Annotated in this window: 57 protein-coding genes and 2 riboswitches (2 of these 59 only partly in view); of the genes, 12 read left to right on the plus strand and 45 right to left on the minus strand. The window is 61.7% G+C overall.

Going from position 1 to position 57,671, the window contains the following annotated elements:
- The 8 genes from HPY55_03510 to spoIIID form a co-directional block, all read right to left on the minus strand.
- On the minus strand, nt 1-664 hold the 5' portion of the coding sequence (locus HPY55_03510; GenBank protein NPV69701.1) for a sensor domain-containing diguanylate cyclase. Its footprint begins 974 nt before the window's first position; only the first 664 of its 1,638 coding nucleotides appear in the window; its start codon is at nt 662-664; its stop codon lies off the left edge, out of view.
- A 157-nt stretch (nt 665-821) separates the two neighbouring features.
- Nucleotides 822-1,316: a glycosyltransferase family 2 protein gene (locus tag HPY55_03515; GenBank protein NPV69702.1), complete on the minus strand. Its 495-nt coding sequence runs from the start codon at nt 1,314-1,316 to the stop codon at nt 822-824.
- Nucleotides 1,317-1,382: 66 nt separating this feature from the next.
- Nucleotides 1,383-2,567, minus strand: coding sequence for a methionine adenosyltransferase (locus HPY55_03520; protein NPV69703.1), 1,185 nt, complete (start codon nt 2,565-2,567; stop codon nt 1,383-1,385).
- Between the two features lie 77 nt (nt 2,568-2,644).
- Nucleotides 2,645-2,767: riboswitch (SAM riboswitch) on the minus strand.
- A gap of 136 nt (nt 2,768-2,903) precedes the next feature.
- Nucleotides 2,904-3,308 (minus strand): hypothetical protein, encoded by a 405-nt coding sequence (locus HPY55_03525; protein ID NPV69704.1) that lies wholly within the window; start codon nt 3,306-3,308, stop codon nt 2,904-2,906.
- Nucleotides 3,309-3,349: 41 nt separating this feature from the next.
- Nucleotides 3,350-4,126 (minus strand): flagellar basal-body rod protein FlgG, encoded by a 777-nt coding sequence (gene flgG / locus HPY55_03530; GenBank protein ID NPV69705.1) that lies wholly within the window; start codon nt 4,124-4,126, stop codon nt 3,350-3,352.
- Nucleotides 4,127-4,221: 95 nt separating this feature from the next.
- Nucleotides 4,222-4,989 carry a flagellar hook-basal body protein gene (locus HPY55_03535; GenBank protein ID NPV69706.1) on the minus strand — a complete coding sequence of 256 codons (768 nt, stop codon included), beginning with the start codon at nt 4,987-4,989 and terminating at the stop codon, nt 4,222-4,224.
- A 104-nt stretch (nt 4,990-5,093) separates the two neighbouring features.
- A riboswitch (cyclic di-GMP riboswitch) is annotated at nt 5,094-5,187 on the minus strand.
- A gap of 91 nt (nt 5,188-5,278) precedes the next feature.
- The gene (gene mreB / locus HPY55_03540) at nt 5,279-6,304 is read right to left on the minus strand and encodes a rod shape-determining protein MreB (protein ID NPV69707.1); all 1,026 of its coding nucleotides are present in this window, start codon (nt 6,302-6,304) and stop codon (nt 5,279-5,281) included.
- 158 nt (nt 6,305-6,462) lie between these two features.
- A complete protein-coding gene (gene spoIIID / locus HPY55_03545; protein NPV69708.1) occupies nt 6,463-6,711 on the minus strand; it encodes a sporulation transcriptional regulator SpoIIID in 249 nt (82 codons plus the stop codon).
- A 302-nt stretch (nt 6,712-7,013) separates the two neighbouring features.
- On the opposite strand from spoIIID, the gene HPY55_03550 reads away from it, so the two are divergent.
- From HPY55_03550 to HPY55_03590, 9 genes are all read left to right on the plus strand, one after another.
- Entirely contained in the window at nt 7,014-8,966 is a 1,953-nt protein-coding gene (locus tag HPY55_03550) for a sigma 54-interacting transcriptional regulator (protein ID NPV69709.1), read from the plus strand.
- 185 nt (nt 8,967-9,151) lie between these two features.
- Entirely contained in the window at nt 9,152-9,844 is a 693-nt protein-coding gene (locus HPY55_03555) for a hypothetical protein (protein ID NPV69710.1), read from the plus strand.
- The gene (locus tag HPY55_03560; GenBank protein ID NPV69711.1) at nt 9,837-10,280 is read left to right on the plus strand and encodes a hypothetical protein; all 444 of its coding nucleotides are present in this window, start codon (nt 9,837-9,839) and stop codon (nt 10,278-10,280) included. Before HPY55_03555 ends, HPY55_03560 begins: the two co-directional genes overlap by 8 nt.
- A 30-nt stretch (nt 10,281-10,310) precedes the next feature.
- Nucleotides 10,311-11,231 carry a CoA transferase subunit A gene (locus HPY55_03565; protein NPV69712.1) on the plus strand — a complete coding sequence of 307 codons (921 nt, stop codon included), beginning with the start codon at nt 10,311-10,313 and terminating at the stop codon, nt 11,229-11,231.
- A 7-nt stretch (nt 11,232-11,238) separates the two neighbouring features.
- On the plus strand, nt 11,239-12,006 hold the full coding sequence (locus HPY55_03570; GenBank protein ID NPV69713.1) for a CoA-transferase subunit beta: 768 nt from the start codon (nt 11,239-11,241) through the stop codon (nt 12,004-12,006).
- A 24-nt stretch (nt 12,007-12,030) separates the two neighbouring features.
- Nucleotides 12,031-13,071, plus strand: a complete 1,041-nt coding sequence (locus tag HPY55_03575) for a tripartite tricarboxylate transporter substrate binding protein (protein NPV69714.1) — start codon at nt 12,031-12,033, stop codon at nt 13,069-13,071.
- Nucleotides 13,072-13,125: 54 nt separating this feature from the next.
- Nucleotides 13,126-13,296, plus strand: a complete 171-nt coding sequence (locus HPY55_03580) for a 4Fe-4S binding protein (GenBank protein NPV69715.1) — start codon at nt 13,126-13,128, stop codon at nt 13,294-13,296.
- Between the two features lie 56 nt (nt 13,297-13,352).
- Complete coding sequence (locus tag HPY55_03585; GenBank protein NPV69716.1) at nt 13,353-13,775, plus strand: hypothetical protein; 423 nt, start codon at nt 13,353-13,355, stop codon at nt 13,773-13,775.
- A 42-nt stretch (nt 13,776-13,817) separates the two neighbouring features.
- On the plus strand, nt 13,818-15,329 hold the full coding sequence (locus HPY55_03590) for a tripartite tricarboxylate transporter permease (protein ID NPV69717.1): 1,512 nt from the start codon (nt 13,818-13,820) through the stop codon (nt 15,327-15,329).
- Nucleotide 15,330: 1 nt separating this feature from the next.
- Here the strand turns inward: HPY55_03590 and HPY55_03595 are convergent, their stop codons facing one another.
- From HPY55_03595 to HPY55_03760, 34 genes are all read right to left on the minus strand, one after another.
- Complete coding sequence (locus HPY55_03595) at nt 15,331-16,305, minus strand: alcohol dehydrogenase catalytic domain-containing protein (GenBank protein ID NPV69718.1); 975 nt, start codon at nt 16,303-16,305, stop codon at nt 15,331-15,333.
- Between the two features lie 186 nt (nt 16,306-16,491).
- Nucleotides 16,492-17,271, minus strand: a complete 780-nt coding sequence (locus HPY55_03600; protein ID NPV69719.1) for a peptidoglycan DD-metalloendopeptidase family protein — start codon at nt 17,269-17,271, stop codon at nt 16,492-16,494.
- A 76-nt stretch (nt 17,272-17,347) separates the two neighbouring features.
- Complete coding sequence (gene spoIID / locus HPY55_03605) at nt 17,348-18,337, minus strand: stage II sporulation protein D (GenBank protein NPV69720.1); 990 nt, start codon at nt 18,335-18,337, stop codon at nt 17,348-17,350.
- A 114-nt stretch (nt 18,338-18,451) separates the two neighbouring features.
- Nucleotides 18,452-19,771, minus strand: coding sequence for a UDP-N-acetylglucosamine 1-carboxyvinyltransferase (murA, locus tag HPY55_03610; GenBank protein ID NPV69721.1), 1,320 nt, complete (start codon nt 19,769-19,771; stop codon nt 18,452-18,454).
- Nucleotides 19,772-19,930: 159 nt separating this feature from the next.
- Nucleotides 19,931-20,554, minus strand: coding sequence for a V-type ATP synthase subunit D (locus tag HPY55_03615; GenBank protein NPV69722.1), 624 nt, complete (start codon nt 20,552-20,554; stop codon nt 19,931-19,933).
- Between the two features lie 33 nt (nt 20,555-20,587).
- Nucleotides 20,588-21,985: a V-type ATP synthase subunit B gene (locus HPY55_03620; GenBank protein ID NPV69723.1), complete on the minus strand. Its 1,398-nt coding sequence runs from the start codon at nt 21,983-21,985 to the stop codon at nt 20,588-20,590.
- A gap of 12 nt (nt 21,986-21,997) precedes the next feature.
- Nucleotides 21,998-23,743, minus strand: coding sequence for a V-type ATP synthase subunit A (locus HPY55_03625; GenBank protein NPV69724.1), 1,746 nt, complete (start codon nt 23,741-23,743; stop codon nt 21,998-22,000).
- Complete coding sequence (locus HPY55_03630) at nt 23,740-24,072, minus strand: V-type ATP synthase subunit F (GenBank protein NPV69725.1); 333 nt, start codon at nt 24,070-24,072, stop codon at nt 23,740-23,742. The genes HPY55_03625 and HPY55_03630 overlap by 4 nt, the downstream gene beginning before the upstream one ends.
- Nucleotides 24,065-25,075: a V-type ATP synthase subunit C gene (locus HPY55_03635; protein ID NPV69726.1), complete on the minus strand. Its 1,011-nt coding sequence runs from the start codon at nt 25,073-25,075 to the stop codon at nt 24,065-24,067. The genes HPY55_03630 and HPY55_03635 overlap by 8 nt, the downstream gene beginning before the upstream one ends.
- Nucleotides 25,076-25,080: 5 nt before the next feature.
- The gene (locus HPY55_03640; protein ID NPV69727.1) at nt 25,081-25,698 is read right to left on the minus strand and encodes a V-type ATP synthase subunit E; all 618 of its coding nucleotides are present in this window, start codon (nt 25,696-25,698) and stop codon (nt 25,081-25,083) included.
- A gap of 15 nt (nt 25,699-25,713) precedes the next feature.
- Complete coding sequence (locus HPY55_03645; GenBank protein ID NPV69728.1) at nt 25,714-26,193, minus strand: V-type ATP synthase subunit K; 480 nt, start codon at nt 26,191-26,193, stop codon at nt 25,714-25,716.
- A 123-nt stretch (nt 26,194-26,316) separates the two neighbouring features.
- Nucleotides 26,317-28,308: a V-type ATP synthase subunit I gene (locus tag HPY55_03650; protein NPV69729.1), complete on the minus strand. Its 1,992-nt coding sequence runs from the start codon at nt 28,306-28,308 to the stop codon at nt 26,317-26,319.
- Nucleotides 28,295-28,621, minus strand: a complete 327-nt coding sequence (locus tag HPY55_03655) for a V-type ATP synthase subunit H (protein ID NPV69730.1) — start codon at nt 28,619-28,621, stop codon at nt 28,295-28,297. Before HPY55_03655 ends, HPY55_03650 begins: the two co-directional genes overlap by 14 nt.
- Before the next feature lie 5 nt (nt 28,622-28,626).
- Nucleotides 28,627-29,799, minus strand: coding sequence for a UDP-N-acetylglucosamine 2-epimerase (non-hydrolyzing) (gene wecB / locus HPY55_03660; protein ID NPV69731.1), 1,173 nt, complete (start codon nt 29,797-29,799; stop codon nt 28,627-28,629).
- Between the two features lie 21 nt (nt 29,800-29,820).
- On the minus strand, nt 29,821-30,849 hold the full coding sequence (locus HPY55_03665; GenBank protein NPV69732.1) for an undecaprenyl/decaprenyl-phosphate alpha-N-acetylglucosaminyl 1-phosphate transferase: 1,029 nt from the start codon (nt 30,847-30,849) through the stop codon (nt 29,821-29,823).
- 116 nt (nt 30,850-30,965) lie between these two features.
- The gene (locus tag HPY55_03670) at nt 30,966-31,289 is read right to left on the minus strand and encodes a nucleotide pyrophosphohydrolase (protein NPV69733.1); all 324 of its coding nucleotides are present in this window, start codon (nt 31,287-31,289) and stop codon (nt 30,966-30,968) included.
- On the minus strand, nt 31,289-31,753 hold the full coding sequence (locus tag HPY55_03675) for a cytidine deaminase (protein ID NPV69734.1): 465 nt from the start codon (nt 31,751-31,753) through the stop codon (nt 31,289-31,291). The genes HPY55_03670 and HPY55_03675 overlap by 1 nt, the downstream gene beginning before the upstream one ends.
- Before the next feature lie 33 nt (nt 31,754-31,786).
- Complete coding sequence (gene upp, locus HPY55_03680) at nt 31,787-32,431, minus strand: uracil phosphoribosyltransferase (GenBank protein NPV69735.1); 645 nt, start codon at nt 32,429-32,431, stop codon at nt 31,787-31,789.
- Nucleotides 32,432-33,016 (minus strand): TIGR01440 family protein, encoded by a 585-nt coding sequence (locus HPY55_03685; protein ID NPV69736.1) that lies wholly within the window; start codon nt 33,014-33,016, stop codon nt 32,432-32,434.
- A gap of 49 nt (nt 33,017-33,065) precedes the next feature.
- Nucleotides 33,066-33,521, minus strand: a complete 456-nt coding sequence (rpiB, locus tag HPY55_03690; protein ID NPV69737.1) for a ribose 5-phosphate isomerase B — start codon at nt 33,519-33,521, stop codon at nt 33,066-33,068.
- Nucleotides 33,522-33,716: 195 nt separating this feature from the next.
- Entirely contained in the window at nt 33,717-34,376 is a 660-nt protein-coding gene (locus HPY55_03695; GenBank protein NPV69738.1) for a low molecular weight protein arginine phosphatase, read from the minus strand.
- Complete coding sequence (locus HPY55_03700; GenBank protein ID NPV69739.1) at nt 34,366-35,457, minus strand: threonylcarbamoyl-AMP synthase; 1,092 nt, start codon at nt 35,455-35,457, stop codon at nt 34,366-34,368. Before HPY55_03700 ends, HPY55_03695 begins: the two co-directional genes overlap by 11 nt.
- Before the next feature lie 52 nt (nt 35,458-35,509).
- Nucleotides 35,510-36,457: a peptide chain release factor N(5)-glutamine methyltransferase gene (gene prmC / locus HPY55_03705; protein ID NPV69740.1), complete on the minus strand. Its 948-nt coding sequence runs from the start codon at nt 36,455-36,457 to the stop codon at nt 35,510-35,512.
- A gap of 3 nt (nt 36,458-36,460) precedes the next feature.
- The gene (prfA, locus tag HPY55_03710; protein ID NPV69741.1) at nt 36,461-37,528 is read right to left on the minus strand and encodes a peptide chain release factor 1; all 1,068 of its coding nucleotides are present in this window, start codon (nt 37,526-37,528) and stop codon (nt 36,461-36,463) included.
- A gap of 89 nt (nt 37,529-37,617) precedes the next feature.
- The gene (locus HPY55_03715; GenBank protein ID NPV69742.1) at nt 37,618-38,424 is read right to left on the minus strand and encodes a DUF1385 domain-containing protein; all 807 of its coding nucleotides are present in this window, start codon (nt 38,422-38,424) and stop codon (nt 37,618-37,620) included.
- 231 nt (nt 38,425-38,655) lie between these two features.
- Nucleotides 38,656-38,856, minus strand: a complete 201-nt coding sequence (gene rpmE, locus HPY55_03720) for a 50S ribosomal protein L31 (GenBank protein NPV69743.1) — start codon at nt 38,854-38,856, stop codon at nt 38,656-38,658.
- Nucleotides 38,857-38,969: 113 nt separating this feature from the next.
- Complete coding sequence (rho, locus tag HPY55_03725; GenBank protein NPV69744.1) at nt 38,970-40,220, minus strand: transcription termination factor Rho; 1,251 nt, start codon at nt 40,218-40,220, stop codon at nt 38,970-38,972.
- A gap of 463 nt (nt 40,221-40,683) precedes the next feature.
- A complete protein-coding gene (gene fsa, locus HPY55_03730; GenBank protein NPV69745.1) occupies nt 40,684-41,337 on the minus strand; it encodes a fructose-6-phosphate aldolase in 654 nt (217 codons plus the stop codon).
- Between the two features lie 49 nt (nt 41,338-41,386).
- Nucleotides 41,387-42,088 (minus strand): hypothetical protein, encoded by a 702-nt coding sequence (locus HPY55_03735; protein ID NPV69746.1) that lies wholly within the window; start codon nt 42,086-42,088, stop codon nt 41,387-41,389.
- Between the two features lie 150 nt (nt 42,089-42,238).
- Entirely contained in the window at nt 42,239-42,634 is a 396-nt protein-coding gene (locus tag HPY55_03740; GenBank protein NPV69747.1) for a 3-aminobutyryl-CoA ammonia lyase, read from the minus strand.
- A 55-nt stretch (nt 42,635-42,689) separates the two neighbouring features.
- On the minus strand, nt 42,690-45,311 hold the full coding sequence (locus HPY55_03745) for a hypothetical protein (GenBank protein ID NPV69748.1): 2,622 nt from the start codon (nt 45,309-45,311) through the stop codon (nt 42,690-42,692).
- Between the two features lie 45 nt (nt 45,312-45,356).
- Nucleotides 45,357-48,452, minus strand: coding sequence for a S8 family serine peptidase (locus HPY55_03750; GenBank protein NPV69749.1), 3,096 nt, complete (start codon nt 48,450-48,452; stop codon nt 45,357-45,359).
- 100 nt (nt 48,453-48,552) lie between these two features.
- On the minus strand, nt 48,553-49,659 hold the full coding sequence (locus tag HPY55_03755) for an S-layer homology domain-containing protein (protein ID NPV69750.1): 1,107 nt from the start codon (nt 49,657-49,659) through the stop codon (nt 48,553-48,555).
- A 551-nt stretch (nt 49,660-50,210) separates the two neighbouring features.
- A complete protein-coding gene (locus HPY55_03760) occupies nt 50,211-50,657 on the minus strand; it encodes a hypothetical protein (protein NPV69751.1) in 447 nt (148 codons plus the stop codon).
- A gap of 295 nt (nt 50,658-50,952) precedes the next feature.
- Here HPY55_03760 and HPY55_03765 point away from each other — a divergent pair, with 295 nt between their 5' ends.
- From HPY55_03765 to HPY55_03775, 3 genes are read left to right on the plus strand one after another with little or no spacing between them, the layout of a single operon-like run.
- Nucleotides 50,953-51,312: a toxin-antitoxin system HicB family antitoxin gene (locus tag HPY55_03765; GenBank protein ID NPV69752.1), complete on the plus strand. Its 360-nt coding sequence runs from the start codon at nt 50,953-50,955 to the stop codon at nt 51,310-51,312.
- A 44-nt stretch (nt 51,313-51,356) separates the two neighbouring features.
- Nucleotides 51,357-51,617 (plus strand): helix-turn-helix transcriptional regulator, encoded by a 261-nt coding sequence (locus HPY55_03770; GenBank protein ID NPV69753.1) that lies wholly within the window; start codon nt 51,357-51,359, stop codon nt 51,615-51,617.
- Nucleotides 51,618-51,628: 11 nt separating this feature from the next.
- Complete coding sequence (locus HPY55_03775; GenBank protein ID NPV69754.1) at nt 51,629-51,841, plus strand: helix-turn-helix transcriptional regulator; 213 nt, start codon at nt 51,629-51,631, stop codon at nt 51,839-51,841.
- 694 nt (nt 51,842-52,535) lie between these two features.
- Here HPY55_03775 and HPY55_03780 read toward each other — a convergent pair.
- The 3 genes from HPY55_03780 to HPY55_03790 all read right to left on the minus strand — a co-directional run.
- Nucleotides 52,536-55,187 carry an S-layer homology domain-containing protein gene (locus HPY55_03780; GenBank protein ID NPV69755.1) on the minus strand — a complete coding sequence of 884 codons (2,652 nt, stop codon included), beginning with the start codon at nt 55,185-55,187 and terminating at the stop codon, nt 52,536-52,538.
- Between the two features lie 594 nt (nt 55,188-55,781).
- Nucleotides 55,782-56,897, minus strand: coding sequence for an FtsX-like permease family protein (locus HPY55_03785; protein NPV69756.1), 1,116 nt, complete (start codon nt 56,895-56,897; stop codon nt 55,782-55,784).
- Nucleotides 56,898-57,097: 200 nt separating this feature from the next.
- Nucleotides 57,098-57,671: the end of an efflux RND transporter periplasmic adaptor subunit gene (locus HPY55_03790; protein NPV69757.1), read on the minus strand. It continues 1,181 nt past the right edge of the window; the window shows 574 of its 1,755 coding nt (coding positions 1,182-1,755); its start codon lies off the right edge, out of view — the gene reads right to left on this strand; the stop codon is at nt 57,098-57,100.

Below are 57,671 nucleotides of genomic sequence, written 5' to 3' on the forward strand. Positions count from 1 at the left end.
GCAGGCTGAACACGCGGGCCACGGCGACTATGGGGACCACCATTGTCAGCAGGGTCCAGGGGCCGAAGCTCCGGTAGAGGGCGACCTGGATGAAAGAGAAAGGTATGGTTATCGCCGCTATGAGCCCGTCGATCACGGCTGCGTCCACGAAGTCGCGGAACGTCACCCTTCCGACGTAGACTATCGGGAGGTTCGTCAGCGCCTGGTTGACGAGGAAGTACCCTGCAAAGAAAAGCCCCGACTTCACCAGCGAACCGGGGTCAACCAGCGCGAGCCCATCAGCGAGTGGCGGCCCCAGACGACTGAGGGCAGCCCCGGCGATAATCGACAACGCGTACTGGCCCCCGTTGAATAACGCCACCTCAACTGGCCGCTTCAGCGCGAACCTCGACACGACCAGGGAAACGGCCAGTCCAGCGGTTGTCGCGATGGCCGTATCGAATAGCAGGAACATCGCGAACAAGATGCTGAAACTGGCCGTGGTGTTGAGGCCGCTGGGGAGGTGGATGTATATTCCCTCCGAACAAAACAGAAGGGCTATGAAGACCACGATGCCGAGACCCTCCGCTACGCCAGGGCGACGAAAAGTCGACAGTGCAGCCGCGGTCCCGATCAAGCCGATCGCTACGTGATACCCGAATAGCCGCCTGTAGTGCTCGGGCAAGAACCAATACCTCCCGGTCCCAGTAATCTATGAATTTCGACAATAGCTTCCAGATTCCTTTTGACGTTGCGGGCGCTTGCCTGGCGAACCGGTGCGGCGGCGTATGAGCCGCCGGGTGGCCGGGGCGCTGGGTGGCCGCGCTGGGAAGTCGGGCGGGTTACCTTACCCGGAGGGATGTGGACCGGTCGTGGCCGGGCTTCCTGAGCATGTGCCGCACGACGGACAGGAGCGCCACCTCGTCGACCCCGTCCTGGAAGCGACACACGAGCGCAATATCGCCGGCACACATGAACAGTCCTATGGTCTCGGCGCGCTCGCCGGGAACCGGCACGTCGGCCATGCGGACCGCCTTTATCGCGGGGCACGATGCCGCGAGCCTCTGGACTACGCGCCACGTGTTATCGGAGGAATAGTCGTCCACGGCGACGATTTCGTAGGGCACGGACGAACCCGAAACGCCGATACCGGCCGCCGACCTGAGGAACATCTCGATGGAGTCTTCCCTGTCTTTCACGATCACGAGTACGCTCACGAGCGGCGGACCACCCGTCTGCGGGCCCCTCGAGAACAGGCGCTCCACTACGTCGAGGGCGGCCGCAACGAGCCCGTACAAGGCCAGCATCACGACGGCGACCCACCAGTACGGGCTCATCAGTACCCCTCCACAAGCGGTGTCACAAACCAGCCTATTCCGCCCGTGGAGGAGAGGTGAAACCGCTTAGCCCAGCGTGTTGTGGAGTTCCGCAGCCATGTCTGTTTTCTCCCACGGCAGGTCGAGGTCATCGCGCCCGAAGTGGCCGTAAGCCGCGATTTGCCTGAAGATGGGTTTGCGGAGCCCAAATCTCTCGATAATGGCGCCGGGCCTGAAGTCGAACAACCTCGTCACGGTCTCCGATATGCTGTCCTCCGGCACCGTGCTTGTGCCGAACGTCTCGAGCATCAGCGACACCGGGCGGGCGACACCGATCACGTAAGCGACCTGGACCTCGCATTTCCTCGCCAGCCCCGCCTCTACGATGTTCTTCGCCACGTACCTTGCCGCGTAAGAGCCGGTCCTGTCCACCTTGGTTGGATCCTTGCCGGAGAACGAGCCGCCGCCGTGCCTCGCATATCCCCCGTAAGTATCGACGATAATCTTACGGCCGCTGAGGCCGGAATCACCCTGTGGGCCGCCGATGACGAATCGCCCCGTCGGGTTCACGAAGAACCTCGTCCGGTCGTCGAGGTATTCGGCTGGGATGACGTGCCTGATTACCTCCCGGATAATATCCTCCCTGATCTGGTCGAGCGGGACGTCCGGCCCGTGCTGAGCCGACACGACCACGGCGTCGACGCGAACTGGCTTGTCATCCACATATTCGATCGTGACCTGCGTCTTGCCGTCCGGCCTGAGGTACGGGAGCATTCCCGTCTTGCGAGCCTCGGCCAGGCGCCTGGCCAGCCTGTGCGCGAAGTAAATGGGCATCGGCATCAACACGGGGGTTTCGTCGCAAGCGAACCCGAACATCATTCCCTGGTCGCCCGCGCCGATTGCGGCGTTCTTGTCCTTCTCGCCCCCGTTCTTCGCCTCGACGGAAACGTCCACTCCAAGCGCGATGTCCGGCGACTGCTCCTCGATGGCGGTGAGCACCGAGCACGTGTCGCCGTCAAATCCGAACTTGGCGCGCGTGTACCCTATACCCTTGATCGTGTCGCGGACTATCCGGGGCATGTCGACGTAGCAGTTGGTGCTGATCTCACCGGTCACAAGACAGAGTCCCGTCTTGACCGTGCACTCACATGCGACGCGGGCGGGGGGGTCCTTCTCGATGATCGCGTCGAGTATGGCGTCGCAAATCTGGTCGGCCATCTTATCGGGGTGTCCCTCGGCTACCGATTCGGAAGTGAAAAGCCTTCTCTTCATCAGGATGAACCCTCCCCGGTCGTATTTTGCCCCTTCAAACAACAACCCCCTCCAACCGGAAGGGGACTCAACGCGTTCTCTCATCCTTCAGATTGGATGGCTCTGGTTCACCATCACCACTCTGCCGGGTTTGGCACCAAGCGTACGCCGGTTGCCGAGGAGTCATCAGGCCAGGTCCCTCGTCCTGCTCTCGATAAGAGCGGTATGTTCAATTTTGGGAGCGTGAACTGATTTGGGAGCGTGAACTGATCGTTTGTCGCTTAACTTAAATGGTAGCATCCGGCACAACAGGTGTCAACCGGCGGAACGTGCCGGCCAGGGAGACTCCACTACCGGCTACCGGCTTTCACTTCTTGTTGGGTTCCCCTCGCGCGCGTCGTCCAGATGCATTTGCTTCACGAGGCTCTCATACAGCATCTTGCCGAGGCCTAGCCCGCCCGACTGCGATATCCAGCCGGAAAACTGGTCGTCGGCGATGCCCATTTGTATGTCCGCGCCAGCGGGGCCGTTGCCGGACACCCCGGTCTTCAAACCGGCAGTGGACTTCAGCCCCTTGAGCACTTCCCTGACGAGGAACGCCTCGAACTCCTGGCAGACCTCCTTGAGCCTGCGGCGTTCGATCTCCTTGGGTGAAGGCTTCGAGGCACCGCCGGTGCCCGTAGTACCCGGGCGGCCTGCCGCCGCGTTCCACGCGGACGCGACAAGATCCGCCGCGCGTAGCGGCGTGGAATCGAGACTCAAGGTATCACCTCCACGCAAGAAACGCCCGGAGGGCGTCCAGATTACCGCCTGATGTTGTTCGCGATACCGAGCATTTCGTCGGAGCTCTGGACCACCTTGCTGTTGAGCTCGTAGGCCCTCTGCGCCACGATCAGACTCACCATCTCCTCAACGACGGACACGTTAGCGCGCTCCAGGTAACCCTGGCAGATGCGTCCCATACCCTCATTCGCCGGAGTCCCTTCCCTGATCTCGCCGCATGCCTCAGTCTGGCGGAACAGGTTGTGACCGACTGACTCGAGCCCGGCCGGATTGACGAACCACGACATCTTCAGCTGGCCTACTTGCTGGATGCTACCGTCGGCGCCCCGCACGGTGATGATGCCGTCGGCCGAGATGGAGACGTCCTGCGCGTCCTCGGGCAGCTGGATCTCGCTGCCGCCGTCGTCCTGTACCTTGAAGCCGTCTGTCGTCACCAGGTACCCCTCGCCGTCTATCCTGAAGTTGCCGTCGCGGGTATACATGGTCTCGTCACCGAGGGTAACGCAGAAGAACCCCTCACCCTCGATCGCGAGGTCGAGCGGGTTTCCGGTCGGCTCGGTCGCACCCTGGGTGAACGACCTCTGCCCAGCGCCCGGTCTCACGCCGTGGCCCACCTGCAACGGACCGACGGGAGACGCCCCCGCGCCGCGAAGGGTTTCGTAGAACAGGTCCTGGAAGGACACCCTGGCCTTCCTGTAGCCGGTGGTGTTGACGTTAGCGAGGTTATTGGCGATGGTATCGACGTTGAGTTGCTGGGCATGCATGCCCGATGCCGCAGTCCACAGCGACCTTATCAAAGAAATCAGCCTCCTCAGATCTGGCCTGCCTCGGTCATTCGGCAGGTACGGAGGCCCCCGCGATCAGCGGTCCGGCCTCTCACAATACTGGCTTCCTACACCCTACCTATCTCGTTAACCGCCTTGTCGAGCGTCTGGTCCTGGGATTGGAGCAGGCGCTGGTTGGCCTCGTACGCCCTCATCACGGAGATCATCTCAACCATCTCGATGACTGGGTTCACGTTGGACATCTCTATGCACCCGGGCTTCAGCGACGGGGCCTCAACCTGTTCGGGATTCCCGGAATCCTCAGTCTGCCTGAACGTGGTCGTGGAGAACTTCGCGAGTCGCACTGGGTCGCGGAAGCGCACAACCCTCAACCTGTCGACCTCGTTGCCATCCTCGAGCACCGCACCCTCGGGCGAGATCTCGGCCCTCTTGCCCTCACCGAGCTGTATCTCGCCAGCCTCGCCCAGCACGGGGTCTCCGTCCTGGGTCATGAGCCTTCCGTCGGACCCTATCGTGAGGTTACCGTTCTTGGTGTATCTTTCGCCGGTGGCGGTCATTACGACGAGGAACGCGTCGTCCGGTACCAGAACGTCGAGCGGGTTTCCGGTCTCCTTACCGGGGCCCTTCGTCATGTCTGGAACGGATTCGGAAACGACGGCGCCGGTCCCCACCGGCCCGAGCTGGGCCTCGAGCGAGCCCCACAGGAACCCGGGGTTACGAGTACGGTAGATCAGCATCTCGGGGAAGGAGTTGGTCACCGGCACGTCCTTCTTGAAACCCGTCGCTCCGGCGCTGGCGACGTTGTTGGAGATGACGTCGAGGCGAGCCTGTTCGAGCAGCATTCCCGACGCCGAGGTGTACATGCCTCTTATCAAATTTCGCCCTCCTTTCGCCCGGAAAATAAAACCTCCCGGACACGGACTCAGGTAGCGCCGGAAGCCGGGAGGACCAAAACCACTCCCCCAAATGAAAACGGACTTTCGGCGGCCCAGCCGTCATAGCCCGGTACTGCGCGGGCTTTAGACCTGTCGGCTTTGCGTCCCCACCTTTCGGTGGGTTTGCCTTTTCGTTGCCCTCTTGAAGGTCGCTATTCAGTTTCGGCTGACACGTAGGTCACACATTCGACGCTTTTTCCAGAATTCCTTCTCTGGCACGTGGAGGAAATCACATCACTCTCTTCAGCACGAGGACGTGGTCCTCGCTGGCGCCCTCGAATTCGACGAGCGCCTTGCCTGCCCCGAGGACCACGCTGGATATCGGGTCGTCGGCGACCTGGACGGGAACTCCGGTGTGGTGCGAAAGCAGTCTGTCCATGCCGTAAAGAAGCGCGCCACCGCCGGTCAGCACGATGCCCCTATCCATAATGTCCCCAGCGAGCTCGGGCGGGGTCTTCTCCAGCACTGACTTGACGCAGTCGACGATCTCGTGTACCGGTTCGGAGAGCGCCTGGCACGTTTCCTCGGAAGTCACGACGACGGTCTTGGGCAAGCCGTCCACAAGGTCGCGGCCCCTGACCTCCATCGATTCGTTCCGTACCCCGGGGAACGCGCAGCCGACGTGTATCTTGACCTCCTCCGCGGTTCGCTCGCCGACGGCCAGGTTATGCTCGCGCCTGATGTGCCTCACAAGCGCCTCGTCGAACGTGTCGCCGGCCACCCGGATGGACTGGCTCAACACAATGCCGCCGAGTGACAACACCGCGATGTCGGTCGTCCCGCCGCCGATGTCGACCACCATGTGGCCGCCGGGGCCGGTTATGTCTAGGCCCGCGCCGATGGCCGCCGCGAGCGGCTCTTCGATCAGGGAAACGGCCTTCGCGCCGGCCTGGAGCGCAGCCTCTTTCGCCGCCCGCTTCTCGATGGAGGTAGCGCCGGACGGAATACACACCATGACTCGAGGTCTGAACAGATTCCACTTACCGCAGACCTTGGCGAGGAAGTACTTGAGCATAGCCTCAGTGACGTCGTAATCGGCTATGACGCCGTTACGCAACGGCCGGATCGCCACTATCGATCCGGGGGTGCGGCCTATCATTTGCCGCGCGGCCTCGCCAATGGCGAGGATCCTGCGGGACTCCTGCTCTATCGCCACGACGGAGGGTTCCTTGAGGGCCACGCCCTTACCCTTGACATAAACGAGCACGGTGGCGGTCCCCAGGTCGACGGCCACGTCCTGACCCCACGAGAACATACGATTCCTCCTTCGTGGTAGGGCCTGTCCCCTTTAAGGCCAAACAAAAGGGGGCAAGGCTGTGTGATTGTTCTACGCGGTGGATCGTTTCTCCTTTGAAGGTCCTGGCGTCCAGGCGCCGGAACCCCCCGCGTCGCAGGGCGCCTGCGGGGCCGCATTCATGCCTGGCGGTATTTCTTCCTGGTAGCCTCTCCGCCCCTGATGTGCCTCTCGGCCTTATTGAACTCGAGAACCTGCTTGACGTGCGCGGCAAGCTGCGGGTTTATGCGGGGGAGCCTTTCCGTCACGTCCTTATGTATAGTGCTCTTGGAGACGCCGAACGCTCTCGCGGCCTCGCGGACCGTGGCCTGCGTGCGGTATATGTGATCGCTGACGTCGAGCACCCTTTTCCAAATGAGGTCGTTCACTTTGGGGGCCTCCTCCCGGTAGAGGTTCAGCGGTGACGTCCAGTTCATGTATATGACCCCCCATGCAAAAGATGCCCTCGCGGGCGCAATCCGGGGGGCGTCTTCTGCAATCCCACGCGTGGCTGTAGCGAGAGCCCGCAGGCGCCTCACCGGGTTAGTAGTATGCCCTGCCGTTCCCGGTTGATAGACGCCTGCCGGCAATAGCAGGCCCCTGTCTCCCGCCACAGTCGTGGAGGAATGCGGTGGCCGGGAATAGAATGCCTCGTCAGGCTTCATGACAAGCGGTGTGGGGATGTTGCAGTATGGGTCATATCGCAGTCGTAGCCCCGGACAATGACCTTGCCTCGCTCTGCGAAGACGTGGCCCGCAGCCTGGATGCGGGTCAAACCCCCGTCAGGGTGGTCGTTGGGAGCCTCCGTTCGGGCCTCGATGTTGCGCGAGGGGAAGGCGCCTCAGGAGCCGAGGTAATCGTCAGCCGTGGAGGCACCGCGCTCGTAATCCGCGAGAATCTCCCCGTCCCCGTTGTCGAGGTTACCGTAACCGCGATCGACCTCCTGTACACGTTGAATGACGCCTGGGACTTCGCCAGGAACGTCGTCGTTATGGGCTTCAGAAATGTGATCGACTCTCTCGAAGGAATTGACTCGGTTCTATCGGAGAGGGTCAGGGTACCCCTGCACAGGATCGCCATATCGGACCAGGACGATATCCCGAGGAAAATAACCGAGGCGATCCGGAGGTACACACGCGAGGGCCTGGTGTTTGTCGGCGGCAGCCTCATAGTCGACGCAGCCAGGCAGTCCGGGTGCAGGGCTGTTCAATTGCGATCCGGGCGCGAGAGTGTCGCCAGGGCCCTTCGCGACGCTACTACCCTGGTCCAGGCGGTACGATCGGAAAACGAACGCGCAAACCTCCTGAAGACCATCCTCGATTCGATCTCCGACGGTGTGCTGGCGGCGGACTCGTCCGGCAACATAACCCTCTTCAACAGGGCGGCGGAATCCATACTCGGCGTCAAGGCCGTAAACGTGGTCGGCCGGAAGGTGAGCCAGAGCATTCCGGAATCGTGGTTCCATCTTTCGGTGGAGTCGCACAGACCCGACATCGGGTCTGTCAAGAAGGTCGGAGACAAAACCATAGTCCTCAACAGGCTTCCGCTGGTGGTTGACCGGCGAACCATCGGCGCGGTGGCGACATTTCAAAATGCAACCCAGCTTCAACGGCTTGAGGAGATCGTCCGGAAGAAACTCGCAGGCGGGGGACTTGTTCCCAAGTACAGCTTTGACGACATCGTCGCGATGAGCGGCAAGATGCGCGAGACCGTCTCCCTGGCCGCCAGGTTCGGCGCCACAGAACGCACCGTCCTGGTCGTGGGCGAAACCGGCACCGGAAAGGAACTCTTCGCCCATGCTATGCACCGCGTGAGCCCCTGCCGCTTCGGCCCGTTCGTGTCGATCAACTGCGCCGCCCTTCCCGAAAACCTGCTGGAAAGCGAGTTGTTCGGCTACGAAGAAGGCGCGTTTACGGGAGCGCGCAAGGGCGGCAAGATGGGTGTTTTCGAACTCGCCCACGGCGGGACGATATTCCTCGACGAGATAGGCTCGATACCGGAGCGTCTCCAGATGTCCCTCCTGAGAGTGCTTCAGGAGAGAGAGGTCATGCGGGTGGGCGGCGAGCGGGTAGTGCCGGTCAACGTCCGGGTTATAGCCGCCACCAACGCGAAGCTCGAGGAGCTCGTATGGGCGGACAAGTTCCGGGCGGACCTCTATTATCGCCTGAATGTCCTGAACCTCCGGATTCCGCCACTGCGTGATCGAGAAGAGGACGTGTTCCCCCTCATACAGCATTTCCTCCGGAAGTACCTCGCCTCGGAAGCGAACGTCCACACTGTGCTCTCCAACCGGGCACTCCATCTGCTCACCCAGTACGAATGGCCGGGAAACGTCCGGCAGCTCGAGAATCTGGTGGAACGCCTGTGCACGGTCTACGAGGGAAAGCCCCTCCATGAGTCGCAGGTGGCAAAGGCGCTCGATCCGGAACCCACGCTGGAGACGGGCATTCTTGAGATCCGCCGGGCCATTGATTCGGAGGATGGGGTCCTCGGAAAGGCGGAAAAGGCGCTCATACACAGGGTTCTCCGGGAAGTGGGAGGCAACAGGACGGAAGCGGCGCGGAGGCTTGGCATAAGCACCACCACCCTCTGGCGGAGGCTGAAGGCCGCCGGCGCCCGGCAGGAACCGGGGCCCGGCGCATAGCGATACAGCAGCCCCTCGCGACCCTTGCGACATGCATGGGTCGTTTTTCATTATGAAAGGCCACCTGCCGGCCGGCGACGGCGACCGACACCTCTGGACTCCATCTTCCCTGCATTGTGCCCCTATTCGGAACCTGGCACGTGGTTTGCATGTTGTTACGGCAAAGGGTTTACGGAGGGAAGAAGATGGAGATACCGGCGCTGGCGAAGACAGCCATGCAAATCATCCTGGACCGCAGGAGCGTCCGCCAGTTCAACCCCGATCCAGTGCCTGACGAGTTCCTGAAGCTGATCCTCGAAGCAGGGAGGCAGGCCCCGTCGGGTGAAGACGCCCAGCCCTGGAGGTTTATCGTCGTCAAGGATAAGGCGCTGATCGAGCGCCTGGGGCACATTTCGGGACGTGGTAGTGGGAGACGCTTCACCGGAGAGTTCCTGACCAAGAAACTCGACGACCGGTTCAAGTCGCTGGAGGACGCTGCAAAGCGGGAGGCAATATACAAGAAGCTGACCTCAGGGCAGGTTTCATCGTTCGTGGGTAGGGCCCCTGTTGTGATAGCCGTCTGCGGCAAGAAAGACGTATGGGACATGCCCTACGACACCTCCGCCGCGATGGAGAACATGTTGCTCGCGATAACCGCGCTCGGCCTGGGCGCTTGCTGGGTGATCGCCCCCTGCATAGACGTCAGGGACGAAACCGAAATGAAATCCCTTCTCAAAGTGCCCGACGAGGTAAAGGTCGTGAGCCTCATACCGCTCGGGTGGCCCCCCAAGATACCGGGGCCAAGGCCTAGGCTGCCGCTCACCGAGATATGCTTCCTCGACACATACGGCACGCCGCTGCCCGGCGTGGAAGCCCCCGGAGGTGGTAATGATGCCTGAGCAGGCGAACGCAGAGTACCTCACCGAAGTCTTCGCATCCCTCGAGCAGGCTTTCTGGGATGAAAGAGGGCGCGGGGGGCGCTACAGGACGACCCTCGTTGGGGTCAACCGGTTCAAGGACAGGCTCGCCGTGCCCAAGGGGGATTGGCGCAAGGGATTGGACGAGGCAGGCGCCCTGCTAAAGGCGGATGGGGTGATATCGGATGCGACCCCGTCCTACGATGGCCAGAACGTAATCAAGTGCAAGGTTACAGGATGCGCGCATGCCGGGGACCATACCGCCCTGAAGAGGGAGCCTTTCGTGTGCCCACCCGCGAACATCCTGATGCACGCGGTCTCGCTTGCCTGCGGCGTCTATCCCGAACTCATGCAGGTCAAGTGTCAGAACAAGGAATGTAACCTGTCCATGGTAGTAACCGGAGTGGAGCTGAGTTAGGCGCTTGAAGCGCTGAAAGGGTGCTGCCAGGTGAATGCGGGCAAGATTGCTCAACTCAGGGATGTCGTGTCGAGGGTCGCCGATGGTAGCCACGTGGCGCTCGGGGGTTTTGCGATAGCGAGGAACCCCATCGCAGTAGCTCACGAGCTCATACGCCAGGGTAAGAAGCATCTCACCGTCTCCCAGTGCATAGCTGGGATGGACACGGACCTGCTCGTCGGGGCTGGCGCTGTCCGCGAACTCGTCTACGGCGGGGGCTCGCTCGACCGGTTCGGCCCGGTGCACAACGTAAACAGGGCGATTGCCTCGGAGTCGATCATCGCGAAGGAATACTCGGGACTGGCCATGGCCATGAGGTTCACGGCCGGGTCCCTCGGCCTGCCTTTCATCCCGATCAGGTCGCTGATGGGGTCCGATCTCCTCGACGGGTTACTGAGGCAACGGGACGTGATGGTTCAGGACGATCCTTTTTCCGGCGAGCGCGTCGTCCTGCTGAAACCGCTGGAGCCCGATTTCTGCTTCATCCACGTTCCGCTCGCCGACGTCGACGGTAATACCTGGATTAGCGGCCCGCGGTGGGACCAGGAGGCCGCGATGTCGGCCGACCATCTCATCGTCGCCGCGGACAGGATTGCCGCGCAGGGTTACGCTGAACGCCACTCGGACACCGTGGTGATCCCCGGCTGCCGCGTGGAGGCGGTCGTTCACGTTCCGTTCGGAGCCCACCCGACTGGTGTTCACGGGTGCTACGACTACGACGCGGAGCACCTCAGATTCTACGAGAGCCAGGCTAAAGACCTCCGCCTGTTCGAGAAGTACGTCTCCGAATTCATTCTCGGCACCAGAGAACACTGCGAGTATCTCGAACTCGTCGGTGGGGTGCGGTTGGCGGCGAACCTGGCGGCGGAGCCTCTTTGCGGCTACAGTGCCGCATTCGGCAAAGGCGGGTGAGACATCTGTGACTGAGTCCTTTAACTCAAAAGAGATGATGGCCGTCGCGGGGGCGAGGGAACTCCGCAATCACGATGTGGTCGTGGTCGGACTGGGGCTGCCCCAGGTTTCGTCGGTACTGGCGAAATACACGCATGCCCCCGACCTTCACATGGTGCTCGAAATCGGGGTGATCGATCCCAAGCCTGTTCACACCGCCGTTGGGATTGCCGACCCGCGGATCTGGCTGAACGCAACCTATTTCACGAGCTTCATGGGCACCCTCGGCGCGCTGTTGCACAGGGGCCTGGTTGACGTTGGGTTTCTCGGTGCGTTGGAGGTTGACCAGTACGGCAACATCAACACGAGCTGGGCACCGGAGGCGGGAGGTCGCAGGCATTTCACCGGTAGTGGCGGAGCCAACGACATCGCATCGCTCGCCAGGCGGACCGTCATAGTGATGCGGCACGAGAAGCGCAAACTCGTCCAAAGGGTGAGGTTCATTACGAGCCCCGGGTACATATCCGGAGGCGCTTCGAGGCGGGACGCGGGACTGGTTAGCGGCGGTCCGTCCAAGGTCATCACCGACAAGTGCGTTTTCGAGTTCGATAGACAATCAGGTGAGGCAGTGCTGGCGTCAGTACACCCGGGGGTTACACTTGAGGAGGTGGCTGCTCAGACATCTTTCCCGTTCCGTGTCCCAGAGTCAATCAAGGAAACCGAGAAACCAAGTGTCGAGGAACTCCGGCTAATACGCGAATCGATCGACCCGCTCCGAGTCTATACGGGTGATTGAAGACTGAGCCTGGAGGTGGATCAAGTGAAGCGAACGCAGCGCGGCGCTACATCGGTACGCGCCCTGGTGGTCCTGGTGACAATGGCCCTCGTTTTCTCGGTGTCAGGTTGCGGAAAGAAGACCGAGGTCAAGTATCCCGAAAGAACGGTCAACGTGATAGTCGGGTGGGCGGCAGGTGGCCCGACTGACCTCGTCGCCAGAGGTCTTGCTCCCTTGCTGCAGGCCAAGCTGGGCCAGCCATTCGTGGTCACCAACATGGCTGGCGCGGCGGGTTCCGTGGGAGCGGACAACGTCAGCAAACAGTCCCCAGATGGCTATACACTGCTGTTCGGCTCGGAGACAATGTCGGTGTGGCAGGTAATGGGAACCGTGCCTCTAAGCTACAAGAACTTCGAGGTCGCGGCCGTAGTCGCGGAGGCAATACCGGCCCTGATCGTCCCCGCCGACTCTCCGTACAAGGACCTGAAGGAACTGGTTGAAGACGCGAAGAAGCGCCCGGAGGCCATCAAGATGTCGACCGCCGGCCCCGGGACGGTGCCGCACGTGTGTGGCCTCATGCTGTCCAAGTACCTGGGGGCAAAGATGTCCTTCATCCCGTTCCAGGGCGGGGCGCCGGCAGTGACCGCCGTGATCGGCAAACAGGTTGACTTAACGACGGAGATGCTGCAGACGGTCCTCCCCCACCACAAGGCGGGCAAGGCGCGAATACTCGCCACGTTCACGAACGAGAGCGTCGCGCAGCTTCAGGATGTACCGGCCCTTGGGGAGATATATCCGGAGATGAAGCCGTACCTGCCGTACGGCCCGTGGTTCGGGGTGCTGGCGCCGAAGGGCACACCGAAGGAAGTCATCCAGAGGCTTGCGACGGCGATCGATGAGTGCCTTAAGGACCCGAAGTGGAAGACTCATGCCGACAACATTTTCGTCCGGACCCTGAATATCACCGATCCGGCCAAGATATCGGCTCACCTGGATAAGTGGACGAGCGACACGGCGTGGCTCCTGTACGACCTCGGCATCGCGAAGGAGTCGCCTGAGAAGTTCGGTATCCCGAAACCCAAGTAGAGTGGTTCTGTCAGCAGAACGTCACGCAGGGTGTAGGTAGACAGGGGTGTAGGCATGATCAGGGTAGACAAAGCGAAATGCCTGGCGTGCGGGATGTGCGTGCTTTCATGTCCGCAGGAGGCGCCCCAACTCGAGGGCGAGACGGTCGCAATAGACGCCGCAAAATGCATTGAGTGCGGGCAGTGTATAGAGAGTTGTCCCCAGGAGGCTCTCAGCGACGAGTGATCCGGGCATGAGCATGCGCCGACCTTGGACTCCGTGCCGGGTAGGAGGGGTGGGCAATGCAAGATCGTATTCTGGGCATTACCGTTGCCCTGACCGGGGCCTATGCAGTCTATCACGGGATGGGTTTCTCCGCGGAGAAGGGTGTGCTTGCCTCAGCAGGAGCCCTGCCAGTCCTGGTAGGCCTGCTCCTGCTGGGGCTCGGCGTCTCAGTGGCGATCAAGACTCGGGGCAAATCGAGCGGGTTTGAGGGCCACTGGCAGCGGCTGCTGTACTTCGGCCTGTTAACAGCGGCATACATCCTTGGCCTGTCGCACCTGGGATTCATTATGGCGACGCCGCCATATCTGCTGGTATTGCTGGCTCTCACCGGCGACAGGCCGAAAAAAGCGCGTATATACGCCGGGTTGGCTCTGGCGGTCATAATGACCGCCGGCACCTATGCCCTGTTTGACAAGGTATTCAGGCTACTGCTGCCGTAAGGGCGACCGGAGAGGCTGGCTGCCGCCGGGAGGGTGGTATCGGTGTTCTCGTACATCTTAGGACTGCTTCATCCCGCAAATCTTGGCCTTGTGGCCATCGGGACTATGCTGGGTTTGATCATGGGCGCCCTTCCCGGTCTCACGGTCACCATGGCCACCGTGCTGATCGTCTCGCTGACATTCGGGTGGGATATGATCCGGGCCCTCGCCATTATCCTTGGCGCATACAGCGGGGCCGTAATGGGAGGGCTCGTCTCCGCGATAACCCTGAACATCCCGGGAACGGCAGCCGCGGTGGCCACCGTATTCGACGGGTATCCAATGGCAAGACGCGGCGAAGCGGGCCGTGCTATTGGACTGGGGATGACCCAGAGCTTAATTGGTGGCATTTTCGGGGGCGTCGCCCTGGCGGTCGGCGCCCCGCTGATCAGCAACGTCGCCCTGAAACTCGGGGCCCCGGAATACTTCCTTCTCGGGCTCTGGGGACTCACGGTCGTGTCAAGCCTGGGGAGCGGCTCGGTCATAAAGGGGTTAATCAGCGCAGGCCTCGGCCTATTGGTGGCTTGCGTCGGGATGGACCCCATGTGGGGGACGCCCCGGTTTTGCTTTGATAACGCCTATCTCAAGGGTGGAATCGGTTACATCCCCGCGCTCATCGGCCTCTTCGGGATGAAGGAAGTCCTCAACAACATGTTCAACGTCGCAGGCCGCGGCACTCAAGTGCGGCAGAACGTGGGATCCGCCCTCCCGAGGTTCCGGGAGATCCTCTGTCTCCTCCCGATCACAGTGCGGGCCGCCGTGATCGGACTCTTCATCGGTGCCCTTCCCGGCACGGGCGGCGATATCGCCGCGCTTCTCGCCTATGGAGACGCCAAGCGCTCGGTCAAGAACCCGTCCAGGCCATTTGGGACCGGGGCAATCGAAGGGCTTGCCGCCCCGGAGGCCGCCAATAACGCCGCCGTCGGCGGGGCTCTCATTCCACTCTTGACGCTTGCCATTCCAGGTGATTCAGTGACTGCAGTGATTCTTGGTTCGTTCCTGCTACACGGGCTCCAGCCGGGGCCCCTGATGATGTCGACACAACCTCAGTACTTCTGGACTGTTGTCACGTTCTACCTCATGTCGCAGGTATTCATGTTCTCGCTAGGCCTTGCGAGTTGCCGCTGGCTCATACGCCTGTTGTCTATCCCGAAGGACATCTTGATGCCCGCTGTTACGGTCTTGTGCGTGGTTGGCTCGTACGCTATCCAGTCGAATATCACGGACGTCTGGGTGACGTTCGCGTTTGGGGTCCTTGGTTTCACGTTTGAACGCCTGGGGGTCCCTGTGGGCCCCATGGTCCTCGGGATCATCCTCGGGCCCCTGGTGGACACGGAGTTCAGGAAAGCGTACCTGCTCTCGGACGGCAAGATCCTCGGCTTCATCGCGGCTCGGCCCGCCAGCATGGTGCTGGCCGCGCTCATAGTGCTGACGCTGGCCACCCAGTCAACACTGCCCAGGAAGCTCTGGGACTCGTTCGTGGCTTTGTTCCGACGGAACGCCAGCGCTGCTTAGGCTATAGGAGAACGACCGGCTTGATGGCTGTCTTATCGTCCATCAAGCGTAGGCCTCTCTCAATCTCGTCGAATTTCAGTTCGCAGCTGGCAACCGGTTTCGCCTGAAGCTTCCGCTTGCCGATGAGCTCAATCGTTCGGGGGAACTCGTCCGCACAGGCCATGACCCCCTTGATGTTGATCTCTTGCCGTACCACTGTAGTTGGGTCTACCGTGACGGGCCTTCCCCCGAACCCGATGAGGACGGCCGTGCCCCCTGGTTTCACCAGGCTTAACGCGGCCAGAAATGTCGCCGGCATTCCCGCCGCGTCTATTATCCTGTCGAACGTTCGTTCTCTAAGGTCGTGCCCGTCGGATATGTGATCGGCCCCGAGTTCCACGGCCAGATCGAGCCTCTTCGTCGCGATGTCTGAAACGGTGACTTCCCCTCCCGCGAGTCTCGCGCATTGCATGGCGAGAAGACCGATCGGGCCCGCGCCCAGGACGAGTACGGAATCGCCGAGCCTGATGCCGAGATTGTTGACGGCGTGCACCGCGACGCTTGCCGGCTCCACCAGCGCGCCCTCCAGGTAGCTCATGGAGTCTGGTATCTTCCACGCGTACGGTTCGGCCACTTTGACGTATTCGGCGAAGCACCCGGGCAGGGTGAGCCCGAGTGTTTCTTTGGACGGGCAGAGGTTGGAGGTGCCTCTCCGGCAGATCTCGCATACCCCACACCTGAAGTTGGGTTCGATGGCAACGCGGTCGCCCACTTTCAGCTTCTTCACCGCAGGCCCAACCTTGACCACCTTACCGGAGGCTTCGTGCCCAAGGACATGTGGAAACCCTACTGCCCTTTGTCCCTTGAAAACGGTCAGGTCGGAGCCGCAAAGCCCCACCGCGTGAATCTCGATGAGGACTCCATCTGCCGAGACTTTGGGGATGGGCAAGTCCTGTATCTGGATGACTTCTGGCTCAATCATGACGGCTGCTTTCATCGCGGGCCCCCTGAGCGGGAACAGTATAGCGCAAGCGACGCGCCAAGGAGTTGTTCGCGATCTCCTGGTATTCTCCCTGCTTCCGTGAACGCCCTGGGCCGCCTGCAAACACCGGCAACCCCCGCACTGTCAGATGCGGGGGTTGCCGGTCACTGCTAAGCCGTCAAGCGCTGGATCGCCCGGAGTCTACTTCAGGTATTTCGCAGGATCCACGGGCCCGGACTCTCCAATTGTCTCGAAGTGCAGGTGAGCGGGGTCAACCCATTCGAACGCGGCTCGACCGATGGTAGCAATCGGATCGCCGGGCTTGACCGTGTCCCCCTTGTGAACCAGCGCGCCGCTGAGGCCGGTGTATACCGTCCTCAGCCTGGGCGAGTGCTCCACCACGACCCGCACCCCGTAAAGGTCCGTCTCCTCAACCGACGCGACCTTGCCGCCCATGGCGGCGACAACCTCGTCGCCCTCATTACCCGCGATGTCTATGCCCTGATGAAACCTCCAGTCCTCGTGGGTTCCCGAGTAGGCCCAGCCGAAAGCCTTGACGATCCCACCCTGATAGGGCCACACCATCTGCTGCGGCGAAGCCTCCGAAGCGGGTTTGGGCCGCGCGGTGGACCCCGGTCTTGGCGCCGGCGAGGCAACTGGCGTCTCTTTCGGCGCCTGCGTGCCGGCCGCCGCGCCCTGCCCGGGCGTGACCGGCGCCGGACTGGCGGCGCCGGTTGGCGGCGCCTTGGTCGCCACGGATGGGCCGCCTGCGACGCCCGTTCCGCCGGCCGACGGGCCTGTCGCCCGCGGCGGCTGCGACGGGCCGAGCGCCTTCGAGCCCGCGTCGAGCCCCGTCCTGATACCCCACACGAACGCACCCAGGGCGGCGATCATCACCACGACTGCGAGGCCGGCCCGCAGGGCCGGGTAGGATCGCAAAAAGCCCGTGAGATCCACGGAATTCTTGCGGTTTCCCTGCATGTTTCAATCACCCCGTGGTGTATTGTCACCATTTTTTCCTGAACTATACAACGAGGGTGAGGCTACTCGACGTGGGCTACTCGACGAACATCCGCCGGACTTCGACTCCGGAGTAATAATGGGCCAGTATCTGCGAGAACGTCTTCCCTTCCCTGGCGAGACCGTCGGCGCCGTACTGGCACATCCCGACCCCGTGGCCCTTGCCCTGAAGGGCGAACCGGAGCGACCCCTTTCCCGGCTGCACGGTGAACCTGGTGGATGGCAGGCCAAGTGTGGACCTGATGTCCTGGCCCTTCAGCACGGTCTCCCCTATACGGAGAGCCTTCACCCTTCCCGTTACAGTCGTAGCGACCACTTCGGCGCGGGCCTTTCCGCTTTTCAGGAACACGGGGACCGCACGGTCTCCGAGGCGCGTGCCTATCTCTTCAAACTGCATTTCCACAGCGTGCGCGAAATATGGCGACCGCCTGCAGTAGTCACACCGCACGCTTTTGAGGTAGGGCGCCCCGTCCTTCCACACCTCCGATGCCTCCTCGGTGACCCCTCCGCAAGTGGAGTGGTAGACGGGATCGATGGGGGCCCCCCTGTACGTCAGGACCAGCCCCGACGTCGAGGCGACTGCGTCCTGGACCTTACGATGGTAACGGCCGAAGTTGAATGGGCCCCAGACCTGCCTCATCTGTTCCTCGGATATCCAGGCCTGGCCGTGGCCCGGATCTGTGCAGATGTCGGCGCCTGGGTGTTCACCCGACCCCGGCCCGCCGAAGGCGCGCATCCTCTTGACAACGTAGGTGCGGGCTGCCACGGCCTGGGCTTTCAAGGCCTCGACGCCGAAACTGGCGGGCATCTCAGCCGCCACGACGCCTGCCACGTAGTCCTCCAGAGGCATCTCTTGCACCCGGCCTGAGGTGTGGACGAATACGCGCACGCTAACGGGGCTCACCAGCGGCACCCCCTCCGCCGGAGGCCGGCTCGGAGCGAGGCTGCAGCCCCTTACCAGAGCGGCGGGGAGCACGAGCATGATGACGATCTCCAGTGTGAGGATGTAAACGACGGCGCGCCTCACTGACACCAGCCCCGCAGTTTGTTGAAGGGAAAAGTAGGACGAGACCACAGATAGTGTATTAAAGGGGATGGTGGGGTATGACGGATTGGCTACGACGGGTTACCATCACGCCTGCTAGAGGCTATTGCGCGTGACGGCCGTCTCGAGGAAGGCGTCGGTGGCGGATTCCCGGGCCCTGACGATCTCGGCGCCCAGTGAGCGGAGCTTGCCCACGATGTCGTGGTACCCCCGGTCGACGTGTTCGACGCCGACCACCTCGGTCATCCCACGCGCCCGCAGGCCCGCAAGGATGAGCGCCGCACCAGCCCTTAAGTCCGTAGCTTTCACGGTCGACCCCATGAGGGCGGGGACCCCGCGGACGACCGCGGTGCGCCCGTCGACGTGGATGCTGGAGCCCATCCGCCGGAGTTCGTCGACGTGCATGAACCTGTTCTCAAACACCGTTTCGGTGACCATGCTGACGCCGTCGGCGACCGCCAGAAGCGCCATCATCTGCGGTTGGACATCGGTCGGGAACCCGGGGTAGGGAAGCGTCCTGACGTCGGTCGCCACGGGGCGGTCGGGCCCGACCACCCTCACGAGCCCATCCGGGTCCTCGTATACCTGGCACCCCGCGTCGCGGAGTTTGGCCACGACGGGCTTGACGTGCTCGATGACGACGTTCTGGACAGTCACGTCGCCGCCCGTCACGGCGGCGGCGACCATCAACGTCGACGCCTCAATGCGGTCGGGGATTACCGTGTGAGAAGCGGGGTCCAGCGAGCCGGCTCCCTCTATCCTCACCATCTTGGTGCCGGCCCCCGTGACACGCGCCCCCATGGCGCTGAGGAAGTTGGCGAGATCGACGATCTCGGGTTCCTCGGCTGCGTTCTCTACGCACGTGACTCCATCAGCCAGCGCCGCGGCCATCATCAGGTTCTCGGTTGCCCCGACGCTGGGGAAATCGAGATAAATCTTCGCCCCTCTCAGGTGACCGGCGGAAACCTCCACGAACCCGCGATCGCACTTCACGGAGGCGCCCATCATCGCGAAGCCTTTCAGGTGTAAGTCTATCGGCCTGGCGCCTATCGCGCAGCCCCCGGGCAGGCATGCCCGCGCGAAACCGGTCCTTGCGAGGAGCGGCCCCATGACGAGTATGGACGCGCGCATCTTCCTCATCAGGTCCTGGGGGGCCTCGCTGGTGCGGATGCCATCGAACCTGACCGAAATCTCCGCGGGACCGGCCGGCTCCACGGTCCCCCCGAGCCTCCGGAGTACGCTGCACATCGTGGAAACGTCGTCGAGGCCGGGCACACCGGATACTACAGATTCGCCGTCGGCCAGGAGGCAGGCGGCCAGAACAGGAAGCGCGGCGTTCTTCGCGCCCTCCGCGCGGACGACCCCGCTGAGCCTGTTGCCTCCCCTTACCAGCACCCTGTCAAATGCCCTGTCCATCAGCGCCTCCCGGACGCCTCAGCCCAAACCCTGCCACAACCAGTAATTCGTAGGATTTGCAGCGCTTATGGCTATTTACATGTATTATGCCCTACAAAAAGAGCGGCCTGCCGGCGGACGCGCCGGCAAACCAGTCCACAGCATTCATCAGCGCCGGTTTCAATGCGCCCTCACGATGTCCTTTATCTTCATCAATCTCGAGGCGTTGGAGCGCTCGATCTCGCTGAGCCTCATCGCGATGCCCTTGACTGCCTGCTCCAGCTCGGGGATGAGCACGTACTCGAGCGCGTTCACACGCCGCCTCGTTTTCTCAATCTCGTCAGAGAGGAGTTCCACCGCCCTCTCCACCCCGGCGAGCTCCACCATGACGGGGACCATCTCGGAGTACGACCCGACGGCGTCGTCCAGGTCCTGGGAGGTGTTCGCAAGCCCGTAGCTCAGGAGCTCACCCTCGCTGGACACGTCGAACTCCGGGACGGGCACGCTCATGATCGAGCGCGAGCCGGTCTCCACACTTACCTTTCTCGTGGGAGCCATGAACGACTCCTCGAGGACCGCCTCCGACAGCATTGCCCTCGCCACGAGGAAAGACCTGTACGCCGCATGCAGACCGTTCTCGACCCTTTCCCTGAGCTCCTTGTCGCGCTTGATCAGGATCATGAACTCCTTCATCAGCGAGTCTCGCTTGTCCTTGAGGAGTTTGTGACCCCTCTTCGCCATTTTCAAGCGGCCCTTGAGCTTCAGGAGCTCCTGCCTCGTCGCGTTAGCGGCAACTGTGATCATCCGGCATCACTCCACGCATTACTGGCCCGCGCGTTACTCGGCCGCCTGGCCGTCGCCCTTCGCCGTCGGCAAGTACCTGGCGACGTGCTCGTCGCTGACCCTCTTGAGCTCGGTGCGCGGTACGATGGTCATGAGCTCCCAGCCGATGTCGAGTGTCTTCTCGATCGGCCTGTCCTCGTCCTCACCCTGCTTGACGAACCTCGCCTCGAACTCGTCCGCGAACTTCAGGAACTTTTTGTCGACGGGCGTCAGCGCAGCCTCACCAAGCACGACCGCGAGCTCACGTGCTTCCTTGCCGCGGTCGTACGCGCCCGACAGCTCGTTCAGCACGCCCGAGTGATCCTCGCGGGTCTTGCCCGGGCCGATACCCTTGTCCTTCAGGCGGGACAGCGAGAGCGAGATGTTGATGGGCGGGTAGATGCCCTTCTTGTGGAGCTCGCGGCTCAACACGACCTGCCCCTCCGTGATGTACCCGGTCAGGTCGGGGATCGGGTGAGTCTTGTCGTCCTCGGGCATGGTGAGGATGGGCATCTGCGTGATCGAGCCCTTCTTGTCCTTGATCCTGCCCGCGCGCTCGTAAATCGTGGCGAGGTCGGTGTACATGTACCCGGGGTACCCGCGGCGGCCCGGGACCTCCTTGCGCGCGGCCGAGACCTCGCGCAACGCCTCGCAGTAGTTGGTTATGTCGGTCATGATGACCAGGACGTGCATGTCCTTCTCGAACGCCAGGAACTCCGCGCAGGTCAAGGCCATACGCGGCGTGGCTATCCTTTCGATGACGGGGTCGTTCGCCAGGTTGATGAACATGACCGACCTGTCGATGGCCCCCGTCTTGCGGAAGTCGGAGATGAAGAAGTCGGCTTCCTCGAAGGTGATACCCATGGCGGCGAACACGACGGCGAACTTCTCGCCGGACCCGCGCACCTTCGCCTGCCTCGCGACCTGCGCCGCGATCCTCGGGTGCGGCAGGCCGGCCCCTGAGAATATTGGGAGCTTCTGGCCGCGCACGATCGGGTTCATGCAGTCGATCGCGGAGATGCCCGTCTGGATGAACTCGGACGGATACGCGCGGGCATACGGGTTGATCGGGTTACCGTTGATGTCCAGCCGCTTCTCGGGTATTATCTTTGGGCCGTTGTCCCTCGGCCTGCCGAATCCGTCGAACACCCTGCCCAACATGTCGATCGACACGGGCAGCTCGATGACGCGGCCGAGGAACCTGACCTTCGCATTCGTGACGTCGAGACCCGATGTGCCCTCGAACAGCTGGACGAGCGCGCGGCCGGCGTGCGCTTCGAGCACCTTACCACGCCGTACGCTGCCGTCGGCGAGCTCCACCTCGACGAGCTCATCGTAACGCACGGCGTCGACGTCCTCGACGAACATCAGGGGGCCCGAGATGTTCGATATCGTCCTGTATTCCTTCAGCATGCAATCAGCCTCCTACTTTGGCATCTCGGCCTTGATGGCCGCCTCGACGCCGCCGAAGTCATCCAGTTTGTCCTCGGGTATGAACCTCGCTCTCGCGATCTGTTGCCTGACGGGCAGGTTCAGAATCGTGTTGAGCGGGGCGCCTCCCTCGAGCGCCTTGAGCGCCAGACCGTGGAACATGAGGATGACTTTGAGGAGCCGGTACTGTTTCTTCATCGAGCAATACGTGTCTATCTCGTGAAACGCGCTCTGGTACAGGAAGTCCTCGCGGACTGACTTCGCGGTCTCCAGGACCATCCTCTGCCTCGGGGACAGCGCGTCGATACCGACCAGCCTCACGATCTCCTGGAGCTCGGCCTCCTGCTGGAGGATTGCCATGGCGGCCTCCCTGAGTTCGGGGAAGTCGCGGCCGATGTTCTCCTTCAGGTAGTCGCCCAGCTTTTCGTAATACAGCGAGTAGCTGTTCAGCCAGTTGATCGCGGGGAAGTGCTTCCTCGCGGCCAGGCGATCGTCGAGTCCCCAGAACACCTTCACGATGCGCAGCGTGGCCTGCGTGACCGGCTCCGAGAGGTCGCCGCCGGGCGGTGACACGGCGCCGACCGCGGACAGCGAGCCTTCCCTGCCGTCGCTGCCGAGGCAGACCACTCGTCCCGCCCTCTCGTAGAACTCCGCCGCGCGCGAACCGAGATATGCCGGGTATCCTTCCTCGCCAGGCATTTCCTCGAGTCGACCCGAGATCTCGCGCAACGCCTCAGCCCACCTGGACGTGGAGTCGGCCATGAGGGCCACGGTGTATCCCATGTCCCTGTAAAACTCGGCGATGGTCATGCCGGTGTAGATCGACGCCTCACGGGCAGCCACGGGCATGTTCGACGTGTTCGCGACCAGGACCGTGCGCTCCATGAGCGGCTTCCCCGTGGCGGGGTCGGTGAGTTCGGGGAACTCGAGCAGAACGTCCGTCATCTCGTTCCCGCGCTCGCCGCAACCGATGAACACGATTATCTCCACGTCTGACCATTTCGAGAGCTGGTGCTGAACCACTGTCTTGCCGCTCCCGAACGGTCCTGGAATGCAGGCAGTGCCGCCCTTGGCTATCGGGAAGAAGGTGTCGATAACCCTCTGGCCCGTGACCATGGGGGAGACCGGGGCGAGCTTCTCCCTGAACGGACGCCCGCGCCGGACCGGCCAGCGCTGGAGCATCGTCACATCCTTGACGACCCCATCCCCTGCGTCGATCCGCGCGACCACGTCGTCAATCGTCGCGGGACCGGAGCTAATTTCTTTGACGACGCCCTCGATCCCCGGCGGTACCATCACCCTGTGTTCGACGATGTCGCTTTCCCTGACGGTCCCGAGTATATCACCGGCGACGACCCGGTCGCCGGACTTGACGCGGGCCACGAAATCCCACTTCTTGTCGTGGTTGAGGCCGGGCACGTCGATACCCCTGGCGACGAAGTCGCCGCTCATATCCCTGATGACGTTCAAGGGGCGCTGAATCCCGTCGTATATGGACGTAACCAGGCCCGGTCCGAGCTCCACGCTCAGAGGCCGGCCCGTGCCAACGACGGGTTCGCCCGGTCCGAGGCCGGAGGTTTCCTCATAAACCTGGATGGAAGCCCTGTCGCCACGGAGCTCGATGATCTCGCCGATGAGTTTCTTCTCGCCGACCCTCACCACTTCATACATCTGCGCGCCGGCCATGCCTTCCGCGACAACCAGGGGACCGGATATCTTTACGATCCTTCCTTGAGTCATCGACCGCTTCCCTCTTCCTTGAATAGAATGTCCACGCCGATGGCCTTCTCGACCCGGGACTTGATGCGTTTCATCCCCAGGCCGACGTTCCCCCTGTTGTCGGGGATCACCGTTATGACCGGCGACGGCCTAGCCTTCAGCTCCGTGAGCAATGCATCCAGTTTCGCCGCGTAGGGCTCGGTCACGAAGACGACCGAGAAATCCTCCTCCGACGCCTGCTTGAGTGCCTCCGCAGCCTGTTCGGCAGACGCCACCGGAAACACGCTCACGCCGAGAGCCTTGAAGCCGAGCACGGCGTCGTTGTTCCCAATCACCGCCACCTTAGACATAGGTCTCACGCAGCCTTTCCCGGATTGCTCCGGCAGGCAGGCCGTTAACCTTGCCCGTGAATATGACTCTCAGGTTCCTTATCTCGGTCTCCTTGGCCAGGACATACGCTATGATGGGTTCGGGCCCGAACGCTTTGTGTCTCGCGCCTTTCAGGAACGACATCATGAAATCGTCCGCCAGCAGTTCGAACCGTGAGCCCTCCCACAATCCTTCCTCAGCGAGTCTCGAATAGCGCGTATAGCGGAGCGCTTCCACAACCGCGCCTGGCGGCTGACCGTGGAGCCCGAGAAGGACGTTCACGCCGACGGACCCGCCCTCGATCAGGCACCTCGAAAGAAACTCCCTGCTGCCGTCAAGCCGGTTGACTCTGGCGACGGCCTTGATGTTTGTCATGTCGATGAGCGTCGTCCAGATTTCCTTCAGGAGCTCGAAACGACTGGCTATAGCGATCCTGAGCCCCAGGCGGAACATCTCACCGTCGATTACCAGGTCGATCACCTGGGGGTCCCCTGTCTCCTCGAGTGACCGCGCCGCCCGTTCCACGACCGTCGCGTAGTCCTCGGGCAACTTACTATACGTCCCTGAAAACACCGCTTCGCGCGCCGCGTCGACGTCGAGGCTCCCACCGCCCATCATGGCCGCCGGAAACCTCGCTCCTCCGAGGTACTTCTCCTTCAGGAGGACCTTGAGGTTGTGAAGGTCGAACCTCAGGGCAAGCACGTCGAGCAACGCAGGATCGGGCGAGAACCGGCGAACGTACTCGTAGACCCTCTTCAGTTCGAGGGCAAGCACGCTCTCGAAATCCGTAGAGTTGCCGGCCGCTGAGAGAACTTCCGAGTACTCGGTCTCTGCAAGGATCCTGAAGGCTTCCTCAACGGAGTCGGCCTCGACGAGGCGCTCCGTAGTTGACCTGCTCAGTAGCTTCGTCTCCAGGACCCGGACCCGCGCCACCGAGTACGCGTATTCAGCTTCGTCCCGTACGCTGAGAGCGATTGCCGGCAACGCCATCACCCCCGTGGCCCGGCGGATTCCCCAAACAGGATGGCGGCAACCTCCGGCTCAAGGTCATCCCGCTTGAGCCTCAAGGCCACGTCGAACGAGCTGTTCGTTTCGATGTTGCCGTCCACCAGAATGAAGCCCCCGAGCATTTCTCTAGTTACGGGCGAAATCCGCAAATTGCCTTCCCTGCCAGAGGACGCCAGATCCCTGTTCACCTCGGATATCAACGAGGGCGTAATCCTGGACCTGTCCTTTTCAGAGATGATTACCTCCTCATCCCCGGTCTTCACGGCCTCCAGCAGCATTTTCTTTATCATTGGGCGGTACTCCTCGTCGGGAATCCCCGCCAACAAGGCTTCGGCCTGTTCAAACGCCTTCCGGATGAATCCCTGTTTTACATCCAGGTCGTGCCTGCGAGCGTCCAGGCCCGCAAGCGTAAGCAATCGTTTCCTTTGCTCTTCGGCAGCGGTTCTGGCGACGTTCAGAATCCCGGCGGCAAGCGCCTTGCCACGCGCTTCGGCCGCCTCGAGGATCTCACGCGCCTGTTTTGCCGCCTCGGATTCGATCCGGCCTGCCTCCGCCCTTGCGTCAGACTCGATCTTGCTAAGGATGTTATCAAGTCCCATTAAGGACACTCCCAGTTAGATCTTAATGCCGAACATGATGAGCAGGATGCTGGCCAGAAGGCCGAGAACCGCGTAGGTCTCCACCATCGCCGGGATGATAAGGGCTTTGCCGGACTGCTCCGGCCTCTTGGCAACTATGCCGATAGCAGCGACAGCCGCACGCCCCTGATACAGTCCCGATACCATGCACGCCAGGGCTACCGGAAGGCACGCGAAGAAGAACTGCCAGCCTTGCTCCACGGACAGCTGCGGGACAGACCCGCCGAAGAGCCCAAGCTTGAACATTACCATGAACCCTGCGAGAAACCCGTAGATGCCCTGCGTACCGGGGAGCGCCTGGAGCAGCAACAGGCGTCCAAATTTCTCGGGATCCTCGGTTACGACTCCCGCCGAGGCTTCGCCGGCAATACCGACACCGATGCTCGATCCGATGCCGCCCAGCAGGACTGCCGTTGCCGCCCCAAGGATGGCCAGCGCCAGTCCTCCCGTGATCATCTTGAGAAGGATGCTCAATGTCACGCCTGCCAGACCCAGAGCCACAGCAACAAGACCAACAACCATACTGCTGATGTTCATCGTCCTTGAAACCTCCCCCAGCTTATCTATCTGGTTTATCATTTACTCTATCATCACGTACTTCGTGTCCTTCCTGAACGGAGCGAACGCCCTCCCTCCCCCTTCAAAGAACTTGGTGAAGAACTCGACAAACTGAAGGCGCCCCGAATGAATGAAAGCGCCCAGAACGTTGATTAAGAGGTTGAAAGCATGTCCACCCGCCAGCACCAATGGGACCAGCACCCAGCTCGCAAATGGGATCATCTTCACGAGCTGCGCGATCTGGTTGACCACGTTTCCGATGACACCAGTCGCAAGTCCCAGGGCCAGCAGTCTCGTGTATGATAGCACATCGCTGAAGTACCCCACAGTCCCATACAGAGCGTACAGTCCCGAAAACGGCTTGAGCAGGATGTTCTTCGTGTGCCTGCCCTGGGTTATCACGATTGCCAGCGCAGTGAGCAGGGCCAGGCGCGATGCGGCACCCGAGAGTCCAGCTGCAATACCCGCGCCGGTGACAGCCATCATGACAAGCGACGGGAGGAATACCAGCCATGTAAGCTGGTCGTATATGGCGTCGAGCCACGCCCCCGACTTAATGGTCGCTACCATCTTGACGAGGATCCCGAACCACACCTGGATCACGCCGAGCGCAAGCGCCAGGATCATGAACTTGAGCGGCTCGGTCATGGGATCGAACACGAAGAAGGCGTCTCTGAATCTCCGCAAGAACGCCATGCTTTGTGGCGCGAAGTCAACGAGGTTACCGAACCAGCCTCCTGCCATCGCGCCGAAGATGGTCGTCGAGATTCCACCGTAAATCATCAGGTGGAAGAACCGCCGCCCATCCCTCGGTATACGGTATTTCTTCATCAGGTACCATGAGCCGAAAGCCAGCAGTATCCCGTAGGCCGCGTCCGTGAGCGCCAGCCCGAAGAACACGAAGAAGAACGGCGCCAGCAGGGGTGTTGGATCCTGTTCCCCGTACTTGGGCGAGCCGTATATGTTCGTGATGATCTCGAACGGCTGAATCCACGGGTGGTTCTCCAGGCTGACAGGGACGTCGTCGCCGGGGCCGGGATCCTCCACCAGCATTTCGACGGCATCGGAAATGCCGCGAAGCCGTTCCCGAATGGCCGGGACGCTGTGCTCCTTTGTCCAACCTTCCAGCGCAAAGGCCGCGCCTGTCTCGGCGAACCCCCGTTTAACCTGTTCCTTGGCCCTGAGTCCGCTGAGATGGTCGGAGAGGATCCACAGGTCGACCCTGTTCGCGAGCAGCCTCATCGCGCGCTCCACGATTTGCTGCTCTTGTTCGGCTATCTCGGCCAGCCTTGATACAATACCCTCAGCGATCGCCTTCGGAGTCCCCTTGACATCCCCGAACGATACCCGGGACACCCCCCTGGCGGCGAATTCGGCAGACACCGATTCATCTCCGGGCAAGTAAAAGGCGATGAACCTGATGGAATTCCCTGATTCGCCCACCTTCTGCAGGTGGACCGGCCTGTCGCGCATCGCTTCAGTCAAGCCCGCGAAGTCCGGCGCGGAACACGAGGCTGCGACGGCGCACACATCCCGCCCTTCCCCGAGCTGTTCCACGGGTATGTCCAGCCCCAGCCATCCCGACAGCATCGTCCTCAGGTTCTCGAGCCTCGCCCTTTCAGTCCTTGCCTCTGTGGCAGCCTGTTCGTCCTCAACACACACCCCGTAAAGTGTTGTGTCATCGAATTCCCTGATTACGCGCGCAAACCTGGATGCAGGAATGGATTCCTTCTGTTCCATGAAACTGTCAATCAGGCCCTTCTGATTCGTCTCAAAGCGGCTCAGGTAATTAAGGCAATAGGTAACCCGGGAAAGCCTCGACTCCACGTCCCCACGGCCCTCCCGCGCCTGATCCAGGGAACCAGCCGCAAACGCCCCCACATCGTCAGAGGAGACCTGGTCGCGCAAGTCAACGATCTGGACACAGCCCATGTCCTGCAACCCGGACACAACCTGGTCCATGACCGAGCGATGGCCGACAATAGTGACTTTCTTCATCCTAGCTACGGCCATTACCCTTCACTACCCTTTCCACGATCAGGTCCGCAGCACGGTGAAGCCTTTCCTGCGCCATGGCCTCATAGCGCTGCGCGCCGGCGACCGCCCGCTTTCTGATCTCCTCCGCCTCGTGCCTGGCGCTGCCGAGCACCGCCTCGGAAATCTGCCTGGCCTCGGCCTCCGCTGACACCCTCGCCTGCTCGACGATGCGCTCGGCTTCCTCCTCCGCGCGCTTGATCGTTTCGGCGGCTTTGACTTTCGCCTGCGCGACGAGCTCACCCGCGGAGTTCTCGGCCTCCCTGATCCTGTTCAGAATCTCGACGCCCAACTGCATCACCACCCGCGAGTACTTGTTCCAAATTCCAACGGCCGGTCCTGCCTGAGTCCGAAGAACTGAAGCAGGCTGCCGGCTATCCGTTCACTCGCTTTACCGTCGCCGTATGGATTCGACGCCCGCGACATCGCCTCGTACTTCCGCGGGTCGTCAAGCAGCTCGCCCACAGCGCGTTCTATCAGGCCCTGGTCGCTTCCAACGAGTCTGACGGTCCCGGCCTGGATCGCCTCCGGCCGCTCGGTTTTTTCCCTGGCCAGGAGCACCGGCTTTCCGAGAGACGGCGCTTCCTCCTGGAGCCCGCCGGAGTCCGTGATTATCATGTAGCACCGCTTCATCAGGTGGGCCCAATCGCGGTACTCGAACGGCGGGAGGAGCCTTACCCTGTCGAGCCCGCCGAGTATCCGCCGGATCACCGTCTTCACATGCGGATTGGGGTGAACCGAAACGAGGAGGTCAACGTCGTCCCTGGATTCGGATACCCTGCGGAGCGCCGTGCAGATCCGCGCCAACGGCTCACCGAAATTCTCCCTCCGGTGCACTTCGACAAGTATAACTCTCCTCGAGGTGTTCCGGGGGCCCCCCGTCTCGAGCGCATCTGGAATCTCGTACTCATCGCTGACCGTCATCAGGAGCGCGTCGATCGCCGTGTTACCCGTCACAACCATGCGCTCGGCGGGAAGGCCCTCGCGGACCAGGTTTCCCTTCGCCCAGGTCGTCGGCGGGAAGTAAAGGTCGCTCAACCGGTCGGTCAGCGCGCGCATCATTTCCTCGGGGAACGGCGCCTTCTTGTCGCCCGTCCGCAGCCCGGCCTCAACGTGGCCGACCGCGGCGCCCCCGAAATACGCGGACAGGGCCCCCGCCAGGGTGGTCAGCGTGTCCCCATGGACGAGAACCATATCCGGCCTTTCCAATGAAATAACCCGCCCGAGGCCTTTCAGGGCTCGACTCATAGTACCCGAGAGGTCCTGGCCAGGTCTCATGATCCTCAGATCGTAGGTGGGCTCGATCCCGAAATGCTGCAAGACCGGTTCGAGTATCTCGCGGTGCTGGCCGGTCACTGCGACAACGGTATCGATTGCCCCCTGGTGGATGTCCAGCTGTCTGATTACGGGCGCCATCTTGATGGCTTCAGGCCTGGTCCCGAACACCACCATGACCTTGGGTTTCGCCATTAGCGCACCTGCCTGGCGGGCCTACTTCACGCGCCGCTGTTCCCTAAGGTCCAGGATACCGAAGGCCTTCAGGCCTGCGAACATCCCCAGGAGCACAAGGGCCGTTATCGGCATGGAGGTCCGGAGGTCGAGCTCCGACGACAGTATGGCGGTCAGTCCCAGCAGCCCGCTAGCCATGTAAAGGAGGACTACCGCCTGCTTCTGGCTCAACCCCATCTCAAGTAGCCTGTGGTGGATGTGGCTCCTATCCGCCGAGGCTACAGACCTTCCGTTACATACCCTGCGTACTATCGCAAAAGCGGTATCGAATATGGGGAGTCCGAGGGCGATGACAGGCACCAGCGCGATCGCCGTAGCGCTCTTCAGAGCGCCCTCGGCGGAAACCGAGGCGAGCGCGCATCCCAGGAACATGGCCCCCGCATCACCCATGAATATCTTCGCAGGATTGAAGTTGTAAGGTAGAAACCCGAGCGCCGAGCCGGCTATAGCGGCCGACAGGATTGCAGTGACGGCCTGGAACCGCTGTGCGGCGACGAACATCAACGTCAGAGAGGCAATGGCTACTGTCCCGCCCGCGAGCCCGTCCAGGCCGTCGATGAGGTTCACGACGTTCATCAAGGCCACGACCCAGAACACCGTGAGCGGCACCGCGAGTTTACCCAGGAGGATCATTCCACCGTAGGGGTTGGTCAGGAAATCGATTCTCACCCCGAAAAACGTGAGGACGAGGGCGACGCCGATCTGGCCCACCAGCTTCAGTTTCGGGGAAAGCGCGCGGAAGTCGTCTATGATACCGAGAATGAGCGCGAACCCGCCCGCCACGAGAACGCCCATCATCTCGGGGCTCGGGCGGCGGAGCACCGTCAGGACGGCGACCGCGAAGCCAACGTAGATCGACACCCCGCCCATGTGGGGGACGGGGGTGGTGTGGACGCTACGGGCGCAGGGCTGCGAGTACGCCTTGAAGCGCAGCGCCAGCCCCCTGACCGCAGGAGTCATCGCCAGGGAAACCAACCCGGATATGAGAAGGGATGCGACATAGCCGGCCAAAAGGGGATCTCCTCCAGTCAACCTCATCTATTATAGGCTTGACCGAAGACCAGCGTCAACCGCTCAATCGGGCTATGTTTACGCCTTACAGCGCGCACTATAAAAGGAAACGGGCGTTAGATCACAAGGTAGCCTTTTCTGATGAGTTTGTCAACGTGCTCCCTGACGGCTTCTTCGACGTTGACGTCGTAGTGCTCCTCCAACACGAACATCATCGTTACCGCGGTCTGGGCCACATCGAGAAGCTCCCTGCATATCGCGTGCGCGGACTGCCTGTCCAGGTCGCGTTTGGGCTGGTCGAGCCCGCTGAACCTGATGATGGCGTGGGCGAGTTCCCCCGCCTCCTCCATGAGCTTCAGCGCTGTTGACTCCAGCGTGGGCCGCAGGTTGTTCGGACGGGGGAGGGATATAGTTTTCGTCTTCACCGGGAACTCGGCCATCAATTGCCACCTTCGCCTTTTTGGGGATTAAACTTCTCGACCTCGATCCCGGCCTGCCCGAGCATCTCCCTGGACAGGTCGTCGGGGTAGGTCTCGCTGTAGACTATCTTCGTTATGCCCGCGTTGATGAGCATCTTTGCGCACATCACGCACGGTTCCGCGGTCGTATATATCGTGGCGTCTTTCACACTTATGCCGTGCCGCGCCGCCTGCACGATAGCGTTCTGCTCAGCGTGCAGCGCGCGGCATATCTCGTGGCGCTCGCCGGAAGGGACACCGAGCTCCTCCCGCAGGCAACCGTAGTCCTCACAGTGCGGGAGGCCGCTTGGCGCGCCGTTGTAGCCCGTGGCGAGTATCCTCTTATCCTTGACGATGATCGCGCCTATCTGGCGCCTGCGGCAGGTGGAGCGCTTTGCCACAACCTGCGCGACCTCCATAAAGTATTCGTCCCACGAAGGCCTCATCCGGTTCACCTGCTTCGACGAGTATCGCTGTCGTCAGTTGGTCCCGAACATCCTGTCTCCGGCGTCGCCGAGACCGGGGAGTATGTAGCCGCGCTCGTTGAGCCGCTCGTCCACCGCGGCGACGTAAATCTCAGCGCCGGGGTGCCTTTCGTATACCTTCGCTATCCCCTCGGGGGCGGCGATGAGGCACATGGTCTTGATACTGCAGGCGCCTTTCGCCTTGAGAAGGTCCAGCGCCAGCGCGATAGATCCGCCGGTGGCCAGCATCGGGTCCACCAGGATGACGTCGCGTTCCGGGAGGTCATCCGGCAGATTGCAGTAGTACTGGATGGGCCTGAGGGTGTCGTGATCCCTGAACATGCCGATGTGGCCGACCTTTGCCGACGGAACCAGTCTCCTGATGCCCGGGATCATGCCGAGCCCCGCGCGGAGGATGGCCACCACGGCAATCTTCTTGCCGGCGATGACCCTGCAACTGGCGGGGGCCAGCGGCGTCATGACCTGGATCTCCTGTGTGGGGAGGTCGCGGGTAGCCTCGTAGGCCATCAGAATTGAAATCTCCTCGACGGCCTCGCTGAACTCCTTGACCCCCGTGTCGCGGCTTCGAATGAGTGCCAGCTTGTGCTGGATGAGCGGGTGATCGAGGACGTGAACCCCAGTAATCTCCGCGCCCCGCATCTACCGGTCCACTCCCTTCCCGAATTCGGAGTCGATCAGGTCCTTCCTGTAGCAGGCCCTCTCACCGCCTATAAGCTTCGGCCGGGTGCGCGCCATCACGACGTGCGCCTCCCCGATCCTCTTGACCGGTAGCCTTACCGGAACAGCGACCGGTCTGAGATGCATACCTATGAGCGTATTGCCTATGTCGATCCCCGCGTGAGCCCTGATGGACTCCACCACCACGGGGTTCTCGAATACCTGCATCGCGGTGCCGGCGAATGCCCCGCCCGCTTTCGGGACGGGCAAGACGGTGACCGGCTCGAGGCCGTACTTCTCCGCGCACGCCTCTTCGACGACCAGCGCCCTGTTGAGGTGTTCGCAAGACTGCACCGCCAGGTATAACCCCCGCGGCCTCGTGATCGCCAGCAACGCATCGAGTATGGCGGCGGCCACTTCGGGGCTCCCCGCGGATCCGATCCGCTTCCCCAGCACCTCGCTTGTACTGCAGCCCACGACGAGGATCTGGCCGGGCTTGAGCCTGGCCACCTCGAGCAGGCCTTCCGTTACTTCTCTCACCTGCGACCTTATTTTATCGAGTTCCAACCCGTCAGTCCCCAATCGAAGTCCCCTCCGGTAGCGGCCAGGCGCGGCGTCAAATGCGCGCGCGGCATTCCCTCTCCAGCGCGGCTATCTTTTCAACCCTTCTCGCGTGCCTGCCGCCCTCGAACTCGGTCCTTAGCCAGGCTTCGACGATCTCTTTCGCGCGTTCCGCTGTAACGAACCTGGCCCCGAGAGTCAGGACATTGGCGTCGTTGTGCAGGCGGGTCAGCCGCGCGACCTCCGGGTCCCAACAGACGGCCGCCCTTACCCCGGGCACCTTGTTGGCCACCATGCACATGCCGATGCCGGTGCCGCACACGAGAACGCCCCTGTTGAATTCGCCCCCGGCGACGCGTATCGCGACTTCCTTCCCGGTGTCCGGGTAGTCCACGGGGTCCTCGGAGACGGCCCCGAAGTCCTCTACTTCGTGGCCGAGGCTGCGGATGAACGGCTTCAAGGACTCCTTCAGGTTGAACCCCGCGTGATCGCTCGCGATAGCGATCCTCATTCGCCGCACCCCCATACCCAACACATCACACCGGCCCATAACTGGGGGCCTTCCCTCGCCTTAAGGGAGGCCCCTGCACCTGCATACATTTCCATTATAAGCCCGTCCGCAAGCTGTGTAAACCGAACCGCGCCCGTTGCCGGGGTGCGCCACCGGCCGTCACGGACCGCCACCCTGTCCGGCGCGCCCCGAGGCCTATGCGTCGCGCCGGGCGCCAGGCATACCGCCCGCAGCCTCTCGTGCCATCCTCTCATACGCGGACGCCAGCGCCTTCTCGATCTCCTCCGCCACGCGCCGATACGTATCGACAGGTCTCCCGTATGGGTCCTCGACCTCCAACGGGGCCGCGGGACGGGGTGTTCCTACACGGGACCCGGCGGCGTCGCCGGGAGCGCCCTCCTGGCCGGCCGCCGAGCCACCGGCGGCGCCGGCCGGCGGGGCAGCGCTGTTGCCCGGAGAGACGGCGTACTCCCCGAGTGTGAACGTCTTGGCGTCAGCCCTGCGGAACGTCCTGGTCACGTACATCTTGTGACTCGCGGTCATGGTGAGTATGAGGTCCGCCCAGTCCACCAGGTCCTGCGTAAGCCGGCGCGACCTGTGTCCGCGCAGGTCGATGCCGAGTTCGCGCATCACGGCTATCGCATTGTCGCTGGCGGGCCCGCCGTCGTGCGCTCCGGTGCCCGCCGACTTGACTTCGATGTCGATCGCCGCCCCCGTGGCGTCCCCAGCCGCCCTGACGGCGCCGCCGGCACCCTCGCCCGCAGCGCGTGATTCCACCAGGCGTCTCATGAGCGCCTCAGCCATACTGCTCCTGCAGGTATTGCCGGTACACACGAAGAGCACCCTAATCGCCATCGCTGATTACCCTCCCGCCGGAGGCTCTCAGGAGCCTGTTCATGATGGCCAAACCCATACCGGTTTCGGGGAAGGCCTGGGCAAGTATTACGTCCACACCGAGGTCGTCGAACCTGCGCAGGTTGTCGAACAGGTGCGCGGCAATCGCCGGCAGATCGGACTCGCTACCCGCATCCAGCCAGATAACGCGGTCACCGGAGGGCTCATCGTCACCGGCGCTGCCCGCCGCAGATTGAAGCGTCTCGGCGCTGGCAAGGATCCCGACTCTGGAACCGTCCCGCGCGAACTGCGCGGCCCGCTCTGACAGCCGCATGCCGGCGGTCACGGCGTCCCCCTGTGGTCCGGAGTACACAACGTATACGCGAGCCCTTGGAGCGTAGTGACGGTATTTCATCCCGGGGGATCTCGGGCGCCCGTCGACGGCGCCGCCGCGATCCACCACGACGGCGCCGAGCACGTCCTCGATTTCTTCTTTCGTGACGCCGCCCGGCCTCAGTATTATGGGCGGGGTCACCGTTACGTCGAGTACGGTCGACTCGACCCCCACCCCGCACGGGCCGCCGTCGACGACCGCTTCGATACGCCCGCCGAGGTCCTGCATCACGTGAGCGGCCGTCGTGGGGCTCGGCCTTCCCGAAGCGTTCGCACTGGGGGCCGCCACGGGCACGCCCGCGAGCCCGATCAAGCGCAGTGCGACCCTGTGGGCGGGCATGCGAATCCCGACGGTGTCGAGCCCCGGGCTTACCCTTCCGGCAACTACGGTTGATTTGCGCACGACCAGCGTGAGCGGCCCGGGCCAGAACCGGTCCATCAGCGACTCCGCTATGGGCGATATCTCACGCGCCAGCCGCGGCACGGCGTCGCGCGTGCTGACGTGCACGATTAGCGGGTTATCCTGCGGTCTACCCTTGGCCTCGAATATCCTGGCCACCGCCCTGTCGCTGGTGGCGTCGGCGCCGAGCCCATACACGGTCTCCGTTGGAAACGCGACGAGGCCGCCCTCCGCCAGGATGGCGGCCGCCCTGGCCAGCACCCGTTCGTCGGGCGACTCCGGATCGACCTTGAAGAGTGCAGTATTCATGGTGCATCTCCCGCCTGCGCATCGGCGCACCGGCATGCCGGGTCGCCGTGGTTCAACTGGTCCTGTGGCAGTAGACGACTCGCTCGATCCCGGCAAGGTCGCGGGCAATGCGCGTCGCGCCGTACAGTCCGGTCCCCGCAAACGCAACCGCCACGTCGCCGGCCTGTCCCGCGCCGACCTCGACGGCCAGCATCCCGCCATCCCGCAACAGCTGCGCCGCCTGGATCGCGATCCTACGGTACAGCGCCACGGGGTCGCCGCACCTGAGCGCCACCGCTGGCTCGAACAGCCTGACTTCCGGCTGAAGCGAGTCGAAATCCGCCGGCTCGATGTATGGAGGATTTGATGCCACGCAATCCAACACCTTCGACACGCCCATCCGAGCGACCGGTTCCAGAAGGTTCCCCTCGAGAAAGGTTATCAGTCCATCCACGCCGTGCTTCCCGGCATTCTCGCGCGCGACCTCCAGAGCGCCGGCGCTCACGTCGGTGGCGTATCCTTCAACGCGGGCCCACTCAGATGCGTATTTCGCAACGCTGACGGCGATCCCCCCGCTACCTGTCCCCACGTCGGCGAACCTGAAGACTCTTGGAACATCGGGGTCTCCAGAGTCCTCACCCGAGCCATTCGCGTCGCCCGCACGCGCGGCTCCGGCCGTCCCTCCGCGCCTCGAGAAATCCAGCACGGTCTCGACCAGTATCTCAGTCTCGGGCCTGGGAATGAGTACCCGCCGGTCCACGCGAAACTCCAGCGACATGAACTCCTGGACGCCGGTTATGTACTGCAGCGGCTCGCGCGCGCGCCTGCGGTCGAGCGCTGCGTTGAACCGCCGGACGACCTCCTCGCCCGGGTCGGCCGCGAGCGTGTAAAGCCGCGCGGTGTCCACGCCCAGGCAGTATGAAAGCAGTATGGCCGCCTCGCGGGCGGCCTCATCCCGATCCCTTATACCTGCCTGGAGCAGCGCAGCCGCCCCCAGGCCAATCGCTTCCCCGACGTTCACAGGCTACTCGGCGGCGGCGAGTTGTCTCGCCTGCTCGTCCGACGCCAGCGCCTCGATAACCTCGTCGATGTCCCCGTCAAGGATCGAGTCCAGCCTATACAGCGTCAGGCCGATCCTGTGATCGGTCATCCTCGACTGCGGGAAGTTGTACGTCCTGATCCTTTCGCTCCTGTCGCCGGTGCCCACCTGCGACCTCCGGGTCTGGGCGAGTTCCTCCTGTTGCGCCTGCTTGGCGATGTCGAGCAGCCTCGCACGCAGAACCCTCAACGCCCGCTCCCTGTTCTTGTGCTGGGATTTCTCGTCCTGACAGCTCACGACCAGCCCCGTCGGGATGTGGGTTACGCGCACTGCGGAATAGGTGGTATTGACGCTCTGCCCGCCGGGGCCGCTCGAACAGAACGTGTCGATCCGCAGGTCGTTCGGGTCGATGTGCACGTCGACCTCCTCGGCCTCCGGCAGCACGGCGACGGTCGCCGTCGAGGTGTGGATCCGGCCGCCCGATTCCGTGACGGGAATTCTCTGCACGCGATGCACGCCGCTCTCGTACTTGAGCCGGCTGTACGCGCCCTCTCCCTCGACAGCGAATATCACTTCCTTGAACCCGCCCAGGTCGGTCGGGCTCGTGCTCACGAGTTCCGTGCGCCAGCCCTGCCGTTCCGCGTATCGACCGTACATCCTGTACAGGTCCCCTGCGAAAAGGGCCGCCTCCTCGCCCCCCGTGCCCGCGCGGATCTCCACGATGACGTCCTTTTCGTCATTGGGGTCCTTCGGCAGCATCAGGACGCGGAGCTCCTGCGCGAGGCTGTCGCGGCGCGCCTCCAGTTCCGCCATCTCTGACTCGACCATCTGCCTGAATTCGGGGTCCCCGTCATCCGCAAGAAGGCTCCTCGCGTCCTCCAGGCCCTTGAGCGTCGCCTTGTACTCGCGGAACTTCTCGACCAGCGGCCTCAGGCGCTTGTGCTCCTTCGCCACCTTCTGGAACTCCTGCGGGACGGAGAACACCCTGGGGTCCTCCATCGCCGCCGAGAGCCTGGTATAGGTTTGTTCGATATTCTCGAGTTTCTCTAACATGGCTTACCTCTCAGTCCGGCGGATACACGGCGGATACACGGTGGCTGCCTGGCGATCACCCGGCGAATACCGGCGGCTGTCTCTTGCGGCTACCTCGCGGCTTCGAACGCCTTCAGGGCCACCTCTATCATCGAATCATCCGGTTGCCGCGTTGTGAACCGCTGCAGGCTCATCCCGGGCCACGCCAGCGCCCTCGCCAGAGGGGATGACAGCCTGGATGTCGCCCTCATCACCTCATAGGATATCCCCGCCACCACGGGCAGGAGCAATAGCCTTAACACGATTCGCCGAATCACGCCCGGCCAGCCGAAGAACGAAAACAGCACCACGCTGGTCATGGCGACGATCAGCAGGAAGCTCGTCCCGCACCTCGGGTGGATGGGGCCCATCTTCCGCGCCGACTCGACCGTCAGTTCGAGCCCCCTGTCGTACGCGTTTATCACCTGGTGCTCGGCCCCGTGGTAAGCGAGGACGCGCTGGATGTCCTTGAACCTGCTGATGCTCCACAGGTAGCCGAGCAGTATCACCAGCCGCAGCACTCCCTCGACCAGGTTGAGCAGGAATCCGCTCAGGCCGAGCCTGGACCTCAGGAACGAAACGAGGAGCGTCGGCGCCACGATGAACAGCCCCACTGCAAACGCGACCGAGAATGCTACCGTAGCAGCCATCTCGCCCTTCCCAATCTGCTCGTCCTCGCCCAGTCCGACATTCGCGGAGAAGACGAGCGCGCTGACACCCACCGTAAGCGATTCTACCAGCGAGGCCACGCCCCTGAACACCGGCAGGGCGAGCACGCGATACCTCCTCGACAACGGGACGCGGTTTTCGGAGGTGACGAGTATCGTGCCGTCAGGCTTACGTACGGCGATGCCGACCTTCTCCGGGCCGCGCATCATAACGCCCTCAATCACGGCCTGCCCGCCGTACAGCCTGCCGCGGCCACCGCCCGCCGGCGCGCCGTTGCGCTGTGCTATTTCGCCCTCATTCCGGAATGCAGTCACCAGTCAGCCCCCGTCCGGTGAGTTGTCACATAGCCCACCAGCTTATTCATCCCGCTATTCATCCGGGCGCTATTCACCCGTCAAATGAAAAACAGAGCCCTCTCGAGCCCTGTTCCACGTCGCCCGCTATTCCAGACCGTACTTCCTCTTGAACCTCTCGACGCGCCCGCCTGTGTCGATGATCTTCTGGACGCCCGTGAAGAACGGGTGGCACTTCGAGCATATCTCGACCTTGATGTTCTTCTTCGTCGAGCCTACCTCGTATACCGCCCCACAGGCGCAGGTGACCCTGGTTTTCTCGTACTTCGGATGGATTTTGTCTTTCACTATGAATCACCTCTAGCAGAGCCTTGGCCAATCGTGCGATAACATTGTGATTATAGCACAGGCCCTCCGAGGGTTCAATCGCGTGATGCGGCCGCGCCCCGTCAGCGAGTTTCTTACCGAAGCTCCTTCGTCAGCGAGCCCAGGAAGTCCTTATTCGAGCGGGTTTTGCCGAGCTTGTCGATGAGCATCTCGAGCACCGTGGACGGCTCGCGGTCGTTGGTTACCTTGCGGAGCATCCACATGATCTCCAGTTCGTCCGGCCTGAACAGGAGCTCTTCCTTGCGAGTGCCGGACCTCTTGATATCGATCGCGGGGAATATGCGGCGCTCGGCGAGCTTCCTGTCCAGGTGGAGTTCCATGTTGCCCGTGCCCTTGAACTCCTCGTAAATAACGTCATCCATCCGGCTGCCGGTGTCGATGAGCGCGGTGGCCAGAACCGTGAGGCTGCCACCTTCCTCGATGTTTCGCGCCGCGCCGAAGAACCGCTTGGGCTTGTGGAACGCCGTGGGGTCCATGCCGCCGCTGAGCGTGCGCCCCGACGGCGGGAGCACGAGGTTGTACGCCCTGGCGAGCCTCGTTATGCTATCGAGGAGTATCACGACGTCCTTCTTGTGCTCTACCAGCCTCTTCGCGCGCTCGAGCACCATTTCCGAGACCCTCACGTGGTTCTCGGGGATCTCGTCGAACGTCGAGCTGATGACCTCCCCGCGCACCGACCGTTCCATGTCGGTGACTTCCTCCGGCCGCTCATCCACGAGCAGCACCATCAGGTAGACCTCGGGAAAATTCGTAGTGATGGCGTTTGCGATCTTCTTGAGGAGGACCGTCTTGCCGGCCTTGGGGGGCGACACGATCAGGCCTCGCTGCCCGGCGCCTATTGGCGCTATGAGGTCTACGAGGCGTGTGGCTGTCTCGTCCCTCGCGGTCTCGAGCACCAGGCGGCGATTCGGGAACGTGGGGGTGAGGCCGTCAAAGTAGGGCCTCTCTCTGGCGATGTCGGGGTTGACCCCGTTCACTGCCTCGACGCGCAGGAGGCCGTAATACCTCTCGCTGTCCTTCGGGGGTCTGACCTGGCCTGAGATGAGGTCCCCTGTCCTGAGGTCGAACCGGCGTATCTGGGACGGCGATACGTAGATGTCCTCGCGGCTGGGTAGGTAGAAGTTCGGGCGAAGGAACCCGAAGCCGTCGGGCATGATCTCGAGTATGCCCTCCGCGAATATCAGCCCACCCTGTTCTGTCCTTGTCTTCAGGATTTCCAGTATCAGTTCTTTCTTTCTGAGGGCGGAGTAGCCGGTGATGTTCAGGTCCCTGGCGACCTTCTGCAGTTCAACCAGGGTTTTGGCTTCGAGCTCGCCGATGCTCAAACACAGTCACCTCGTTAGGATTGGTTTCCAATTGATGGGGGCGTTATACAGAGGCAATTCCGTACGGACACCCGGCAGATGCGTGACAACCCCTGACAAACGTACGCATGTCAGGCGTATTCCCGCGCATTTATCGGGCATACCGCGGCGAATTGCGGGCGAACGGGCGTATTTCGACAGGCTGATATCCTCCACCGGGACCTGGTGCGAAACTTGTCCCCTCCTACGGGGTTACAGAACAGGGGCTTTCCCGCTTCGAAAAAACTGGGCCTCCGCTCTTGGTAACCGAAGGCCCCCCTAGCAAAAACCGAGGAGGATGAAATTATGTAGGCCACTACCCAAATATTAGTCTACCATCCTGTTTTTTCACAGTCAAGGTAGTAACCCACGATTTTCCCTCGATTTTTGTGAACGACGGGGTCTCGTGGAGTCGCAGCCTTCCCGGGGCCGGCCGTCCGGGCCCCTACTTTCCCCCGGTAACCTTCGCCCAGTCGTCAAGGAACCTCTTGATGCCCTGATCGGTCAGCGGATGCTTCATCATCTGTTGCAACACGGCGAACGGTATCGTGGCCACATCGGCGCCCGCCAGCGCCGCCTGCGTGACGTGTGCGGGATGCCTCATACTCGCCGCGATCACCTGCGTCTTTATCCCGTAGTTGCGGAATACCGTGACGAGATCGCTCACGACCTGCATCCCGTCCATGTTTATGTCATCGATCCTGCCAACGAACGGGCTCACGTAGGTCGCGCCCGCCACGGCCGCCAGTAGTCCCTGGTTCGCCGAGAATATCAGGGTCACGTTGGTCTTTATTCCCTCCGCCGTAAGCCGGTATACGGCCTTCAGCCCTTCCGCGGTCATGGGGATCTTGACTACCACGTTGGGAGCAACGGCGGCCAGTTCCCGGCCTTCCCTTACCATACCGTCGGCGTCCAGGCTCAGGACCTCCGCACTCAGGGGGCCCTTCACGATCTCGGCTATCTTCTTTACGACCTGCTTCATGTCGGCCGTTTTCTCCTTGGCTACGAGCGAGGGGTTGGTCGTGACCCCCGCCAGGACACCCCAGGAGGCGGCCTCACGGATCTCCTCAATGTTGGCAGTGTCGATGAATATCTTCACGCTGATCACTCCGATTCTATCGGGGGTACGCCCGGCAGTGCGTTCCTGGCTATTCAGGCTCGCCCGAATCCCTTCCACCTTCCCCCACACGGCGGCCAATCCTGGCCGGCTTGGCCCCGACTCCGCCAGCCGCCGGCGATGCGAGCTCCACGGACACGACTCCTTCATCGTAGAGTATTTCCGGCGCCGGTTGTGCGTACGCCCGTTCGCCAACCTCCGGATCGCCCACGGGTGCGAACAGGCTCGTGCCGCACTTAGCGCACCATAGCTCCACGCCCCTGGGATACGCTTCGATCTCAAGCGAGGTATCGCAGCGCGAGCACCTGAGCTTTCCCTTGTCGTCCAGGGCAGCCAGCTTCGTGAGGATGCCCAGGCCCGCATCGGGGTCGTCGAAAAGGGCGGCTACTTTGCTTAGCCCCTCCTCGCGGATATCCGCAACCTTGAGGAGCCCCCACATCGGCCCTATGTAGCCGATCTCGGCGCTCGTGTCCGGGCAGAGGATGGACTTGATGTCTCTCGACCAGAACGCCTTGTCTCCGAACTTGAAGAGGTGGACGCCGTCACAAAGAAAGCAGGAAAGCTGGAGCCACACGTCCGTGCCTTTCCTGCTCGCCGTCAGGATGTGTTGTCCACAGGAGCACTGGAACTCGCGCCTGCTGGACTTGAGCGAGAACAGCGACACCGGGAAGATGTTCGTGTTTCCACAGGCCGAGCACCGCAAGGCGATCCCTGTCTGCCTGCGAGTTAGCATCGGGCGCCCCCTTTCCGCGCATACCTTCGCTGGAGAGGGGGAAATTCCTTTCGCCTGTCGATGGGTTGAGGGGCCGCGGCGCGGGGCCACATTGCTGGTCGTCTCGACGAAGCCACAACAGAGCCCACGGCGCCGCTGCCGAGGCCCCGTCTAACCCTCGTGCTTGAACCTCTGCAGTTGCTTTGGGACAACGCATGTACCGGTCGCCCTACCCACCAGCACGGGTTCTTTGAGGACCTCCGCTGCCGACGGATTGTTCGGGTCGTGGAGGGACGAGATCACCTTCCACGCCTCGAACTCCATCTTGCGGGAGGTGTTTCCGGCCTTCGTAATCCGGCCTTTTATCTCGAGATAGTCGCCCGCGTAGATGGGCGCCTTGAATTCAACCATGTCGTACGCCGCGAACAGCCCCTCGTCGCCGTCGTAGCGGATGAGTATCTCCGTCGCGACGTCGCCGAAGAGCTCCATCATCCTGGCGCCGGCGACCAGGCCGCCGCCGTAATGTGCGTCGTGTTCACCGATCCTGACGCGAAGCATGGCTTCCATCGCTTTGTACCTCCGTCGTAGAACACTGGGCTTATCGAAGCTATGAGCCGGGCTCTTACGGGGTTTTCGGCTCCAATTTGTAGTCCAGACCGAGCCTGATGGCTATCTCCTTCGTCCGCGGACCCTCGTTCGCGAGTTCGGGACTGGTTTTCAGGGCTTCCTTGAGCTTCTGGCCGGCCGTGCTGTGATCCCCGGTAGCAGCTATCATCATAGCCTCCCAGAATACCGCCTTGGCCTTCACCACCGGGTCGGCATCGGCCAGCGCAGGTTTAAGTTCATCATACATGGCCTCGCGCTGTCCAAGGAAGAACTTCGCTTGTGCACGGTATACCCCCATCATCGGGGTGGCCTTCAGCTGCGCTTCGGGCAGTACGAACCTCCTGTATCGCTCAGGTATACTGGCGTTGGTTTTCTCCAGCGCTACAAGCACGTCGAGTCCCATGGTGAGCGCCTTCCTGGCCTCGTCCGGCTTGCCGCTCAGCGCCAGGCGCTTTCCGCTCTCCACGTATAACCCCGTCAGCACCTCGTAGCCAAGGGACAGGAATCTGTTGTTGGATATCGCTATCTTGGCGTGTTCAAGCGCCGCGTCGGGCTGGCCAGAATTGAAGAGGATTGCCGAGTAGTGAAGCCTCATAGCCGCATCGTAGGGGCTAAGGCTGACCGCCGCGGCTAAGGAGTCAAGGGCCTTCTTAGCCAGGTCCCTGTCGCGCTTGGCGTTGGCCAGGGTCTCATACCACTGCCCGAGATCGGCTCTAGTTGACGCACTCAATGGGTCAAACGTCGCGGCTCTTTGAAGCAGGGAAATGGCTTCATCCGGTTTGCGCTGGGCCCATGCGTTTATCGCCCTGGTACTATACAGCCCACCAAGGGACAGGCTCGCGGTCAAGAGGATGGCCAGGGCGAACGACCCGAGGGCCACACGGTGACCCAGCCTTCCTGTCAGAGCAGCATCAAGGCGCGATACCAGGCGCGCGCCACGGGTCCCCGCATGGTGCGTACGCGGACGGCCGTCCTCAGCGAGCGATGACAGCGGCGTGGCAATCTGTGAACCGCGATATACAACTCCGGCCATCGCCCACAGGAACACGGCGACAGCAGGGAGGCTCAGACTGAAATCCAGGGCACCGTGCAGACCCAGCCCGGCGGCCGCGACTCCCGCTCCACAAACGGTGGTCCGGAGGCCGGCGCTTTGGCTGGTGTTCCGCATGGTTGTCCACACTGCCCTCAGCAGACAAAGCCAGAAGGCCATGAACAGGAAGAATCCGATGAGTCCCGTGTCAACGAGAACCTGGGCGAAGTGGTTGTGTACGAGCTTAGTATAATACGGATAAGCCTTGTATTTGTGATAGACCAGCGCCCAGCCTCCACCACCCGTCCCCGTTATCGGGTGGCGGAGCACGATGCGAGCGGCGTCCAGGGGCCATATTATCCGTTCCTGCAGGCTCTGATCGGACAGGGCAAAAGACTGGAGGCGCGCCAGCGGCCCTGCAGTCTGAGTCTTCCCCAGCAACAGCGCACCAGCCGCCAACGCCAGGATCAGTCCAACCGCAATAATAACAGTAACGAGGACACGGGAGCCCGCGTTGTGTTTCAACGACCGGTTGAGAGGGCACGAAGCCAGTCTTCCGCCAACAGCTGCCGACAGGAGGCAACACAGGATTGCGATAACGACCAGCGCACATGCCCCCGCAGCCGAATAGCCCAATACACACGTCCACGCTCTGGCAGCATTGAGCGGTTCCAGGTGGGAGCTGAAGCGCGTAGCTGCGACAGTCCCTGCGACCACGCTAACGACAACATACAGCAACGCGTGCGCCTTATGAGTCCAGGGCACTCCCACGATGAAGAGGGCCGCGACTACAGGAAAGACGAGCCATGCCGCCCGGGACTGGGTCAGTACAAATCCAGCGAAGGCGAAGGGTCCCGCCGAACCCCAAATGATTGGCTCGACGAAGTATAGTCCACTTACGCCGGTTCCACTCGCAGTCACACCGGCCGTAAGGGAGGCTATTCGCCGACTTTGCAGGCCAACCGTCGCCTTGAGCCAGGCGGTGGCAACAGCAAAGAACGAGGCTATGAGGGCCGACGCAGCGGTGTTAGCATACTGTAGTGTCGAAAAAAGACGGCCGCCTTCCCAGGCGGAGGGGTAGACGAACACCTTCGTCGCCGTTGTCATTCCCACGACGGTGATCATTACGCCAGAGACGCCCACAACCTTGATGATCAGATCCAGGTCTTGTTCCCGAGTGGCAGATTCAGCGACCAACCACATTACCGCCACGAGCATTCCGGCCGTGAGCGCCTCGCCCAGGGCGCTTCGAATCGATGCTGCACCGGGTATCGCGATTACGTATGCAGCTGCCACGCCAATAGCGGAAAGCCCCAGCCCCCCGCGGGGAAGCACCGCTCTGGCGCCACCCGCCCTGTAGCGCGTTGCCACAAGCCACACAATCCCCAGCGCGAATGTGACTATCTCCGCGACGAACCTCTGCTTCTCGAAATAGAGCCCCTGGAAGTAGGGTGCGGCAAAGACGAACACACACAGGGCGTACAACGTGAGGCGAGACAGGGGATCCCTGCTGGCAGGCTCAAGGGATGCCACTGCGACTTCGCGGGTCGCGCTAACGGTTGTGAGTGCCGAACCGGCGGCTTGACTGGTACGCTTCCGCTTCGACAAGCCTCCACCTCTTCTGCCGATCGAGGCCGGTTCGGGCGCTTTTCCTCACAACCCGAGACGCCTGATCAGTCCTTCGCGCAGCTTCTCCTTCTCCGGGTCGCTGCTTGGCTCTGGAGTTTTCGCTGAAGCAGGAGGCAAATCCTTCACAACCAGCGTTTTGGACATGATGGGCTTGCCGCGCATGAGCAGAGTAATCTCGACTTCACTCGGGACAGTGACAGATAGCGTGACAGCCCCATCTTCCAGGGCGTGAGTCCTGCCGTTTATCATCACGGCTATTTCACTCCACGGGTCGTATGAGGCACGCGCAGATTTCACCGTTACAAAGCGGCTGTTGACTCCGGCCAGGCCGCCAAGCTCCACCGACCACGCAGTATCGGTATCACCGGCAATGACAAGCGGTACGCTGGCCAGAAGCGAGCCGTTGCTGTCGTCCACGACCTGGACTTCCATCTCTCTGGGCCGCCCGGCCGGCGTGGGAATGTCGAAAGATGCCGGTAGGGCTTCATCTTTTTCGAGATACGCGGGGTTCTGCCGATCCCAGGTAACGGCGGGGTCATTCTTAAATGCGCGCAAGGTCAACTCGCATCGAACGTCAGATCCCGTGTCCCTTGATTCAACGAACAGCATATAAGAGCCGGGGGCAGGGTCCTTCAAGTCAATTCTCTCGTTAGACGACCCCAGGGCTGCGGATGACGCGACCTCTTTCCACCCCGTCTGCGGGTCAAACACATGCAGGTAGAGGTCGACATCCGCACGCGCACTGGACGGGTGGCAAGTCGACGCCAGTATGCGGGAAGTGCCTTCCGTTACCGTGAACGCCCTGCTGAACGAATGTTGCCGGGGGACGACGATGACCTCGTGGTCCGCAGTGCCGGACCGCTCGGCGCGCGACGCCGCGGCCAGCCGTATTGTGGCGTTTGCCCGGTAGTTGGCGAGGCCGAACGTCACTCTGGCTGAGCCGTCGGACGGTCGATACTCGACGGACGGCGGCCACGGGGCAACCAGGAATCCGAAAGACGAGACCGCAAGAGTCACGGGGACGTCACGGTCACCCCCGTCCCTGAACAGCACGATCTCCCACACGCCGGCCTCCGGGTCGCGGACCACCTTGACCGACCTTGACGCGGCGGGAAGATCCGCCATGTAAGCGCGCTTTCCCCCGGGCCCGACAACCTGGATTTCCGCCCCTTCTTCGCCCGAATTCACTCCATCAACCCTCAGCTCGGTGCAGCCATGCGGCACCGAAACGAACTGCCTCCTCACTTCGCCCGGCTTGAGTGGCGCGGACGATTCAGGCCACAGGGTACCCCCGGCAGGCAAAGGACTCGCTCGAACGACAGCATGCCTGGCCATCATTATCGTGCGACCCGTACGCTCATCGACGCCGCGCACTACGGTGGATTGTAGCCCCGGTGGGATGTCACCGTACTCAAACACGAGGCTTCGCTCACCAACCGCCGGAGCAATCAGCTTCGCCTGCCGGGGTTTGACCCACTCAGACTCACTCCGGAAGCCCATGCTGGAGGATTCCCCGGAGAAGTTGTCCACGTAGAATCTCGCCGACCCCGGGACAAACCCCCTGGCAAACAGCCCACCATCGCGGTGGCCTATGGGGTCTTCCGCCACCACCGTCATCGGCGCTCTGAATCCCGCTTTCAACAGGTCGAAGGCCCGGGACACATCGAGGACTCCGCCACCCTGCTCTATCACCGTGGCGCTTGAGACTCTCCGGCCACCCTCCGAAAGCGCCGACAATGCGCTGCGCGCATCGGGCCGTACACCGGCCACATCGCACGCACTCACGAGTAATGCGGAACAGCCGGCTGCATAAGCCGCCGAGACCGCAGTCCCAGTGGCCAGCGCATACCCACTTCGCGAAAACCATGTCGGCACGGTAGAAGCGGCGGACACGGGCGCGAGCACGTCCGGCGCCCAGCCGCCCACCGGTGTTGGCCCTACTGCGCTGCGCGACCAGACTCCGGGAGCATCCGCAGGCCCCGTCGCCCCACCTACGGCAATTGCCGACACACTGTCCGTCGGGGCCTTACAGGACTCCAGAGCGGGTCCCCCGTCACCGGCCGCGAACAAGACAACTACGTTGTACCTACTCACGACATCGGCAATGAGTTCCCGCAGGCCCTGGAGGTGCTCGTCCGTGAGGATTGTCAGACCCGTGTCGACGAGAATGACTCTGGCGCCGCTGCGCGACGCGTGTATGATGGCCTGGCTGATGGCCTCCCAGGACCCCCTGCCGCTGGAGTCCAGGACCTTCAGCGCGATCAGCGTCGCCCCGGGAGCGACACCGTTCATTCCCTCCTGGAGTCCCCTGGCGGCGACCAGGCCGGCCAGGAATGTGCCGGTCCCCAGCGAGTCAAATCCAAGCCTTACCGCGGACCCGTCCCGGGATATGCCCGCCACCACGAAATGCACGGCTGATGAATTGACGTTGCCGGACTTGTCGCGGAATCTCGAGAAACCCCCGGATTCCCCAAACGCTCCCACCGGCACCTCGTCGGTAAAATCCCGGTTCTGGTTGGTGTCAACGTAGACGCGGCTGTAGACTCCCTTCTGCGCGTGGTCTATAACCAGCACCGAAAACACGTCGGTCGTGAGCCCGTTGCCGTTGAGGTCTTGCCCAAGCGCACCTCGAGCGTCCAGCGCCGCTTCGCGGAGTACGCCGACCCTGAGAGCGCCGCCGGCACTCCGGAGGTTACCCGTCTTCAGGCGGCCGAACCTGGTGTCTACCCAGCCTCTCGATGGAATGACCGGCTCCGTGTTGACCAAGCCTTCATCCGTGAAGTCAGCCCACTCAGTAATCTTTGCCGATCCAGCCGGCGTGCGCTGGAGGTCTTTGTGGCCGGGATCGATACCGGAGCCTATAACCGCCACGGCCACCTTACCGCCATTCACGCGGAGACTGCTCGAGAGGCTTTGCGCGCCCAGGATCGACGCCGCCTGCACGTTCAAATCGCCGTTAAACTGGCCCAGGGGAGTCATCTTGGTTCTCGAAGTGGAAGGGTCGACAGTCAGGAAGTCTGAGTCAGGAGCGTCTGTCGAGGCGCGAGCCGTGTTTAGCACAGTAAAACCGGACACGAAAGCGTTCAGGGCCAGTATGGCCGGAGAGCGTCCTGCTGACATAAGAAAGGACACCAGTAAACACACTGTTATCAGCGACCCGGCCCGCTTCACGTGTCGACTTCCCTTCCTGGACAACCGGTTCGAGCCTCTTCGTGAAGGCCTATTGGACTATCGTGCTGAACGCCTGGAGGAACAGCACCGTCCCGTCGTTCGCGACGCTGCCCTGAAAAACGTCCCCCTGGCGAACATCAGCAAGAGCGGCAAGTGAGCCGTCACGGTAGATGATCGTATCGCGGTCAATCCTCATGGTCTCGACCCCGGAGCCTGCCACCCTGGCGGTGAGGCTGAAGGCAGGAACGGACACCGTGAGCACCCTACCCCCGGTGTTCATCTTCGCTACATCCATGAGCCTGACCACCCCACGCTCGGAATCGAAAACGAAGTACGCTCTATCCCCTCTAGAGACTGCGGAGAAGGCCGATTTGTTCCGTAGAACGTGCACCTCGGTGTCGTTACTTACCACGGCGCGCTTCGTCACGCCGACCCGATCCACGTACGACACCGTACCGGTGACTCCATCTATGTCATCGACATATCCTACGTCATCGATGTAGCGGGCCTCGACGAAGGCGGGGGAACTTCCCGAGTCGTTGATAACGTATATCTCATCAAGCGCTCTAATGTCTCCAGGCGCACACCGGACGCCGTTCCTGAATAGCGCGGTGTCAGGTCCTACGTTGACCCTGGCTCCACCCATTGTGGTGTCGATGGTTATGACTCCCGCTCCAGCATCAACACTTCGAACTACTCCCCCCAGGTCGTACCTGTTCCCCCTGAAGGCCATCGCCCGCCAGATGAGGGCACAGGCCTCCGAGAACCTCACGGGCTCATGCAGACGGAGGTCACCGCCGGGGTCTCCCACCAACCATCCAAGATGAAGAGCAGTCGAGACCTCGCCTCGAGCCCATTCGGGAGTGTCGTCCATGTTTGCTGGGAGGATGCCTGTGCGTTCTGTCGGGACAAACGGCTGCAACACCCTGACAAGCAGGACGGTTGCCTCTACACGACTCACAATCGAATCCGGCTTGAACCTGCCGTCGCCGTACCCCTTCACCCATCCTCGCTCGTAGGCCGCACCGATGCTGGGTGCAGCCCAGTGCCCAGCGCTCACATCCCGAAACGGAGAAAGCGGCCCAGGCGCACCGCTGTCAGTCTGATCCATCGTCACACAGCTGAGCAGCAGGTGAGTAAACGCGGCGCGGCTCATACCCTCCTCCAAAGCCGGCACCGCGGGCATAGAAGAGAAGCATCTTCTGGCTTTCAGGGCCTCCACGTACACGTCCGCCCATCGCCCCGGCGTATACGCGCCCACAACCAAAGGCCCGGTGCCTTTCCCCACAAGGGCAACTGCAATACTAAGGACTAACGAAGTCAACAGCAGTCTGCAATTGCTTATCAGTCGACGCTTAGGCATAAGGCCTACTTCTACATCCCACTTCGCATAACCTACTGCCCTGAACTCTCAACATGCTCCGATGGGCTACTGTTGGTAATGGGACTCACACCCACTAGCAAAAGCGCCCCGCCGGGCGCACAGATCACTAAAGGCCCCCCGCGTGTTGTTTCGCGAGGGGCCCCTTTCGGCGAGTCATCTGACCTTGGCAACATCTCGTTCACGCTTCCTCTTGGACTTCTGCGCCCTCCTTACCGTGGTGACCGCCTGCTCCATACGGAAAGTGCCATACGGAGGTCGGGTTATACTTCGATCATCAATCACGAACGCCTCTTTCGGCAGATCTTTCGGCGTCGCCATGCCATTCACTCCAGTCTGTCGTACATTAATCCGAGCCGGTTCGCAATGTTCACCCAGATTTCATGACTGTGCTCTTTCCACGCTTGTTCTTCGGTTGTCTCACCAGAACGGACCTTCGCGATCCATTTAGGCGTGAGCCTGTCACGCTCCGCGATCCATACCACCTTGATTCTCCAGGCTTCCGCTATCTTCTTTCCCGTCTGCCTTGACAGCAGATACCGGGTTTCGTCGCATCCCACCACGTATACCGATTGGATATTCCTTTCAGGGCCACCGTGGTAGTACAGAAGGGTAGCATCCTGGTATGACAAAGATGATCTACTGGTGTGAGTATGAATCTGAATATAGCGTTTACCGGCAACCATCTGGTTTATGTGCTGTGCCATATAGACTGAGCTGTCGTCACCCTCGAGGAAAGCCCCGAGCAAACCGCCGTCTTGAGTATCAACCATGGACGCCCATTCTCTGCCCGTCTTCAGGGTCATCCCCAGGAGTCTAGCGGCTATCTCCTGTGCAGCCCTTGCGGCTTCCGGAGACCATCCATGACGCCCCCAAACGGTCTTGGAGAATTCTCCGGCTGCGGACCATGTGCCATCATCACGTCTTTGCCATCGCCTAACATATGCCAAAGCAACACTATTATATCATGCCTCGATGTCAAACCGTGGCACTACGACTCTGGAGAGTAACATCACATCAAGGCTATCTACGTAAAGCTGGCAATCAAGGCGTTGGGAGAGATGGCGGATGAATAGAACCCTCGAATACTATCTGAGACTGCCATATCGGGTAGTCCTGCATCCCGCAGAAGAAGGAGGCTACGCCGCTGAAATCCCGGAGCTACCCGGGTGCATAAGCCAGGGCGAGACCATGGAGGAAGCGCTCAAGAATATTGAAGCCGCGAAGGCGTCTTGGCTGGAGTCGGCCATTGAAGATGGCATCGAAATACCCGAACCGACCGCGCAGGATGAATACTCAGGCAAACTCAACATCCGGATGCCCAAATCCCTTCACCGTGCCCTGGCCGAGCGGGCTCGCGAAGAAAGGATCAGCCTGAATCAGCTCATCGTCTATCATCTTGCACGTGGCGTTGGATACCGCCGGTAGACGCGAAGGCCATCGAGTAAGGCGAGCGTAAGGTACCGCGGTGAATGATGGCGACCTTCGCAGAGCGGCTTCGGTCTTTACGCAACTCAAAAGGACTGACCCAGGAGAAGTTGGCCGAACAGATTGGCGTTAAGCGGTCAACAATCGCTGGTTACGAGGCTCCCAGCAAAGAACGCGAGCCGGACTTCGATGCTGTCTCAAGACTCGCCAATTACTTTGGCATCTCCACGACCTACCTCCTCGGCTACAGCAACGTCACGAACCCCGAAGCGTCAGTCGGTCTTTACGCAACTCAAAAGGACTGACCCAGGAGAAGTTGGCCGAACAGATTGGCGTTAAGCGGTCAACAATCGCTGGTTACGAGGCTCCCAGCAAAGAACGCGAGCCGGACTTCGATGCTGTCTCAAGACTCGCCAATTACTTTGGCATCTCCACGACCTACCTCCTCGGCTACAGCAACGTCACGAACCCCGAAGCGTCAGGGTGTTTTCGTTTATGTAGGCAAGACCCGTCTCGTCCCCATCCTTAAGGCCTTGAGTCCCGGACTTCCCGACCGACCGGAAGACAACACCGAGGGTTCCGAGGAGGTACTCGAGGAGGACATGGAGGAGTAAAGGATTACTTCTTCTGGCGCGTCAAAGATGACGCCATGGAACCGCTACTTAGGGCTGGGTATGGAGGTCGGGGATGGCGAGGTCGCGGCGGTAATCGTCAACGGTCATGCGAGTGTAAGACGGATCTACACAAGTGGCAGCGTCACTGTCCTGAATTCGGACAATCCCGCAAACCCACCGATTATATCTTCAACGCGGGAGGTGCATATCGTAGGCAAGGTCGTGGAGGCAAGATTCAAGCTGGCGTAGTCCTACAACGGAACAAGGGCCCTAGCATACAAAAAAGCCAAGACAGCCCGTCGCGAAAACAGGGAGTGTTGGCTTTTGTGCTCTTACTGTCATGTCGAGAGTTCCGCCTGTCTTGCATAGCATTCAGCCTTGAAGGTTGAACCAACATTCACTCAACGACGCTACCGACCATGGGAGGCACTCTGCACCACGGTATACTCCGAACTGCCGTTGTACTCTCCGGCTCCCTAACCCGAAACAAGAGGGCCCGCCTTCCGCGGGCCCTCTCCTCGGCTGCCCCCTGGGGCAGCCTGCCTTTCCCTCGCACCCATATCAGCCGTAACAGCATCCGGCCCCGATGTTAGGCGCGGCTCCAGCCGATTATGGAGCAGGTGAAACCACCAGGAACTTCAGCGTCTGCCCAGCCGCTGGAGTCGCGCCAGTGTAGAACTTGACCCAGTCAAGCGCCTGGACTTCTCCGAACGTGATGGCTATCGGATCCTTGCTGGTATCCGTCCAGCTCCAGTACTGGGTGTCGTCGTCGACATAGTACCAAGCATCGCTCGCGCCGATCGCTATCCTCTTGGTGCCCGAGGACTTGACGCTGTATACCTTCGCCGCGGTGCCCTGGTCTATCTCGTCATACCACGTTACTGTGCCGCCGGACATCTTGTAGCTGATCACATCACCCTTAGCGAGACCTGCCCAGTCGTAGCTAGCGCCGTCCAGGCCACTCTTCATGGGCTTCTTGACGGTGGTGCCAGACGAGCTCAGGATCTTGACATACGGCCCGTCGGCATCATAGCCCTTGCTCATGACCATGGAATACGTAGCATCCGACGCTACTGCCTCGTTCACCGCGATGTAGGTTATCTCCCCATCAGATTGCTTGTAGCCGACTACGTCGATGGTCGCGGGGGCCGTAAGAGCGTCAGCGGCATCGATCAGGTCCTTCGCGGTCACTACCTCCCAGTCATCCGGGTCGGACGCGCTGACGTCGAACACCACCGCGTTACCAGCGGCCCACGAAGTCCCATTCATCTTGATGTAATTGAGATCCGTATCGCCGTCTGAGATCGTCCACGTCGCCGGGCTCGTGAGATGGCCGAGAATCTCGAAGTTGTCGATAGCGCCATTGGACTGCAAGGTGAACCTCACCAGAGGCTTGGCTGCCGCATTGATATCGCCGGACTCAAATTCCCAGGCGAGAGTGCCGCTGTTCCAGGCGTCGTCGCCGACATCGAAGAACACCCGGTTGGGCGAAGCAGTTTCCCTGCGAGCCTTGGCAAGCTTCGCAGAGTCGGAGTTCACCGGGTACTTGTGGAGCGCGCCGTCCTTGGTGAAGATCTCGATGTCAGTCGTGCTGTAGCCGGCGCTGCTGGTCGAGCCGAACACCTCGGAGACGACGCCGTACATGGCGTTCTCATACGACTCAACATCCGAGATGATGGCGCGGATGTAGCCATCGCCGTCGGTCATCGCAGTCACGGTGTTGCCGAGCACGTCACCAAGATCGCTCGAGTTGACTTCTACGAAGGAATCCCCACCATCCGTGGACAGGAGCAGGAGGCGAGCAGTCGTGCCGCCACGCCAACCATTGTAGCTGGTCCCGTTGATGGTGAAGCTGGTCAGGCCCACGTTGTGCTCTTCAAGCTTGCCGCTGACCTTCGAGTCGCGCGCCGACAACTTGAAGTCGTAGCCGTTTGCACTTGACCCCTCGTACACCCACAGGAAGTCGCCCGGCTTAATATCCTTCACGTCAGCCAGCGCGCCATTGCGGAACACGATGTACGTCGTGCTGCTGAGCCCGACCTTGTTGTTGAAGTTGGTCAAGCTCTGGTTGCCGTACGCGCCATCCTTGAAGCTGATCTTCTTGGTGGTGGCGTTGACCGTGTCGACGATGCCAGGAGTCGATCCCTCGCTCGTGCGGACGTACGCAATCTCGCCGTCCTCGTTCAACAAAGTGTAGACCTTCTGATACTTGGTGTCGTCGAGCACAGTACCGTCAGTCACGCTGGCATACGTAGCCCAGGTGCCAGCGATCTTGGACAGCGCAGCCGAGTTCACTGTGTAGCTCTTGTCGTTGATCTCGAACTTGCTGTCGCTGACTACCTTGGCCTCGGTATCACTCAGGGAGCCGTAGTTCTTGACTTCAGCGTAGATGATCTCGCCGTCGGTGTTGGTGATGTAGTCGATGATCTTGTTCTCAAGGCTCGAGTAGTGGGCTACGCCATTGAGCACGACGCTCTTGTTCACAGGAACGTCGGCCGTTGTGGCGCTGAACCCACCATCGTCGTTACCAGGATAGACAGTGATATACCACTTGTCACCCCTGATCTCCCAGCCCTTGCAGAGGGCATCTTCCTTCAGAGCACCCTCGAAAGCCTCAGAGAGGATGGTCTCGACAGGGGTGATTTTAACGAACTTCTCCCTGTCCTTATCCCATTCATGCTTCTCGACCTCAAGGGACTGCTCCGCAAACCAGGCAACGATGCCCCTGGTGGCGGGAGCGCTGCTGTCAAAGGTCACGCCGTCGCTGATGTCGAGGTCGGCGGCCTTCACGAGATACTCGATCGGCCAGTCGCCAGGCAGGTTGTCGTTGTAACCGAGCAGCCTGCAGAGGACGGTCAGAACCTCGGCGTTGCTGATGTTAGCCTGAGGCTTGAAGGTCCCATCAGGATAGCCCTTCATGTAGCCCTGCGATACCGCCAGGTTCACCCAGCCGGTGTACCACTCGCCAGCCTTGACATCCGAGAACTTCGAAGGGCTGTTCTTCAGGATGTCCCCGCTGGACTTGAGGCCCGCCAGGACGCAGGCGATCTTCGCAAACTCAGCGCGGGTAATGTTGTTGTCAGGCTTGAACGTCCCGTCCGGATAGCCGGCCAGGACACCCAGGGCCGCAAGCTTCTCGATCTTATTGGCGGCCTTATTGCCGGCAGTGTCACTGAACGCGGCACCGGCGACGCCCGTAAACCCTGCGAGCACCATGGACAGTACGAGCAGAGCTACGAGAGTCTTCTTGAGATTCCTCATTGTCCGATCTTCCTCCCCTTTGAGAAAGTGTGGTCTACACGAACTTACTTCTCTGTGTTGTTCCTCCTCGGTTCCCTAATCCCCCCCTTCAACAATCGCACACCTTGCGGGCTTGCCATTCTTGCCTGCTCCCGCCATTTGCGGAAGCCTGAAACTAATGAACCACAAATTCGGTCCGCATACGCATTTTTCCTGCTCAGGCGAGCTTCCCTCGGTCAGGGAGTTGTTGGAACCAATAAACTCGGCAGATTCTCCAGGAACCTGCCAGCATGCTACATTGTACCAGACGTACCTTATATAGTCAACGACAACCAGGCCTCGCTCGTCTCAGCCGGTTCGCCAGCCTGAGCCCGGTTCCTCGACATAATACATATATTCGCTGAGCGATCAGGTTTTCGACCGAAAGTCATGAAGTGTATTCGCGGGGTTTTTAAAAAATCCTCCACCCGGAAGCCATTTTGACCAGAGTCATCCTTATCTGGCTGGCTGGTTTGACGTGCACAGGATGGATAAAGTTCCAGCCAGGAAAGCCAGGCCGCAGAAAAATCGGGCGGCACCGCGGTGGGCGCGGTCACCAGGCCGCGGTCCGTCCGCCTACTCGTACCGCAGGGCTTCGATGGGGTGCAGGTTGGCCGCCCGCGCCGCGGGGTACACCCCGAAGAACAGGCCGACCAGTGATGCGAAAAGGAATGCGGTGGCGATAGCGGAGGGGGAGACGACTGTAGTCCATTGCGCGAACCGGGCGATGGCGAACGAACCGCTCATACCCAGGATGATTCCGAACAGCCCGCCCAGGCAGCTGAGCACGATCGACTCGACGAGAAACTGCAGCAAGATGTCGCGCCTGGTAGCGCCGAGGGCCTTGCGGATGCCGATCTCGCGGGTGCGCTCGGTGACGGACACAAGCATGATATTCATGATGCCGATGCCGCCGACGATGAGCGATACTCCAGCGATGAGTCCCAGCATCAGCGTGAGCGTGCGGGTCATTTGATCTATAGTAGACAGCACTTGGTCCTGGCTTGTGACGATAACCTGGTCGCGCCCGTCGATGGGAGGGAACTTGCGGCGGTACAGCTCGGTGATGTGGCTGGTGGCGAGGCGAGCGACGTCGGTACTCCTGGCGCGGGCGTACACCACGTTCACCCAGGCGTTGCCGGCGAGCCGCTGGGCGGCCGTCACGGGGACGACTATTGTGTCGTCGTAGTCGCGACCCATGGATGCGCCCTTGGGCGCGAGGATTCCGGCTACGGTAAACACCTGGCCGCTCACAGTCACGGTCTGGCCCACAGGGTCGATGGACACGAGCCCGGCGTCGCCGAACAAACGATTCACCACGGTCCTGCCCAGCACAGCCACTCTACGCCTGCCGGATACGTCCTCGTCTGAAATGAACCTGCCCCTCTCGACGCTGAAGTCGCGCACCTCGAGGAACGAGGGGGTCACGCCCTCGATTGTCGTGTCGGTATGGGAGCTACGCCACTTGACTGTGCCCGCGACGCTGATACTGGGCACCGCGGCGCTGATGGTGGGGACACGCTTCGGCAGGTCCTCCGCATCCTCCACCGTGAGCCGGGCGTTCCTCATCGGGGTGATGAATATAAGGTTAGAACCCAGACTGGCTATGTCCTTCGAGACGCGCGCCGTGGCGCCCTGGCCGATCGAGACCAGCGCAATAACGGCGCCGACGCCGATAATCACGCCGAGCATCGTAAGGAACGACCGGAGCTTGTTGGCGCGTATGGCCGACCAGGCAACTGCCAGACCTTCACGGATGTCCAATCAGACGGTCACCACCCAAGGCTCGAAGACCGCATACGGCTGGTTGGGGCCCCTCAAGACCGCACGGTGGCTGCCGGAGAGCGGCGGCCACGCTACGCGCGGAGGCAGACCTGCGGCCCGCCGGCCTGTCACCGCCGGTTCGTCTGCCGCTGCGTGCTGCTCTGCGCCGGTCTCACCTGCTGAACGCGCACGCCCGGCCCCATCATCGGGATCATCATTCCACGGCCCTGCTGCGCGTTGGGGTCGAACGCGGCCACAACGATCCGTTCGCCCTCCGAAAGGCCCTCCAGGATCTCGACCGTGTAGTCGCTCTTGAGCCCGACTTTCACTTCCCGGGCCTCGGGCTGCTTGCCGTCGGCCACGACCCTCACGAATGACCTGCCCCCTGCCTGCGTTACGGCCTCCGCGGGTACGAGCAGCGCGTCATCCTTGGCGGCAGTCACTATGTCCACGCTGGCGGTCATGCCGGCCCTGATGGCCGACGCGGGGTTGGGTATCTCCACGGTGATGTCGAACGATGAAAGGCCGCTCTTTGGCGTGCCCTCGGCGGCGATGCGCGAGACGACCCCCTCGAATACCTGCCCGGGCAGGGCGTCCAGGGTCACACTCGCCTTCTGGCCTATCGACAGGTTGGGTACGTCGACCTCGTCCACCGATAGGACCAGGCTCGCTTTCGTCATGTCGAGAATGGTGGCGAGCACG

It is taken from the genome of Bacillota bacterium, from assembly GCA_013178305.1.
Taxonomy (GTDB): Bacteria; Bacillota; Sulfobacillia; order JABLXB01; family JABLXB01; genus JABLXB01.

What these genes read in the sequence shown, in the direction of transcription:
- HPY55_03780 (NPV69755.1), bottom strand. Translation starts at nt 55,187, where the DNA reads ATGAGGAATCTCAAGAAGACTCTCGTAGCTCTGCTCGTACTGTCCATG.
- HPY55_03785 (NPV69756.1), bottom strand. Translation starts at nt 56,897, where the DNA reads ATGCTCGGCGTGATTATCGGCGTCGGCGCCGTTATTGCGCTGGTCTCG.
- HPY55_03650 (NPV69729.1), bottom strand. Translation starts at nt 28,308, where the DNA reads ATGGCCGTAGCTAGGATGAAGAAAGTCACTATTGTCGGCCATCGCTCG.
- HPY55_03700 (NPV69739.1), bottom strand. Translation starts at nt 35,457, where the DNA reads ATGAATACTGCACTCTTCAAGGTCGATCCGGAGTCGCCCGACGAACGG.
- HPY55_03595 (NPV69718.1), bottom strand. Translation starts at nt 16,305, where the DNA reads ATGAAAGCAGCCGTCATGATTGAGCCAGAAGTCATCCAGATACAGGAC.
- wecB (NPV69731.1), bottom strand. Translation starts at nt 29,799, where the DNA reads ATGGCGAAACCCAAGGTCATGGTGGTGTTCGGGACCAGGCCTGAAGCC.
- HPY55_03625 (NPV69724.1), bottom strand. Translation starts at nt 23,743, where the DNA reads ATGACTCAAGGAAGGATCGTAAAGATATCCGGTCCCCTGGTTGTCGCG.
- HPY55_03555 (NPV69710.1), top strand. Translation starts at nt 9,152, where the DNA reads ATGGAGATACCGGCGCTGGCGAAGACAGCCATGCAAATCATCCTGGAC.
- HPY55_03760 (NPV69751.1), bottom strand. Translation starts at nt 50,657, where the DNA reads ATGGTTGATACTCAAGACGGCGGTTTGCTCGGGGCTTTCCTCGAGGGT.
- HPY55_03585 (NPV69716.1), top strand. Translation starts at nt 13,353, where the DNA reads ATGCAAGATCGTATTCTGGGCATTACCGTTGCCCTGACCGGGGCCTAT.
- HPY55_03620 (NPV69723.1), bottom strand. Translation starts at nt 21,985, where the DNA reads ATGCTGAAGGAATACAGGACGATATCGAACATCTCGGGCCCCCTGATG.
- HPY55_03640 (NPV69727.1), bottom strand. Translation starts at nt 25,698, where the DNA reads ATGGGACTTGATAACATCCTTAGCAAGATCGAGTCTGACGCAAGGGCG.
- HPY55_03735 (NPV69746.1), bottom strand. Translation starts at nt 42,088, where the DNA reads ATGCTAACTCGCAGGCAGACAGGGATCGCCTTGCGGTGCTCGGCCTGT.
- HPY55_03755 (NPV69750.1), bottom strand. Translation starts at nt 49,659, where the DNA reads ATGAGCCGCGCCGCGTTTACTCACCTGCTGCTCAGCTGTGTGACGATG.
- murA (NPV69721.1), bottom strand. Translation starts at nt 19,771, where the DNA reads ATGGACAGGGCATTTGACAGGGTGCTGGTAAGGGGAGGCAACAGGCTC.
- HPY55_03770 (NPV69753.1), top strand. Translation starts at nt 51,357, where the DNA reads ATGATGGCGACCTTCGCAGAGCGGCTTCGGTCTTTACGCAACTCAAAA.
- HPY55_03600 (NPV69719.1), bottom strand. Translation starts at nt 17,271, where the DNA reads ATGCAGGGAAACCGCAAGAATTCCGTGGATCTCACGGGCTTTTTGCGA.
- upp (NPV69735.1), bottom strand. Translation starts at nt 32,431, where the DNA reads ATGCGGGGCGCGGAGATTACTGGGGTTCACGTCCTCGATCACCCGCTC.
- HPY55_03715 (NPV69742.1), bottom strand. Translation starts at nt 38,424, where the DNA reads ATGATGCGCGGCCCGGAGAAGGTCGGCATCGCCGTACGTAAGCCTGAC.
- HPY55_03520 (NPV69703.1), bottom strand. Translation starts at nt 2,567, where the DNA reads ATGAAGAGAAGGCTTTTCACTTCCGAATCGGTAGCCGAGGGACACCCC.
- HPY55_03645 (NPV69728.1), bottom strand. Translation starts at nt 26,193, where the DNA reads ATGATCACGGGAGGACTGGCGCTGGCCATCCTTGGGGCGGCAACGGCA.
- HPY55_03695 (NPV69738.1), bottom strand. Translation starts at nt 34,376, where the DNA reads ATGGCGATTAGGGTGCTCTTCGTGTGTACCGGCAATACCTGCAGGAGC.
- HPY55_03675 (NPV69734.1), bottom strand. Translation starts at nt 31,753, where the DNA reads ATGAGGCCTTCGTGGGACGAATACTTTATGGAGGTCGCGCAGGTTGTG.
- HPY55_03515 (NPV69702.1), bottom strand. Translation starts at nt 1,316, where the DNA reads ATGAGCCCGTACTGGTGGGTCGCCGTCGTGATGCTGGCCTTGTACGGG.
- HPY55_03765 (NPV69752.1), top strand. Translation starts at nt 50,953, where the DNA reads ATGAATAGAACCCTCGAATACTATCTGAGACTGCCATATCGGGTAGTC.
- HPY55_03670 (NPV69733.1), bottom strand. Translation starts at nt 31,289, where the DNA reads ATGGCCGAGTTCCCGGTGAAGACGAAAACTATATCCCTCCCCCGTCCG.
- HPY55_03580 (NPV69715.1), top strand. Translation starts at nt 13,126, where the DNA reads ATGATCAGGGTAGACAAAGCGAAATGCCTGGCGTGCGGGATGTGCGTG.
- HPY55_03740 (NPV69747.1), bottom strand. Translation starts at nt 42,634, where the DNA reads ATGGAAGCCATGCTTCGCGTCAGGATCGGTGAACACGACGCACATTAC.
- HPY55_03615 (NPV69722.1), bottom strand. Translation starts at nt 20,554, where the DNA reads ATGATCACAGTTGCCGCTAACGCGACGAGGCAGGAGCTCCTGAAGCTC.
- HPY55_03750 (NPV69749.1), bottom strand. Translation starts at nt 48,452, where the DNA reads ATGTCAGCAGGACGCTCTCCGGCCATACTGGCCCTGAACGCTTTCGTG.
- HPY55_03560 (NPV69711.1), top strand. Translation starts at nt 9,837, where the DNA reads ATGCCTGAGCAGGCGAACGCAGAGTACCTCACCGAAGTCTTCGCATCC.
- prfA (NPV69741.1), bottom strand. Translation starts at nt 37,528, where the DNA reads ATGTTAGAGAAACTCGAGAATATCGAACAAACCTATACCAGGCTCTCG.
- mreB (NPV69707.1), bottom strand. Translation starts at nt 6,304, where the DNA reads ATGTTCTCGTGGGGTCAGGACGTGGCCGTCGACCTGGGGACCGCCACC.
- rpiB (NPV69737.1), bottom strand. Translation starts at nt 33,521, where the DNA reads ATGAGGATCGCTATCGCGAGCGATCACGCGGGGTTCAACCTGAAGGAG.
- HPY55_03550 (NPV69709.1), top strand. Translation starts at nt 7,014, where the DNA reads ATGGGTCATATCGCAGTCGTAGCCCCGGACAATGACCTTGCCTCGCTC.
- HPY55_03630 (NPV69725.1), bottom strand. Translation starts at nt 24,072, where the DNA reads ATGTCTAAGGTGGCGGTGATTGGGAACAACGACGCCGTGCTCGGCTTC.